Origin of the sequence: Salmonella sp. SAL00672, from assembly GCF_046552175.1 — a bacterium.
Taxonomy (GTDB): domain Bacteria; phylum Pseudomonadota; class Gammaproteobacteria; order Enterobacterales; family Enterobacteriaceae; genus Salmonella; species Salmonella enterica.
This window is the reverse complement of the sequence record NZ_JBGDUQ010000005.1, coordinates 229,261-286,931: the sequence shown is the minus strand read 5'-3', so window position 1 is coordinate 286,931 and position 57,671 is coordinate 229,261. Positions and strand designations below refer to the sequence as shown.

At 52.2% G+C, this 57,671-nt stretch carries 48 protein-coding genes and 1 pseudogene (2 of these 49 only partly in view); 18 read left to right on the top strand and 31 right to left on the bottom strand.

The genetic code is table 11. From position 1 onward, the window contains the following. Nucleotides 1-2,545, bottom strand: the 5' portion of a protein-coding gene (gene mgtA / locus ACLJTG_RS15455; protein WP_079898732.1) for a magnesium-translocating P-type ATPase. Its footprint begins 164 nt before the window's first position; the window shows 2,545 of its 2,709 coding nt (coding positions 1-2,545); it begins with the start codon at nt 2,543-2,545; its stop codon lies off the left edge, out of view. Between the two features lie 140 nt (nt 2,546-2,685). After that, nucleotides 2,686-2,739: a mgtA regulatory leader peptide MgtL gene (mgtL, locus tag ACLJTG_RS15450; RefSeq protein ID WP_099374030.1), complete on the bottom strand. Its 54-nt coding sequence runs from the start codon at nt 2,737-2,739 to the stop codon at nt 2,686-2,688. A 189-nt stretch (nt 2,740-2,928) separates the two neighbouring features. Here mgtL and treR point away from each other — a divergent pair, with 189 nt between their 5' ends. The 5 genes from treR (at nt 2,929) to nrdG (ending at nt 10,362) form a co-directional block, all read left to right on the top strand. Beyond that, nucleotides 2,929-3,876, top strand: coding sequence for a trehalose operon repressor TreR (gene treR / locus ACLJTG_RS15445; RefSeq protein ID WP_001181297.1), 948 nt, complete (start codon nt 2,929-2,931; stop codon nt 3,874-3,876). Nucleotides 3,877-4,013: 137 nt separating this feature from the next. Next, complete coding sequence (treB, locus tag ACLJTG_RS15440; protein ID WP_023226982.1) at nt 4,014-5,432, top strand: PTS trehalose transporter subunit IIBC; 1,419 nt, start codon at nt 4,014-4,016, stop codon at nt 5,430-5,432. Between the two features lie 49 nt (nt 5,433-5,481). Then, entirely contained in the window at nt 5,482-7,134 is a 1,653-nt protein-coding gene (gene treC, locus ACLJTG_RS15435) for an alpha,alpha-phosphotrehalase (protein ID WP_079898733.1), read from the top strand. Between the two features lie 408 nt (nt 7,135-7,542). After that, nucleotides 7,543-9,681, top strand: a complete 2,139-nt coding sequence (gene nrdD / locus ACLJTG_RS15430; RefSeq protein WP_000187818.1) for an anaerobic ribonucleoside-triphosphate reductase — start codon at nt 7,543-7,545, stop codon at nt 9,679-9,681. 216 nt (nt 9,682-9,897) lie between these two features. Beyond that, nucleotides 9,898-10,362, top strand: a complete 465-nt coding sequence (gene nrdG, locus ACLJTG_RS15425; RefSeq protein ID WP_001009177.1) for an anaerobic ribonucleoside-triphosphate reductase-activating protein — start codon at nt 9,898-9,900, stop codon at nt 10,360-10,362. 3 nt (nt 10,363-10,365) lie between these two features. Here the strand turns inward: nrdG and ACLJTG_RS15420 are convergent, their stop codons facing one another. The 13 genes from ACLJTG_RS15420 to pmbA form a co-directional block, all read right to left on the bottom strand. Then, nucleotides 10,366-10,650 carry a type II toxin-antitoxin system RelE family toxin gene (locus ACLJTG_RS15420; RefSeq protein WP_000220578.1) on the bottom strand — a complete coding sequence of 95 codons (285 nt, stop codon included), beginning with the start codon at nt 10,648-10,650 and terminating at the stop codon, nt 10,366-10,368. Continuing rightward, on the bottom strand, nt 10,640-10,882 hold the full coding sequence (locus tag ACLJTG_RS15415) for a type II toxin-antitoxin system RelB/DinJ family antitoxin (RefSeq protein WP_000212724.1): 243 nt from the start codon (nt 10,880-10,882) through the stop codon (nt 10,640-10,642). The genes ACLJTG_RS15420 and ACLJTG_RS15415 overlap by 11 nt, the downstream gene beginning before the upstream one ends. A gap of 77 nt (nt 10,883-10,959) precedes the next feature. Further along, nucleotides 10,960-12,873 (bottom strand): BglG family transcription antiterminator, encoded by a 1,914-nt coding sequence (locus tag ACLJTG_RS15410; protein ID WP_139761600.1) that lies wholly within the window; start codon nt 12,871-12,873, stop codon nt 10,960-10,962. Nucleotides 12,874-12,889: 16 nt separating this feature from the next. Beyond that, complete coding sequence (dagF, locus tag ACLJTG_RS15405; protein WP_079951331.1) at nt 12,890-13,630, bottom strand: 2-dehydro-3-deoxy-phosphogluconate aldolase; 741 nt, start codon at nt 13,628-13,630, stop codon at nt 12,890-12,892. Beyond that, a complete protein-coding gene (locus ACLJTG_RS15400) occupies nt 13,627-14,745 on the bottom strand; it encodes a DgaE family pyridoxal phosphate-dependent ammonia lyase (protein WP_023260354.1) in 1,119 nt (372 codons plus the stop codon). Before ACLJTG_RS15400 ends, dagF begins: the two co-directional genes overlap by 4 nt. Continuing rightward, complete coding sequence (locus tag ACLJTG_RS15395; protein ID WP_079951332.1) at nt 14,729-15,862, bottom strand: amidohydrolase/deacetylase family metallohydrolase; 1,134 nt, start codon at nt 15,860-15,862, stop codon at nt 14,729-14,731. Before ACLJTG_RS15395 ends, ACLJTG_RS15400 begins: the two co-directional genes overlap by 17 nt. A 58-nt stretch (nt 15,863-15,920) precedes the next feature. Next, nucleotides 15,921-16,565, bottom strand: coding sequence for a DUF4310 family protein (locus ACLJTG_RS15390; RefSeq protein WP_079951333.1), 645 nt, complete (start codon nt 16,563-16,565; stop codon nt 15,921-15,923). An 11-nt stretch (nt 16,566-16,576) separates the two neighbouring features. Further along, the gene (locus ACLJTG_RS15385; RefSeq protein WP_000478578.1) at nt 16,577-17,353 is read right to left on the bottom strand and encodes a DUF4311 domain-containing protein; all 777 of its coding nucleotides are present in this window, start codon (nt 17,351-17,353) and stop codon (nt 16,577-16,579) included. Between the two features lie 22 nt (nt 17,354-17,375). Then, entirely contained in the window at nt 17,376-17,678 is a 303-nt protein-coding gene (locus ACLJTG_RS15380; RefSeq protein WP_000975187.1) for a DUF4312 family protein, read from the bottom strand. Further along, nucleotides 17,678-18,040: an SFCGS family glycine-rich protein gene (locus ACLJTG_RS15375; RefSeq protein WP_000435389.1), complete on the bottom strand. Its 363-nt coding sequence runs from the start codon at nt 18,038-18,040 to the stop codon at nt 17,678-17,680. The genes ACLJTG_RS15380 and ACLJTG_RS15375 overlap by 1 nt, the downstream gene beginning before the upstream one ends. A gap of 10 nt (nt 18,041-18,050) precedes the next feature. Beyond that, nucleotides 18,051-18,389, bottom strand: coding sequence for a glycine dehydrogenase (locus tag ACLJTG_RS15370; protein ID WP_001255103.1), 339 nt, complete (start codon nt 18,387-18,389; stop codon nt 18,051-18,053). Nucleotides 18,390-18,676: 287 nt separating this feature from the next. Beyond that, nucleotides 18,677-19,063 carry a cytochrome b562 gene (gene cybC / locus ACLJTG_RS15365; protein ID WP_001232231.1) on the bottom strand — a complete coding sequence of 129 codons (387 nt, stop codon included), beginning with the start codon at nt 19,061-19,063 and terminating at the stop codon, nt 18,677-18,679. 98 nt (nt 19,064-19,161) lie between these two features. After that, nucleotides 19,162-20,514 (bottom strand): metalloprotease PmbA, encoded by a 1,353-nt coding sequence (gene pmbA, locus ACLJTG_RS15360; RefSeq protein WP_079951335.1) that lies wholly within the window; start codon nt 20,512-20,514, stop codon nt 19,162-19,164. Between the two features lie 95 nt (nt 20,515-20,609). Between pmbA and yjgA the strand changes: the two genes are divergently transcribed. Then, nucleotides 20,610-21,161 (top strand): ribosome biogenesis factor YjgA, encoded by a 552-nt coding sequence (gene yjgA / locus ACLJTG_RS15355; protein WP_000166287.1) that lies wholly within the window; start codon nt 20,610-20,612, stop codon nt 21,159-21,161. Nucleotides 21,162-21,216: 55 nt separating this feature from the next. Here yjgA and iolH read toward each other — a convergent pair whose 3' ends face one another. The 5 genes from iolH to iolD all read right to left on the bottom strand — a co-directional run bounded on the left by iolH (nt 21,217) and on the right by iolD (nt 27,572). Further along, the gene (iolH, locus tag ACLJTG_RS15350; RefSeq protein WP_000683955.1) at nt 21,217-22,101 is read right to left on the bottom strand and encodes a sugar phosphate isomerase/epimerase IolH; all 885 of its coding nucleotides are present in this window, start codon (nt 22,099-22,101) and stop codon (nt 21,217-21,219) included. 52 nt (nt 22,102-22,153) lie between these two features. Further along, nucleotides 22,154-22,969, bottom strand: a complete 816-nt coding sequence (gene iolI2 / locus ACLJTG_RS15345) for a 2-keto-myo-inositol isomerase IolI2 (RefSeq protein WP_021001081.1) — start codon at nt 22,967-22,969, stop codon at nt 22,154-22,156. Nucleotides 22,970-23,129: 160 nt separating this feature from the next. Continuing rightward, nucleotides 23,130-24,356 (bottom strand): MFS transporter, encoded by a 1,227-nt coding sequence (locus ACLJTG_RS15340; protein ID WP_021001080.1) that lies wholly within the window; start codon nt 24,354-24,356, stop codon nt 23,130-23,132. 72 nt (nt 24,357-24,428) lie between these two features. Next, nucleotides 24,429-25,451 carry a D-chiro-inositol-2-dehydrogenase IolG2 gene (iolG2, locus tag ACLJTG_RS15335; RefSeq protein ID WP_000736098.1) on the bottom strand — a complete coding sequence of 341 codons (1,023 nt, stop codon included), beginning with the start codon at nt 25,449-25,451 and terminating at the stop codon, nt 24,429-24,431. 180 nt (nt 25,452-25,631) lie between these two features. Next, nucleotides 25,632-27,572, bottom strand: a complete 1,941-nt coding sequence (gene iolD / locus ACLJTG_RS15330; protein ID WP_000849476.1) for a 3D-(3,5/4)-trihydroxycyclohexane-1,2-dione acylhydrolase (decyclizing) — start codon at nt 27,570-27,572, stop codon at nt 25,632-25,634. Nucleotides 27,573-27,988: 416 nt separating this feature from the next. On the opposite strand from iolD, the gene ACLJTG_RS15325 reads away from it, so the two are divergent. Further along, nucleotides 27,989-29,926 carry a bifunctional 5-dehydro-2-deoxygluconokinase/5-dehydro-2-deoxyphosphogluconate aldolase gene (locus tag ACLJTG_RS15325; RefSeq protein WP_014343940.1) on the top strand — a complete coding sequence of 646 codons (1,938 nt, stop codon included), beginning with the start codon at nt 27,989-27,991 and terminating at the stop codon, nt 29,924-29,926. Between the two features lie 60 nt (nt 29,927-29,986). Beyond that, the gene (locus ACLJTG_RS15320) at nt 29,987-31,153 is read left to right on the top strand and encodes an MFS transporter (protein ID WP_001111174.1); all 1,167 of its coding nucleotides are present in this window, start codon (nt 29,987-29,989) and stop codon (nt 31,151-31,153) included. On the opposite strand, the gene iolI1 is transcribed toward ACLJTG_RS15320, so the two are convergent. The 5 genes from iolI1 to reiD form a co-directional block, all read right to left on the bottom strand. Further along, nucleotides 31,150-31,983 (bottom strand): 2-keto-myo-inositol isomerase IolI1, encoded by an 834-nt coding sequence (iolI1, locus tag ACLJTG_RS15315; protein WP_000976927.1) that lies wholly within the window; start codon nt 31,981-31,983, stop codon nt 31,150-31,152. The genes ACLJTG_RS15320 and iolI1 overlap by 4 nt on opposite strands. Beyond that, nucleotides 31,984-33,327, bottom strand: coding sequence for a lysosomal glucosyl ceramidase-like type III secretion effector SrfJ (gene srfJ / locus ACLJTG_RS15310; protein ID WP_000678388.1), 1,344 nt, complete (start codon nt 33,325-33,327; stop codon nt 31,984-31,986). Between the two features lie 96 nt (nt 33,328-33,423). Then, nucleotides 33,424-34,434, bottom strand: coding sequence for an inositol 2-dehydrogenase IolG1 (iolG1, locus tag ACLJTG_RS15305; RefSeq protein ID WP_000172704.1), 1,011 nt, complete (start codon nt 34,432-34,434; stop codon nt 33,424-33,426). Nucleotides 34,435-34,452: 18 nt separating this feature from the next. Continuing rightward, a complete protein-coding gene (iolE, locus tag ACLJTG_RS15300) occupies nt 34,453-35,373 on the bottom strand; it encodes a myo-inosose-2 dehydratase (RefSeq protein ID WP_012601329.1) in 921 nt (306 codons plus the stop codon). Between the two features lie 259 nt (nt 35,374-35,632). Next, nucleotides 35,633-36,457, bottom strand: a complete 825-nt coding sequence (gene reiD / locus ACLJTG_RS15295; RefSeq protein ID WP_000332219.1) for a myo-inositol utilization transcriptional regulator ReiD — start codon at nt 36,455-36,457, stop codon at nt 35,633-35,635. A gap of 122 nt (nt 36,458-36,579) precedes the next feature. Between reiD and ACLJTG_RS15290 the strand changes: the two are divergent. The 3 genes and pseudogenes from ACLJTG_RS15290 to iolB all read left to right on the top strand — a co-directional run bounded on the left by ACLJTG_RS15290 (nt 36,580) and on the right by iolB (nt 39,237). After that, a pseudogene (locus ACLJTG_RS15290) lies at nt 36,580-36,882 on the top strand (hypothetical protein). A gap of 15 nt (nt 36,883-36,897) precedes the next feature. After that, the gene (iolA, locus tag ACLJTG_RS15285; protein ID WP_023194695.1) at nt 36,898-38,403 is read left to right on the top strand and encodes a malonate-semialdehyde dehydrogenase IolA; all 1,506 of its coding nucleotides are present in this window, start codon (nt 36,898-36,900) and stop codon (nt 38,401-38,403) included. A gap of 24 nt (nt 38,404-38,427) precedes the next feature. Continuing rightward, nucleotides 38,428-39,237 carry a 5-deoxy-glucuronate isomerase gene (iolB, locus tag ACLJTG_RS15280; protein ID WP_000002010.1) on the top strand — a complete coding sequence of 270 codons (810 nt, stop codon included), beginning with the start codon at nt 38,428-38,430 and terminating at the stop codon, nt 39,235-39,237. A gap of 352 nt (nt 39,238-39,589) precedes the next feature. Here the strand turns inward: iolB and iolT2 are convergent, their stop codons facing one another. Then, on the bottom strand, nt 39,590-41,026 hold the full coding sequence (iolT2, locus tag ACLJTG_RS15275) for a myo-inositol import MFS transporter IolT2 (RefSeq protein WP_000083108.1): 1,437 nt from the start codon (nt 41,024-41,026) through the stop codon (nt 39,590-39,592). 458 nt (nt 41,027-41,484) lie between these two features. On the opposite strand from iolT2, the gene iolT1 reads away from it, so the two are divergent. Next, nucleotides 41,485-42,918 (top strand): myo-inositol import MFS transporter IolT1, encoded by a 1,434-nt coding sequence (iolT1, locus tag ACLJTG_RS15270; RefSeq protein ID WP_000107710.1) that lies wholly within the window; start codon nt 41,485-41,487, stop codon nt 42,916-42,918. 50 nt (nt 42,919-42,968) lie between these two features. On the opposite strand, the gene iolR is transcribed toward iolT1, so the two are convergent. Together iolR and mpl are read right to left on the bottom strand one after the other, a co-directional pair. Next, entirely contained in the window at nt 42,969-43,802 is an 834-nt protein-coding gene (iolR, locus tag ACLJTG_RS15265) for a myo-inositol utilization transcriptional regulator IolR (protein WP_000033840.1), read from the bottom strand. 491 nt (nt 43,803-44,293) lie between these two features. Next, a complete protein-coding gene (gene mpl / locus ACLJTG_RS15260; protein ID WP_001219837.1) occupies nt 44,294-45,673 on the bottom strand; it encodes a UDP-N-acetylmuramate:L-alanyl-gamma-D-glutamyl-meso-diaminopimelate ligase in 1,380 nt (459 codons plus the stop codon). A 174-nt stretch (nt 45,674-45,847) separates the two neighbouring features. Between mpl and fbp the strand changes: the two genes are divergently transcribed. The 4 genes from fbp (at nt 45,848) to ACLJTG_RS15240 (ending at nt 50,381) form a co-directional block, all read left to right on the top strand. Beyond that, nucleotides 45,848-46,846, top strand: coding sequence for a class 1 fructose-bisphosphatase (gene fbp / locus ACLJTG_RS15255; RefSeq protein WP_000853764.1), 999 nt, complete (start codon nt 45,848-45,850; stop codon nt 46,844-46,846). A 226-nt stretch (nt 46,847-47,072) separates the two neighbouring features. Beyond that, nucleotides 47,073-47,603, top strand: coding sequence for an inorganic diphosphatase (ppa, locus tag ACLJTG_RS15250; RefSeq protein ID WP_000055079.1), 531 nt, complete (start codon nt 47,073-47,075; stop codon nt 47,601-47,603). A 409-nt stretch (nt 47,604-48,012) separates the two neighbouring features. Further along, nucleotides 48,013-49,176, top strand: a complete 1,164-nt coding sequence (locus tag ACLJTG_RS15245) for a metallo-dependent hydrolase (RefSeq protein WP_172496559.1) — start codon at nt 48,013-48,015, stop codon at nt 49,174-49,176. Further along, entirely contained in the window at nt 49,173-50,381 is a 1,209-nt protein-coding gene (locus tag ACLJTG_RS15240; RefSeq protein ID WP_039584679.1) for an MFS transporter, read from the top strand. Before ACLJTG_RS15245 ends, ACLJTG_RS15240 begins: the two co-directional genes overlap by 4 nt. Before the next feature lie 53 nt (nt 50,382-50,434). Here the strand turns inward: ACLJTG_RS15240 and ACLJTG_RS15235 are convergent, their stop codons facing one another. The 3 genes from ACLJTG_RS15235 to tamA are packed head-to-tail and all read right to left on the bottom strand — an operon-like array spanning nt 50,435 to nt 56,291. Then, nucleotides 50,435-50,779, bottom strand: a complete 345-nt coding sequence (locus ACLJTG_RS15235) for a gamma-glutamylcyclotransferase (RefSeq protein WP_001219167.1) — start codon at nt 50,777-50,779, stop codon at nt 50,435-50,437. Between the two features lie 2 nt (nt 50,780-50,781). Further along, a complete protein-coding gene (gene tamB, locus ACLJTG_RS15230) occupies nt 50,782-54,561 on the bottom strand; it encodes an autotransporter assembly complex protein TamB (protein WP_021001073.1) in 3,780 nt (1,259 codons plus the stop codon). After that, nucleotides 54,558-56,291: an autotransporter assembly complex protein TamA gene (gene tamA / locus ACLJTG_RS15225; RefSeq protein ID WP_001120235.1), complete on the bottom strand. Its 1,734-nt coding sequence runs from the start codon at nt 56,289-56,291 to the stop codon at nt 54,558-54,560. Before tamA ends, tamB begins: the two co-directional genes overlap by 4 nt. Before the next feature lie 212 nt (nt 56,292-56,503). Here tamA and msrA point away from each other — a divergent pair, with 212 nt between their 5' ends. Both msrA and ACLJTG_RS15215 read left to right on the top strand, forming a co-directional pair. Beyond that, nucleotides 56,504-57,142 (top strand): peptide-methionine (S)-S-oxide reductase MsrA, encoded by a 639-nt coding sequence (msrA, locus tag ACLJTG_RS15220; protein ID WP_000051472.1) that lies wholly within the window; start codon nt 56,504-56,506, stop codon nt 57,140-57,142. Between the two features lie 182 nt (nt 57,143-57,324). Beyond that, nucleotides 57,325-57,671: the 5' portion of a hemolysin family protein gene (locus tag ACLJTG_RS15215; protein ID WP_000934972.1), read on the top strand. It continues 997 nt past the right edge of the window; the window shows 347 of its 1,344 coding nt (coding positions 1-347); the start codon lies at nt 57,325-57,327; its stop codon lies off the right edge, out of view.

Sequence of the window (57,671 nt, the reverse complement as noted above, 5' to 3'; positions counted from 1 at the left end):
TCACCAACAACGTCATCGCCATCAGCGGCCAGGCGGCGCGACTTTGAATAAACGGCAGACGACGGGTACGGATCATATGCACAATCAGCGTTTGCGATAGTAATCCCACCACAAACCAGCCGGACTGGAACAAAGTTTGCGTTTCTGGCGTATTCGCATGAAATACCCACCACATCAGACAAAAGGTCAAAATGTCGAAAATCGAGCTGATCGGACCGAAAAAGACCATAAAGCGCCCCAAATCCGCCGGATTCCAGCGCTGCGGCTTTTGAATTTGTTCTTCATCGACATTATCAAACGGAATCGCCACCTGGGATACATCGTACAGCAGGTTTTGAATCAGCAAGTGCAGCGGCAGCATTGGCAGGAACGGCAAAAAGGCGCTCGCCACCAGTACGCTAAACACGTTACCGAAATTTGAGCTGGCCGTCATCTTGATATATTTCAACATATTAGAAAAAGTACGACGACCTTCAATGACGCCTTCTTCCAGCACCATCAGGCTCTTTTCCAGCAGGATAATATCGGCCGCTTCACGGGCGATGTCCACCGCGCCATCTACCGAGATACCAATATCCGCTGCCCGCAATGCCGGGGCATCGTTAATCCCGTCGCCCATAAAACCGACCACATGCCCCTCGCGTTTGAGCAAAGTGACGATGCGCTCTTTATGCATCGGCGTCAGACGCGCAAACAACGTCGTACGGGCGGCCAGCGCCGCCAGCGCGTCGTCGCTTAACCCTTCAATATCACTGCCAATAATGACATCGCCCGCATCCAGCCCAACTTCATGGCAAACTTTCGCCGCTACCAGCTCGCTGTCGCCGGTGAGAATTTTCACCGTAATTCCGCTCGCCTTCAGCGCTTTCAGCGCCGGCGCGGTGGTCTCTTTCGGCGGATCGAGAAAAGCAATATACCCTTCCAGGATCAGGTCAGACTCATCGATACGTTGGTAATCGCCCTCACGCGCAGGCAGGTATTTGGTCGCGACGGCGACCACGCGTAGCCCCTGACGGTTCAGCGTGTCGGTAACGCGTTTCACCCGGCGCAGCATATTGTCGTCCAGCGGCACAATATCGCCGTTGTGGCGCACCTGAGTACACACGTTCAGGATCTCCTGTAGCGCGCCTTTGCAAACCAGTTGATGCACGTTCGAATCTTCGGCGACCACCACTGACATCCGGCGACGCTCAAAATCAAACGGAATCTCATCGATTTTCTGCCAGCGTCCGGAGAGCTGACGCGCGGCGGTTTCGTCTACTCCCTCCAGGACTGCCGTATCCAGTAAATTTTTTAGACCGGTCTGATAATGGCTGTTCAGCCAGGCGCAATGCAGTACATGCTCGCTGGGCTTACCAGAAATATCCGTATGATTTTCCAGCACAATTTTGTCCTGCGTCAGAGTGCCGGTTTTATCGGTACACAGAATATCCATCGCGCCGAAGTTCTGAATCGCGTCAAGGTGCTTCACGATAACTTTCTGTTTCGAGAGCTTCACCGCCCCGCGCGCGAGGGTAGAGGTGACGATCATCGGCAACATTTCCGGGGTGAGTCCTACCGCGACCGAGAGCGCAAATAGCGCCGCTTCCCACCAGTCACCTTTCGTATAACCATTAATAATCAGTACTACCGGCGCCATGACCAGCATAAAGCGGATCAGCAACATACTGACGCGGCTAATTCCTTTCTGGAAAGCGTTCTGCTCGTTATCTTGTTCCGACACGCGCCCCGCCAATTGACCAAACCAGGTGTCGGCGCCGGTCGCCATCACCACGGCCTGCGCCGTTCCGCTCACGACATTTGTCCCCATAAAGCACAGCGTGTCGCACTCAAGCGGGTTATTTTGCCGGGGCTCACGCGTCGTGGCGACTTTCTCGACCGGCAGAGATTCGCCGGTCAGCGACGCCTGGGCGACAAACAGATCGCGCGCCTGGATAATCCGTAAATCCGCCGGGATCATATCCCCCGCCGCCAGTTTAATAATATCGCCGGGCACCAGTTGATCGATGGGTAACTCCAGCCAGGCGTTTTCGCCATTTTCATTAATAACCCGCAGTACGGTAGCGGTATTGCTCACCATCGCTTTTAGCGCGTCCGCCGCTTTCGTCGAGCGCGCTTCCTGCACAAAATTCAGCAGCGTTGAGATACCGACCATCAGGGCGATAACGCCTGCGGCAAACAGATCCTCCGTGGCATAAGAAATGCCGCCAAGAATCGTAAGTAAGATGTTGAAAGGATTGCGATAACATACCCACAGATGCACCCACCATGGCGAGGGTTTCTGTGCCGGAAGGCGGTTTTCGCCATGCTTTTCACGCGCGCGCGTCACCTCGGCGACGTTTAATCCCTCCGGGTGCGTATCAAAAACGCGCCAGAGCGTCTCCTGCTCCATTGCCGCGACTTTCAGACAGCGCTCGCTCAGCGAAGGCGGGATAGTCGCATTTACCGCGGTCTGCGCGCCGGGCAGCGGATCGCGGTGAACCAGACGATAAGGCAAATGACGATTAAGCCGGGCAAAAAGCTGGCGGGTAATGGTTTTTAGCATAGGTAATCCCTCCGCGCCGAAGTCAGGCGCAGAAAATTCTTCAGGCGCGGCAAAGCCTTGCCCGATGAGCAATGTTTAAATAAAAACAGGGACGTTATTGTGTCACTGTCTTACACACCGGTAAGACAGCAGAGGCAGGCTTACCGGAAAAGGAAAATTCTCCATCGCGGGAGAGGGGTGGGTTCAGGGTCCATGTCGCCTCCGGTAAGTAAATAATTTGCGCCGCGGATTATACGCATAAATCCATAAGTTTTGTGGCAATTATGGCGGTATCATACCGTTACGTAATTAAACCAACGATAAACCAGACTTTGCCCATTGCCCTTCGCTTGAGTAAAGTTACTCTTTTTATCACCATCAGCGTCACGCCACGGGAAAACAGGATGCAAAACCGGCTCACTATCAAAGACATCGCCCGCCTGAGCGGCGTAGGGAAATCAACCGTTTCCCGCGTGCTTAACAATGAAAGCGGCGTAAGCGAACGTACCCGCGAGCGTGTCGAAGCGGTGATGAATCAACACGGTTTCTCTCCGTCCCGCTCCGCCCGCGCGATGCGGGGACAAAGTGATAAAGTGGTCGCTATTATCGTCACTCGCCTTGATTCGTTGTCTGAAAACCTCGCGGTTCAGACCATGCTGCCTGCGTTTTACGAACAGGGCTACGACCCTATTATGATGGAAAGTCAGTTCTCGCCGACGCTGGTAATGGAACATCTGGGCATGCTCAGACGACGTAACATTGATGGCGTGGTGCTGTTTGGCTTTACCGGCATCACAGAAGAGTTGATCGCCCCCTGGAAAGCCTCGCTGGTGCTGCTGGCAAGAGATGCGCAAGGTTTTGCCTCCGTCTGTTACGACGACGAGGGCGCGATTCATATCCTTATGCAGCGGCTGTATGAGCAAGGACACCGCAACATTAGCTTTCTGGGCGTTCCCCATAGCGATATTACCACCGGCAAACGTCGGCATGACGCATACCTGGCGTTTTGCAAAAAACATAAACTTCATCCCGTCGCCGCCCTGCCCGGTCTTGCCATGAAGCAGGGTTATGAGCATACGGCAAGCGTCATCATGCCGGATACCACCGCGTTAGTCTGCGCTACCGATACGCTGGCGTTGGGCGCCAGCAAGTATTTACAGGAGCAACGTATTGAAACGCTGCAACTGGCAAGCGTCGGGAACACGCCGCTGATAAAATTCCTGCACCCGGAGATCGTCACTGTCGATCCTGGCTATGCTGAAGCCGGACGGCAGGCGGCTTCGCAGCTGATCGAACAGATCAATGGCCGCTGCGATCCGCGCCGGATCGTCATTCCTTCTACCCTCGCCTGAGTGACTGATTAAACGGAATACCACGAGTAATTTGTGATCTTCGCCGTGTTTCGGGAACGTTCCCATTTTTAAACCAACGTTGAAGAGCTACTCTTGCGCCAACCCATAACTTACCTCCTCTGCCATGAGGCTTTACAATGAGCAAAGTAAAACAAGCCGATATCGACCGGCTGATTGACCTGGTTGGCGGGCGCGACAACATCGCCACGGTGAGCCACTGCATTACTCGCCTGCGCTTTGTGCTCCACCAGCCCGCGAACGCCCGACCAAAAGAGATCGAACAATTGCCGATGGTTAAAGGCTGTTTCACCAACGCCGGGCAGTTTCAGGTGGTGATCGGCACCGACGTTGGCGATTACTATAACGCGCTGCTGGAGACCACCGGCAAAGCGTATGCTGATAAAGAGCAGGCAAAAAAAGCCGCTCGCCAGAACATGAAATGGCATGAGCAGCTAATTTCCCACTTCGCGGAGATCTTCTTTCCGCTACTACCGGCATTGATCAGCGGCGGTTTGATCTTAGGCTTTCGTAACGTGATCGGCGATGTGCCGATGAGCCACGGTCAAACGCTGGCGCAGATGCATCCGGCGCTAAAAACGCTTTATGATTTTTTATGGTTGATCGGCGAAGCGATCTTTTTCTATCTGCCGGTGGGAATCTGCTGGTCGGCGGTGAAAAAAATGGGCGGCACGCCGATTCTTGGTATCGTGCTCGGCGTGACGCTGGTGTCGCCGCAGTTGATGAATGCGTATCTGCTGGGCCAGCAAACGCCGGACGTCTGGAACTTCGGCGTATTTAGTATTGAGAAAATAGGCTACCAGGCGCAGGTTATCCCGGCGCTACTGGCAGGACTGGCGCTTGGATTTATTGAAACGCGGTTGAAACGCATCGTGCCGGATTATCTCTACCTGGTCGTCGTCCCGGTGTGTTCGTTGATACTGGCCGTCTTTCTCGCCCACGCCTTTATCGGCCCCTTTGGTCGCATGATCGGCGACGGCGTAGCCTTTGCGGTACGTTATCTGATGACCGGCAGTTTCGCCCCGATAGGCGCGGCGCTGTTCGGCTTCCTGTATGCCCCGTTGGTCATTACCGGCGTCCACCAGACCACGCTCGCTATCGATATGCAGATGGTTCAGAGCATGGGCGGTACGCCAGTCTGGCCGCTGATTGCGCTGTCGAATATCGCGCAAGCCTCCGCCGTGGTGGGCATTATCATCTCCAGCCGTAAACACAATGAACGTGAAATTTCCGTTCCGGCGGCGATCTCCGCCTATCTGGGGGTGACCGAACCGGCAATGTACGGCATCAACATCAAATATCGCTTCCCGATGCTGTGCGCGATGATCGGCTCTGGCCTTGCCGGTCTGCTCTGTGGTCTGAATGGCGTAATGGCAAACGGCATCGGCGTTGGCGGCCTGCCGGGCATTCTCTCTATCCAGCCGACTTACTGGCAGGTGTTTGCGATGGCGATGGTTATCGCGATCGTTATCCCGGTGATTCTGACCACCTTTATCTATCAGCGTAAGCATCGTCAGGGCACATTACAAATTGTCTAATACTTCTTCGGGGCGCAGTTGCGTCCCAACGCACTTGCAGGAAACAACAATGACTATTCCCCACTGGTGGCAAAACGGCGTTATCTATCAGATCTACCCGAAAAGTTTTCAGGACACGACCGGCAGCGGCACCGGCGATTTACGCGGCGTCACGCAGCACCTTGGCTATCTACAGCGACTCGGCGTAGATGCCATCTGGCTCACGCCGTTTTATATCTCGCCGCAGGTGGATAACGGTTATGACGTCGCAAATTATACGGCCATCGACCCGACCTACGGCACGCTGGATGATTTTGACGAGCTGGTCGCGCAGGCGAAAGCACGCGGTATTCGTATCATCCTGGATATGGTGTTTAACCATACTTCTACCCAGCACGCCTGGTTTCGCGAAGCGCTGAACAAAGAGAGCCCATACCGTCAGTTTTACATCTGGCGCGACGGCACGCCGGATGTCTGCCCGAATAACTGGCAATCCAAATTTGGCGGCAGCGCCTGGCGCTGGCATAGCCAAAGCGAACAATACTATTTACACCTTTTCGCGCCTGAACAGGCCGACCTGAACTGGGAAAACCCCGCCGTGCGCGCCGAGCTGAAAAAGGTCTGCGAATTCTGGGCCGATCGCGGCGTGGATGGCCTGCGTCTGGACGTGGTGAACCTGATCGCCAAAGATCAGGATTTTCCTGACGATCCGACGGGCGACGGACGCCGCTTTTATACCGACGGGCCGCGCGCGCATACGTTTTTACGCGAAATGAACCGTGACGTTTTTACGCCGCGTAATCTGATGACGGTAGGCGAAATGTCCTCTACCACGCTGGAAAACTGCCAGCAATATGCCGCGCTTAGCGGCGACGAACTCTCGATGACCTTCAATTTTCATCATCTGAAGGTGGATTACCCCAATGGCGAAAAGTGGACGCTGGCAAAACCTGATTATGTGGCGCTGAAAGCGTTGTTCCGCCACTGGCAACAGGGGATGCATAACGTCGCCTGGAACGCGTTATTCTGGTGTAATCACGATCAGCCGCGCATCGTTTCCCGCTTTGGCGACGAGGGTGAATACCGGATTCCAGCCGCGAAAATGCTGGCGATGGCGCTGCACGGTATGCAAGGGACGCCTTATATCTATCAGGGCGAAGAAATCGGCATGACCAACCCACACTTTACCCGCATCACCGATTATCGCGACGTGGAAAGTCATAATATGTTTGCCGCGCTACGCGCCGCCGGGCGCGACCCCGACGAACTGCTGGCTATTCTGGCCAGTAAATCCCGCGACAACAGCCGCACGCCGATGCAGTGGGACAACGGTAAAAACGCCGGTTTCACCCAGGGCGAGCCGTGGATAAGCCTGTGCGATAACTATGCGGAGGTTAACGTCGCGGCAGCATTACGCGATGAAAACTCGGTGTTTTACACCTATCAAAAGCTGATTGCGCTGCGTAAAACCCAGCCTGTACTGATCTGGGGCGATTATCAGGATCTCCTCCCGGATAGCCCATCAGTATGGTGTTATCGCCGCCAGTGGCAGGGGCAAACCCTGCTGGTCGTCGCCAATCTGAGCGACCAGTGTCAGGAGTGGCATCCGCCGCATATCAAAGGACAGTGGCAGGCGCTACTGCACAATTATGGCGAGGTCGCCAGCCAGCCAGCCGCGATGACGCTCCGCCCATTTGAAGCCATCTGGTGGTTACAACGCTAGCGCGACGTCCTTATACGGATAAACGCCACAAACCTATTGACACGGGCTGTGGCGTTGCTCCAGGTTACTGTCTGTTTTTGTTGAATAATTAATCAGATTTTTCTTGCTATCTTTTACAAACGCTACAGCGCCCGCCATCTGTACGCTCTGATTTTTACCTTGTTCTACATCAATAAAATTGCAAACATCCTTGATGCAAATCACTACATATAGACTTTAAAATGCACGCCGACCCAATATGTTGTATTAATTGACTACAATTGCTACAACATCCGTTCACTCGACACAAGGTGAATTGTGGATAACCTGGGTCAGGATTGCGGGAAGTCGTTGGAAAAGAGATGAATAAACCTGTTATGGCTTCCCCGGCCTCTGTGGATAACCTGTTCTTACAAATATGGAGTGATCATGACACCGCATGTGATGAAACGAGATGGCTGTAAAGTGCCATTCAAATCAGAGCGCATTAAGGAAGCCATTCTACGTGCAGCTAAAGCAGCGGGAGTCGATGACGCAGATTACTGTGCCACCGTCGCAGAAGTCGTTAGCAGCCAAATGAACGCACGCAGTCAGGTGGATATTAACGAGATCCAAACTGCGGTTGAAAACCAACTGATGTCCGGCCCGTACAAACAGCTTGCCCGCGCCTACATCGAATACCGTCACGATCGTGACATTCAGCGTGAAAAGCGTGGTCGTCTGAACCAGGAAATTCGCGGCCTGGTAGAGCAAACTAACTCCGCGTTGCTCAATGAAAACGCCAACAAAGACAGTAAAGTCATTCCCACCCAGCGCGATTTGCTGGCCGGGATTGTCGCCAAACACTATGCCCGCCAGCACCTGTTGCCGCGTGACGTAGTACAAGCGCATGAGCGCGGCGATATCCACTATCACGATCTCGACTATTCGCCGTTCTTCCCGATGTTCAACTGTATGTTGATCGACCTGAAAGGCATGTTGACCCAAGGCTTCAAGATGGGTAACGCCGAGATCGAACCGCCAAAATCTATCTCTACCGCCACTGCCGTTACCGCGCAGATTATCGCGCAGGTCGCCAGCCATATTTATGGCGGCACCACCATTAACCGTATCGACGAAGTGCTGGCGCCGTTTGTCACCGAAAGCTATAACAAGCACCGCAAAACCGCCGATGAGTGGCAGATCCCGGATGCCGAAGGGTATGCGCGTTCTCGCACCGAAAAAGAGTGCTACGACGCCTTCCAGTCGCTGGAATACGAAGTTAACACGCTGCACACCGCTAACGGCCAGACGCCTTTCGTGACCTTTGGTTTTGGCCTCGGCACCAGTTGGGAGTCGCGTCTGATCCAGGCGTCTATTTTGCGTAACCGTATCGCCGGTCTGGGTAAAAATCGCAAAACCGCCGTGTTCCCGAAACTGGTCTTCGCTATCCGCGATGGTTTGAACCACAAGTTTGGCGATCCGAACTACGACATTAAACAACTGGCGCTGGAGTGCGCGAGCAAGCGCATGTATCCGGACATCCTCAACTACGATCAGGTGGTCAAAGTCACCGGTTCGTTCAAAACGCCAATGGGCTGCCGCAGCTTCCTCGGCGTGTGGGAGAACGAAAACGGCGAGCAGATCCACGACGGGCGTAACAACCTGGGCGTGATTAGCCTTAACCTGCCGCGCATCGCGCTGGAAGCAAAAGGCGACGAAACCGCATTCTGGAAACTGCTGGATGAACGTCTGGCGCTGGCGCGGAAGGCGCTGATGACCCGTATCGCCCGCCTTGAAGGCGTGAAAGCCCGTGTCGCGCCTATCCTGTATATGGAAGGCGCCTGCGGCGTGCGGCTGAAAGCGGATGACGACGTGTCTGAAATCTTTAAAAATGGTCGTGCGTCCATCTCTCTGGGCTACATTGGTATCCATGAAACCATTAACGCGCTGTTCGGCGGCGAACACCTGTACGACAGCGAGCAGCTTCGCGCTAAAGGCATCGCGATTGTGGAGCGTCTGCGCCAGGCCGTGGATCAGTGGAAAGACGAGACCGGCTACGGCTTTAGTCTGTACAGCACGCCAAGTGAAAACCTCTGTGACCGCTTCTGCCGTCTGGATACCGCCGAGTTCGGCGTGGTGCCGGGCGTAACCGATAAAGGTTACTACACCAACAGCTTCCACCTCGACGTGGAGAAGAAGGTCAACCCGTACGACAAAATCGATTTCGAAGCGCCGTATCCGCCGCTGGCGAACGGGGGTTTCATTTGCTACGGCGAATACCCGAACATTCAGCACAACCTGAAAGCGCTGGAAGATGTCTGGGATTACAGCTATCAGCATGTACCGTATTACGGCACCAACACGCCGATCGATGAATGCTACGAGTGCGGCTTTACCGGCGAGTTCGAATGTACCAGTAAAGGTTTCACCTGCCCGAAATGCGGCAACCACGACGCCGCGCGCGTCTCGGTTACCCGTCGCGTGTGCGGTTATTTAGGCAGCCCGGACGCGCGCCCGTTTAACGCCGGTAAGCAGGAAGAAGTGAAGCGCCGCGTGAAGCATTTAGGCAATGGGCAGATCGGTTAATCCTCCGTTTGCAATGTGTAAATGCCGGATGGCGGTGTAAACACCTTATCCGGCCTACAACCGCTGGCTATAGTTCCAATTTCATGAGTTTCCTCTAAGCAGTTGGTGTTGTAGCAAGGCGGCAAACGAACGAATCCCAGGGAGCTTACATAAGTAAGTGACCTGGGTAAGTGAGAGCGGCCAACGCCGCTACAGCGCCAAATGCAACGAGGAAACATGAACTTTCACCAATACTACCCCGTAGACATCGTTAACGGCCCCGGCACCCGCTGCACCCTGTTTGTGTCAGGGTGCGTGCATGAATGCCCTGGCTGCTACAACAAAAGCACCTGGCGGCTCAATTCCGGCCAGCCGTTTACCAAAGAGATGGAAGATAAGATCATTGCCGATCTGAACGACACGCGCATTCACCGTCAGGGGATCTCGCTGTCGGGCGGCGATCCGCTGCATCCGCAAAACGTACCGGATATCCTGGCACTGGTACAACGCATCCGCGCAGAGTGCCCGGGGAAAGATATCTGGGTGTGGACCGGCTACAAGCTCGATGAACTCAACGCCGCGCAAATGCAGGTAGTCGATCTCATTAACGTGCTGGTCGATGGCAAATTTGTGCAGGATCTGAAAGACCCGGCGCTTATCTGGCGCGGTAGCAGCAACCAGGTAGTGCATCATTTGCGTTGATCGCTAAAGCCGTTTGTTTGCATCGTGATAGACGGCTGAATGTTCTCGCTTGCCGACCGCGACAACAAACACAATCACAACGTCATCCCGAACCTGGTACACCAGACGATAACCGGACGATTTAAGCTTAATTTTATAGCAGTCAGGAAGACCGTTTAAACGGGCAGAGTCGATTCTGGGGTTCAATAGCACATCAGCCAACTTTTTCTTAAGCTGAGCCTTCACCGTATCGCCCAGCTTATGCCACTCTTTTAAGGCCCTCGGGTCGAATTCCAGTTCATAAGTCATCCAGACTAACCTTGATTCCCTTTTGCGGACTAGACAGCCTCTCCCGAACTGTCTGAATCAATGCATCTTCACTGTCGCTAAGAGTGACGGTTTTCACTGGCATGCGCCCCGTTTCCGCGACGTACTGGAACAGTAATCGCACGGCTTCCGTTGGAGTAATGTTCAGTTTTTCCAGCACGGCATAAGCCTCATTTTTGAGTTTGTCATCCAGACGGACGTTCAGCGTGGCCATTATGCCTCCAGTAGAATCGAATGTGTAATGCAGTTTAGCATTACATTCGCATTACATCGAATTCTGGATAACGCCTCTCAAAAACGACTCACGCACTCCATCGCGACCGTTTTAAATTGCGTAAAATTCTGACATGCGCAGAGGCGCGTCATGGCGCGTTCGCGCAGGAAAGTGACGAAAATATCGTAGATGGCCATCGCCTCTTCATATTCACTTTTGCTGATGGCGAGTAAAAAAATAACGTGCGCCGTTTCATCACCCCAGGCAATCCCCTGTGGCGCGAGCACCGTATAAACCACCGTTTTCTTCGCCAGCAGCCCCAGCGCGTGCGGCAAGGCAATCCCGTCGCCTAATAACGTACTGACGATAGCTTCACGTTCAATAACCGAATCGAGAAACGCCGCATCAACAAAGCCTTCCTCATGCAACTGATCGCACAGCGTTTTAAACAGCGTCTGTTGATCTATTTCCCCCTCCACGATGCGAAAATGCGAGGCATCGAAATATTTATCCAGCATCCACGGACGGGTTCTGTCCACCAGCACCAGCTTACCGATCTGCTCCAATTGATAGTCGGTAGGAAAGGGCGCGATCATGATGACCGGTTTATCTTTTTCGCCGATCCGCGCCGTGGAAATCACAAAATCCTCCACAATACTGTCCCGCGCCTCATAGTCGCGTAGCGTCAGAGTGCGGGCAATCTCAATCTGCGGGTATTTCCGCGCCAGTACCGCTTCAATCATCCGCACCATCGCATTACCAGCATCGCACACTAACAGTACTTGCGGCTGCCGCTGGTAGCCAATGTTGTAACTACGTTCCAGCCCAACGCCAATATGCAGCACCAGAAAACCGATTTCGTTTTCGCTAATGGTATACGGCGTGTATTTTCCCCAACTCGATATCGCCGCCAACGTCATATCCCACGCCATCGGATAGTGCTGCTTAATATTTTCCAGTAGTGGGTTGGGGATCATGATCTGGTAGCGCACGCGGGTGATCATCGTTTTGATGTGGGTCAGCAAGTCCGCGTGAAGCTGTTTATCATTCAACAGGTTATAGTTGTACTGGGTATTAATAAAATTGAGGATATAGCGCACCAGCGCCTCTTCATCATCGGCATTAATGGCGCTGGGGGCAATCTCCTGTACCTGGCGGGCGGCAATATGCACCTTCAGCCAGCTTACTTCCGGCTCCGACAGCGGCTTGTCAGCCAGCTGTTGTAGTAGCTCCGCAATCTCATGCGCCGCATGGCGCACCTTTTCATCGACCTCCTCTGCCACGCATTCCGATAACGGATACCCCTCGCGAATACGCCGTACCGCCACCGCGCAGTATAAACACAGAAACAGCTCGCCCTCATCGGTCAGGCGGATTTGACAATGAGAGAAAATATCCGGCAAAAGAGACCGCAGCCGTTGAGACACCTCGGTGTTCAGCGTGGTACTAACAATTAACGGATGAGAGGGCTCCTGCTGCGCCAGCGTCCATAAAAGGTCGGTCAGACAGGCGCGAATCGCCATCTCTCCGCCAAACAATTTCATGCCATGACGCGGACGCGTTTCCAGCGTCAGATGATAACGCAGCAAATGCTCGCGCACGTCCGCCATGTCGTTCTGCAACGTCGCACGGCTGACAAACCATTCATCTGCCAAATCCTCCAGCTTCAGAGAGAAGGCGGAGGTTAAAAAACGCGCCAGCAAATAGTGTATCCGCTCCTGGCTGGTGCGCGGACCGCGCGCCAGGGCGGGAGATTGCTGCGTTTGCAGGGATTGATAACGTGCCGGATCATCAATTTTGAGCTGATACCCGTTGCCGCGGCTGAGAGTAAATTGCGCTCCATGCGGCGTCAGCAACATGTTCAACGCGGCGATATCCGCCCGAACGGTACGCGTGGAGACCGACAACCGCTGCGCCAGCTCATCCTGCGGCAGCGTCTCGTTTTGCAGCATCGCAAATAGCTGCGCTAAACGTTGGTTGGGGAATCGCACGTCTCTCTCCTCATGATTAGCCGACACGCGACCGGACGATAGCGAGTAACTGACGCACATCGTCCGCACGGGTGTTGCCGCTCACCTTATCAATAATCGAACTATAAATGTGAGGAATGATTTTGCTTACACCTGCATCAAGGGCGATGTGCAGAATCTCGGCGAAGTTTTCCAGATCGATACCGCCCGTCGGTTCCAGCCAGAAATCATGGCGGGCGCAGGCGTCAGCTACCGCTTTATACTCGTCGCGACAGGTGAGCCCTCCCATCGGAAAGTATTTAATGGAGCTGCCGCCCATATCTTTGAGTAGCGCAATCGCCGTTTCTATGGGTACGATGCCGTCCGGCGCGCGGCTGCTTAGCGGGCCGGTGGAAATTTTCACCAGCCCCGGCGTGCCGGTCGGCGAGACAAGACCGTTCACCACCGTCTCGTTTTGCCCCAGCAGCGCCCGGCTGGCCCCTACGCCGGTAAACACCTGGTTGACATGCTGCGGCTGTACCTGACGCGAGATTTCGCTCACCATCGCCGACTGGTTAGGATCGCCTGCCCCCAGTCCGACGGAGAGCGCATTGTCGATAAGCGCCGCATATTCACGCATATCCGCGACTGCGCTTGCCACATCCGGATAGTTTTTGGAGAGCACGCCAACCAGCACATGACCTTCCGCCGCCGCGTAGATTTCCCGGGCGTTATCTTTCGAACCGGCCAGTACGTTCAGGCAAACGCGATCGCGGTAAAAGTTAGGGGTCAGTTTCATGCTTTTTTCTCCTGATTAATCACTTCGCCAATACGACGCGCCACAATCGCTAACTGCGCGCGATCGACGCTGCGGACATCCGCTTCAATAATCCCTTCGTTGGCTTTGTATCCGCGAAAGTAAATCGCGTATTCCCCTTGCTTCAGCGCGTCGACCAGGTCGCCAGTGGCGATGCCGGTAACGGCTTCATCAAACTTAATTTCCGTGCGCGCGATGTCGCGTCCGGCGCTGTCCCACACCACGCGGGCGCTGACGCCGTTAAACGTGTTCAACGTGTCGATAAAGGGCGCCATTTTTTCTACCATCTCCGCGCCGCTCTCTTTTTGCGCCCGCAGGTACAATTCAATGGCACAGGTCAGGCCAACAATTCCCTCTTTGCCGACCTTCATCGCCCGGCCTATGCCCGCTGACTGACGTTTTACCCACTCAACATACTGCGTTTTGCCAATCACCAGCCCGCTGGTCGGCCCTTCAATCGCTTTCGCGCCGCTATAGATAACGAGATCTGCGCCCATACGGTAGTAGCACTGCAAATCTTCTTCCGCCGCCGCGTCCACAATCAGCGGGAGATTATGCGTGCGCGCCACCACCGCAGCCTGCTCCACGCTGAGCATACTTTTCTGTACACAGTGGTGAGATTTGATATAGAGAATAGCCGCCGTGCGCGGCGTAATGGCCGCCGCCAACTGCGCGGCGGAACATTCGTTGGCGTAACCGGCTTCCACCAGTTTGCCGCCGCCCAGCGCCACCATCGTTCCCACCGGCGCGCCAAAGTTGACGTTGTGGCCCTTTGGCAGGACGATTTCGTTATTTTCAATCGGTGTAACGTGCAGGTTTTCCAGCAGCCAGTCGCTGTCCTGAACCAGTACCGCGGCAACCGACTGGGCAAGACCCGCACTGGCGCAGGAGACTACCGTCGCCCCTTCCACCTCCAGCAATTTCGCAATGTACTCGCCGGTTTTATTCACCAGATCTTTCATCTCGAAATACTGATTCATTCCGGCCATCGCCGCGTCTATCACTTCCGGGCGCGGCGTAGAGACGCCGAGCGCCGTCATACGTCCGGAGGCGTTAATCACCTGTTTTAATTGATACTTCTCAAAAATCGAAGGCATGTTCCGCGCTCCCTTGTTCGGTCATATAGCCCTTGCCTGCGCGTATCGCGGCAAGCGGCGTCAGCAATTCTTCAGCCTGTAAGCTGTCGTTTTCCGCGTCTACCAACACGGTGGGCTGGCGTTTAAGCATAAAGAGGGTCAGGTCGGCATCCAGACCAGGCTGAAGACGCCCTTTGGTTTTCAGATTCAGGCTATCGGCGGCATTGGCCGTCACGCACGCAATGACCTGCGGCAGCGACATGCCGATGGCGAGGAATTTCGACATCACATTAGCCAGCGAATGCACCGGGCCATTGATGCGGTTACGGCAGTAGATATCGGAACTGATGGTATGCGGTAAAATCCCCAGGCTAATGGCGCGTTTCGCCACCGCAAAGCTCAGGCTGGCGGTACCATGCCCAACGTCCAGACGCGCGCCGCGCGCCAGCGCTCGTGTCACCGAGGCGCGCAGCTCGCCGTCAGGCCGAAGAATACGGTTCGGCTTACCGTTGTAACAGTGGGTAATGATATCGCCCGCCGTCAGACGCTCCGCGATTTCGTCCAGATCCGGCGGGTTATTGCCAATATGTACCATCAGCGGCAGGTTGCCGTTTTCTTGCTGCATGGCTTTAGCGCGTTCCAGCGGCGTGATGCCGTTAACGCCTACCACGCTGCTGCTCATCCGCGCCTTGAGGCCGACGATAAAATCCGGATGGCGTTTTACCGCCTGCCGAACCGCATCAGCGTCAATATTGGCCATGTTAGCCAGCTCGTTTTGGGCAATAAGCCCGACGCGTGAAACATTCAGCAGCGCATAAACGTCGGTGGTCGCGTCACGGGTCAGGGTGTAAAAATCGTCAATATCATCTGCGCCAGTGCTGCCTGCATCCACCACTGTGGTAACGCCAGTGGCAATACCCACGCTGTCCGGTTCGTCGTGGTAAATCGGCGATGTCGGGTAGCAGTGAACGTGAGAATCAATCCAACCCGCGCTGACAAAACACTCACCGCGCAGGTCAATGGTTTTCAACGCCGGACCATCAACGTCACCCAACGCCGCGATTTTGCCATCTTGCAGGGCAATATTAGTCAACGTGTCATCGACCAGACGCGCATGGCGCAGGAGTAAATCAAACATCGTTCTCTCCTTTGCCGGATGGCGGCGCAACCGCCTTATCCGGCCTACAAATCAACAGTTAGCTAATCGCAACCGGGAAGATGGAACCGAGGATCATCGCGCCTAAAATCGCGCCGCCAGTAATCGGCTTCTGCCAGATATAAAACAGCAGCGCGCCCACCAAAGAGCCCAGACCAATAGGAATCGATGCCGTCATGGCGCTGAGGATAATCAACGGCCCCAGAAAACGGCCTGAAGTGTTACCGGCCCCCATCATGACGTCCGCCCCGTACGTGGAGTCGCCCTGATTAATGGTGAACTTACGCGCCAGAATAATGATGTAGCCAATCGCCAGACCAATCACCAGACCGGTTATCAGCGAAGCGATAAAGTTCGCCACCGGGAAGACAAAGCCAGCCCCCAGCAGTAACGCCGGAACCCCTAAGCCCACGCCGGTCTGAATTGCCCCGCCGATATCCAGAATTCCGACCAGCGAACCTTCGATAATGCGGGCAAATAAAAAGCTGGCGCCGAAAGCGGCGACCGCGCCGTAGACGCCGGTATCCATCCCCGCTTTCAACATCGCCACAAAAGCGACTTCGTTAAATGCGCCGATGCCGTACAGATAGTACATATGCGTCCCGGCGAAAACGCCGGAGGAGAGCAGGCCAACAAAGATCGGGAACGACCAGTCGGCATACCAAAAACCTTTATTCTCTTCCATTGTGGCCTCCGTTATTTGCCGCTGAGCGAGTTGTGGATCAGTTCAAGCCAGTTCGGTACCGTCATGTTGAAAGACTCGATCATTTTCATGTCGAAGCCGCGGAAGAAGCCGCTCAACACAAACAGCAAAACGATGGCGACCATCATCACTTTGGTGACATGGTTCCAGCCGCTCTCTTCTACGCCTTTACCGATCAAAATACCCAGTACCAGCCCCGGTACGGCGTTCCCCATGATGAGCTGCGCCGCGCCGCCGAAAACGGTGGCCCAGAAGCCCGATTTTTTACCAGCGTCGATCGCCGCTAACCAGAAGATCACAGGCATGACGATGTTGACCAGCAGGTTTGCCGCCGGTACCAGCACCTTAACCGCCGTCACCTGTAGCGCTTCTGGCACGGATGAGGCGGTCAGGTTAAGGAACGTCACGACGATCATGCCGATGACGGCGCAGGCGATCGCCATTTTTTTCGGGTCGTGCAGCGTCTCGCCGACGTTACGGTTTTTGATCATTAGCGCCGCCGCGCCCCAGTTAGGGATGATGCGGTGATCGACATCCTGGGTGAACGATCCGGCCGCCACAGACGACGCCCAGGCGTTAAAGAAGAAACCCAGCCCAAAGGAGAAGTGAGATGCCGGGTCGCCTTCACAAGAGTTGAGTTCGCCCAACGTACGGAACGCGCCCATCCCCTGCGTGGTTGGCGCGTGAAACATGCGTGCAGCCCCAGCGCCCACCCCTACGCCGACCAGCGCGCCGATAATGAGCGATTTAATTAGTATTATCAGGAACATAACTATGCCTTTTTAATAAAAATCAGCGTTTCGCGACGAAATCCACCCTGTCGAGATTGATGGCGGTCACGTTGACGGTCACATCCAGCTCCACGCTGTAAGTGCGTCGTTCCCGGCGCAAAAAGAAAAACAGAAAGGCCTCTTTACGCACCGACTCATGCGCCTGAACAATCCGCACATCCTGTGGCTCAATACGCAGTAAGATATACGGCGACTCTCTCATCACCGCCGACTGAACATGGTTCAGCGCATCGGCAAAGGCGCGTGCTTTGGCGTCGCCCTTGCCTTTTACTCTCACCGTGGTGGTGAATTGCTCTTTCATCATCAGGCGCCGTATTTCTTTTGCCACGCCTGCACCAGGCGCTCGCCGAGCTCTTCTTTATCCATAAAGCCGAAACCCAACACGTTGCAGCCTTCATTGATAGCGGTGACGCCTTCATCCACTGACCGCATTCCATATTTGGCTTTGTAGCCATGCTTGTTTTGCGCGGTGATAGCGCCCGCGCCGCCGCTGCCGCAAAATGAAATGCCGAAGGTGGCGTTTTCCGCTTTCATCACATCGCCCAGCTTCATGTCTGCCGCGACGCCCGGTACGACGACCGCGCGACCGCCCGCTTTTTCCACGCCTGCCGCCACTTTCTGGCCTTTACCCAAGCGATCGCCAATCACGACGGTAATCTGTTCCATTTTTTGCTCCTTAGAGGTTGTCTTTCGCGACTTCAAAATGTACCGATAATAGCCAGGCTTCTTCGTCAGGAAGGTTGCCAAACGCCGCCACGATTTCGCGGGCGAGCGCCATTGATTCGGCTGAGATTTCATCAAACAAGCTGGCATCGACTTCCGGTAAAGGCTCGCCGGTAATTGACCGGTGCGCCATCGCGCGAACGTGCGAGGTCAGCATTTGCGTCTGTACCGCATTGGGGACAATGTGATGCCGCCCCAGCAGGCCATCCACCTGCGTTAACACCTGTTCAGCCAGTTCGTTAATTCGCTCACCGGCATCGTGTTTTACTGCTCCGTTATCCACGCGTCTCACCCCGTTAATGGCAATGAGATAAAACTAGCGGTAAGGGTTAAAAGTTTGTAGCGAGTTATTTTCCACCTCGAAGTGGAAACGCGAGTGGGATAGGTGATCTGCGCCACAGAAAAGGCGGCATTAATGAATTATCGCCGGGAAAGTGTGAGATCTATCGCGGCATAAAGAGGAAATAGCGTGGCAGAAACAAACAATGACGTTGTCGTATAAAGTGAGAAAGTGTGATGGGTATTACATTTTGCCGGATGGCGACCTGCGGATAAAGCGAAGCCGCCATCCCACAAAAATTAACGATACTTCTTATGATACGTATTGCGGGTGGTTTTTAGCGCTTCCGCCGCCGCTTTCGCTTCTTTAACGTTACCTTCGTTCGCCAGCTTCAGCGCGCCATCAATTTGGCCGACCAGAATGTCAAAACCGTGACGAAAATCCTTCATTTCCGGGCTATCCGGCGCTTTATCTTCCAGCTTTGGCGGCGTAGCTTTTTGAGCATCCAGCGCGGCCGCGCGCATTTTGGTTAATGCCGCTTTCAGTTCAGGGGCACTATCCGTTTTCTCAACAACTTTCAGGTTATCATTGAGAATATCCATATTATCTTCAAGATCGGCAGCAAAAACAGCCGAACCGAATACCAGCGATGACACAGCAAGAATAGCTAACAGGCTTTTACGCATTGCTCACTTCCTTTTTTATTATTAACGATAAGTGTAATACCCTGAATAATTCGGGTTGCAGGCAGCCAACGCGCCTGCAGCCTGAAGTATGACGGGTATTATTGTCCGGCGATTTTCATCTCCGGTAACAATACCGAACCACACTGTATATTACTACGCGTTTCAATATCATCACCTACGGTGACAATATTACGCCACATCTCTTTTAAATTACCGGCAATGGTAATTTCACTTACCGGGTACTGGATTTCACCATTTTCAACCCAGAATCCCGCAGCGCCGCGGGAGTAGTCGCCGGTAATACCGCTGACGCCCTGGCCCATCAGTTCCGTCACCACCAGGCCGGTGCCCATCTCTTTTAGCAACTGCTCAAAGTTCAGCCCCTGCCCGGCGATACGCCAGTTATGAATGCCGCCGGCATGACCGGTACTTTTCAGCCCCAGTTTGCGGGCGGAATAGTTGGTCAGCAACCATTGCGTCAGTACGCCATCCTTCACAATGTCCCGGCGTTCCGTACGCACGCCTTCGCTGTCGAACGGTGAAGACGCCAGCCCTTTTAGCAGATGCGGGTGTTCTTCGATGGTTAACCATTCCGGCAGAATTTGTTTGCCCAGCGAGTCGAGCAGAAAAGTGGATTTACGGTATACCGCGCCGCCGGCAATCGCCCCGACCAGATGACCAAATAGCCCTGTCGCCACTTCATTGGCGAAAATGACCGGCGCTTTCATAGTGGAGAGCTTGCGCGGCGACAGGCGGGATAAGGTGCGGCGCGCGCACTCGGCCCCGACCCATTCCGGCGCTTGCAGATCCGCCATTGCCCGGCCGATGGTGTAAGCGTAATCACGCTCCATATCGCCGTTCTCTTCGGCGATGACGCAGCTTGAGAGCGAATGGCGCGTGGAGCAATATCCCTGCAACATGCCGTGGCTGTTGCCGAACACTTTAGTGCCGTAATGGCTGTTAAAGCTACCGCCTTCGGTATTGGTGATGCGTTTATCCGCCTTTAGAGAAGCCTGCTCCGCACGCGCGGCCAGTTCAATGGCTTCGTCTGGCGTAACCTCTGCCGGGTGGAACAAGTCCAGATCCGGCGCGTCAAACGCCAGCAGTTCTTTGTCCGCCACGCCTGCGCACGGGTCCGGCGACGTGTAACGCGCGATATCCAGCGCGGCCTGCACGGTACGGGCAATCGCCTGCGGACTTAAATCCGTCGAAGAGGCGCTGCCTTTGCGGTTCTGGTGATACACCGTAATGCCCAGCGCGCCGTCGCTATTAAATTCGACATTCTCTACTTCACCATAACGGGTGCTGACGCTAATGCCGGTGGTCTTGCTGACGGCGACTTCCGCCCCATCCGATTTGCCTGAGGCTAACTCCAGCGCTGTCGAAACTGCTTCTTCCAGAATCTTACGCTGCGCTTCAACTTGTGAGATTACTTTCATTGCAAATGCCATAATGTAGAGAGAGTTTCTCTGAAGTCTAACAGAGAACCGTTTTTCAGTGCGCATCTTAACTGGTAACATTAGCCTCTTTTTTTAAGGAGCCTGACATGACAAAGCAGCCCGAAGACTGGCTCGACGACGTTCCCGGTGATGACATCGAAGACGAAGACGATGAAATTATCTGGGTCAGTAAAAGTGAAATTAAACGCGATGCCGAGGAATTAAAACGCCTGGGCGCGGAACTGGTGGATCTGGGGAAAAACGCGCTGGATAAGATCCCGCTGGACGCCGATCTGCGCGACGCCATTGAACTGGCCCAGCGTATCAAAATGGAAGGACGCCGCCGCCAGTTGCAGCTTATCGGAAAAATGCTGCGCCAACGCGACGTTGAACCTATTCGCCAGGCGCTGGACAAGCTGAAAAACCGCCATAATCAGCAGGTGGTGCTGTTTCACAAGCTTGAGCATCTGCGCGATCGTCTGATCGTCGAAGGCGATGACGCGGTAGCCGAAGTACTGACCCTGTGGCCGCACGCCGATCGTCAACAGCTTCGTTCATTGATCCGCAATGCGAAGAAAGAGAAAGAAGGCAACAAACCGCCGAAATCAGCGCGTCAGATTTTCCAGTATCTGCGCGAGCTGGCGGAAAACGAAGGGTAATTGCCGCAAATGACCGCGCCAGCCTGTGGCGCGGTACAGGCAAATCCACCCGTTTTTAACGTCCGAGTAGCTCCCGCTCGATCCGCTCGCGCGTTTCCACCGCCTGAACACTCATTTTCTCAGGATAACCAAACAGCGACGTGGTGATAATTGCCTCACCGCCCACCTTAAACGTGCGGTTTGCAAAATCCATTTCACGCAGTGCCTGGAATAGCGCGTCAAAATCGACCTCACCTTCTCCCAGCCCGATGTGCTGATGAATCGTCGCATTCACGCCAGGCGGGTTCATGATATAGCGGCAGGGAAGCGTGTGGTTGTGCGTATCGGCCAGCAGAACATGCGAAAGATCGGCCCCGGCATAGTTCAGCATCCTTGCGACGTCGCCCTGCCCTTTATCGTAAAAGAAGCCATGCGGTGCGCTGTACAGATAGGTCACGTTATCACTACGCAAAGACTGCACCATGTCGACCGTCTCATCGTTCAGTTCGCAGAAATCCCAGGGGTGAGACTGAATTTCGATTCGAATTCCCTCTCGTTCCACGATCGGCAGCAATTCCTCCATGGAGCGATACCACATCTCTTCACAAATCTCCGGCTCATCCGGCGTCCCGGAAAGCTCGGTATTAATCACCTGTACGCCCATATCAACGGCAATCTCAATCATCCGCTTCCAGTTGGTTACCGCGGCGCGCCGACGCTCTTCATCGGGGCCGGACCAACGATAAACCACAATAAATGACGAGATTTCCACACCGTAGTTCTGCAAGGCGCGTTTATATTCCTGCATGGTATCGCGACCAGCTTTAGGGTGTTTATAAAACGGATTAATACGCGGGTGCGGCGACTGCTCAATATATTTATACCCCCACTCGGAAACCTGCCGTACCATTTGGGTAATGGGTAAATGTTTAATAACATCGACATCAAAAGCAATTTTCATTGTAAATACCACGCTGCGGAAACTGAAAACGGTCACCTGGAAATTAGCTGTATCATTGCAGCAGCAATGACACGCTGCGATTAATTTGTTCCTCTATTTCCGCCTCACTCCAGGAAGCCAACTGGGAAGAAAAAGGTTCAAAAGCGTAAATACCGCGATATCCCATATTTTCCAGACGCTGCACCTGCTGGTAATTCTGCATTACATCCTTTTCACTCAGCATAATACGCTGCTCATCAGCCAATGCTTCCGTTGGTCGGGTGTCTTCCACACCGGACAAATGCACCAGCCCGATAGCAGAAATATCAATGCGCGACGCAAACTCCTTTTCGGCCTCTTCGTACAGATGATGATGGAAGGTATCCAGCAAAACCTTAAAGGGGGAACCTGCTTCCCGGATCAGTTGCTGAGCCCAGACGGCAGAACGCAGCGAACTTACGCGGAATCCTAAAGGTTCAACCAGCCCCTGAATATCATACCGGGCAAAGAGATCGCTCAGTCGTTTTATTGCCTCAACCGTAACCTCCGGCGGCACAATCGTTCCATCATTCAGCGGACAAAGAACTAATGCCCGCGCGCCGACTCCCTGCGCGTCTCGTAATAATCCTTCCGTTTTTTTTACTACCTCCTCGGTCAGTTGGTTGAAGGGATAGACCGCATTAATTGTGACAATTTCAAGTCCATACTTTTCTGCCAGGTTACGCACCTGATTATAATTCAAGTCATCAGTAACTCTGCCGCTTGGCATATCATTACGCAATTCCACTTTATTAAACTCAAGACGTTTAACCAGTCGAAAGAATGCTTCTATACTTAGACCCGGTGCAATTTTCCGGTTAATACAAAACCGTGTTTTTTCGATATTCATTATTTTCTCCCTGAACGTATATGAGTGGGTAAATAACCGTAATCCGTTAGTACAATTTAACGTAGGGTGAAAAAACCGGCTTTATCAATCTTGATAAAAACCGGTTTAATTTAGTGATGAACATCACAGGCTATAAGGGATTTTTGAAGAATATTTGAAGCTATTTCTCGCCAGGCACTTTAAGAAACTGCACCAGGATGCCGCTGAATAAATAGAGCCCCGCCATAGTATACATCACCACGCCGGTGCCGAACCCTGCCAGAACGGAGACCAGCGCTGGCCCAACGAAATTCCCCAGGCCGGAGCCAAAGTTCACGGCCGAGTTCGCCGCCCCCTTCTTATCCGGCGCCATCATCGGCACCAGCGGCGTCATTGGCACAAAGCCAGCCAGCCCGGCTCCCCACAAACACATCGCCAGCATAAAGGCGACATAGTTATGCCCCCATATCATCGGCACCCAGTAAACAATCAGCGTAGCGACACCGGTCAGGATGCTGCCAAAAATCTGGATGGTTCGGCGAAAACCAATTTTATCGCCCATCCAGCCAAAGATAATGTTGAAGACCTGGTTAGAGATAAAGGTAATCCCCCAAATACTCGCCCATTCCTCAAGCGTAAAGTGCTTATCCAGCAGAAACAGAGGTAATACGACAACAAAACCATAGGTGCCAAGACCGTTAATAGTTTTGACAATCACCGCCAGACCGATCCGTGGCCGTTCATACATAATGGAGATACCCGCAGATAACTCGTTGAAGACCGGCGTCGTTCGCGGTTTCAGAATGAATTCATTGCGTTCCAGCACCAGCATGAAGAGAACCCCCAGCAGCGCAACGCCCATCCCGGCCCACATCACGTTGATATGCCCCAACTCAGGAATTAACGACGCCGCCACCACCGGCCCAATGATGGTAAAACCAAGGTTATAGACCACCCAAAATAGCGAGGTGCCGATCCCTTGCTGGTGATTATCCAACTGGATGGTCAGGCGTACCAGGAAGGAGTAACAGACCAGCGGATACCCCACGCCACGCAGCATATAGGTAACAAGAATTGCGCCAAAATCATGGCTGGGTAGCGCAAAGTTCAGAAACGCGACGGAAGCCAGAAGATAGACGATAAAACCGGTAACCATCACCTTTTTAGGACCAAAAACGTCCACACAGACGCCGGATAGCCAGGAGGTAATCGCGACCACAATCCCATACCCGGCAAAAATCTGCCCGATATGCGCCTGATCAACCCCCTGCGTATTTAACCAGGCAGATAACCAGCTGTTCTCAATACAGCCGCCTAACATAAATAAAAATGTTCCCAGGTAGCTCCAGATAAACTTACCTGGTTTTATATAAAATGTCTGGGGCAGCGTTGCCTGCATTTCTTTCATTTTATTACCCTCGGTATAGAAAAGCTCTCACACTTTTCAGTGCGAGAGTTTCTTCATTATTAATAGATGCAGTTAAAGATAAATATCGCTTGTTATTTTCACCGGCAGCCCGCTTTTTAATGATTGCTGCGCGGCAATAGCGATACGCTGGGCCAATAATGCGTCTTCGCCGGTACAGACAACCGGCGTATGATGCAGGACTGAATCAATAAAGTGTAATATTTCCGTTCGGTAAGCTTCGCGATAACGGACCGTGAAATCAGGAAGGGGATTTTTCATTATGCAGTGCTGGCTGTTGAAAACTTTCACCGTCGACTCACTAACGTTATCCGCATACGCCATCCCTTCTGAGCCAAAAACCTCCACCCGTTGGTCATAGCCATATACCGCCCGACGGCTGTTATCAATGAGCGCGTAGCCGCCGTTTCTGAAAGTCAGCATCACCGCAAGCGTATCAACATCATCAATATTTTTCAGGCTGGGATCAATCAGCGTATTGCCCTTAACATAGACTTCGCTGACTTCATCCTGCATCATAAAACGAGCCATATCAAAGTCATGCATGGTGAAGTCAAAAATCAGACCGCCAATACGTTTGATCAGATCATGGGGTAGCAGGTCCGGATCGCGGGAGGTGATTTTTATCATCTGGGGCCGACCAATCTTGCCGCTGCGCACCAGCTCAAAGACCTCGTGAAACTGAGGATCAAAACGGCGATTAAAGGCAACCTGCAGCGTCACCCCCTTCTCTTTCACTTTTCTCAGCACCGCCATTGAGGCCTGCTCATCCTCATTCATGCTGAGCGGTTTTTCACAAAAAATGTGCTTCCCCGCCTGCGCTGCCGCCGTGACGATCTCTTCGTGCATATCCGTTGAGGTGAAAATAAAAACTGCCTCTATATCATCACGCTGTAAAAGTTCCTGATAATTTTTATACCCTGAAGTTATATTTACCGAATAAAGCCAATCGCTCATCTCCTCAATAAAATAATCGGCGGCGCAGATAATATCTAATTGAGGCAGTAAATACATATTCTCAACATGCATTTTACCTACCCGACCGAGGCCAATAACACCACATCGAAGCTTTTTCATTCGTACCTCTTAATCTCATGAATAGTAAATTTAAAACCGCAAAAGAAAAGCATCCGTAATTCTGCGAAAAACGGATCGTTTTATTTTGCCGTTCTGAAAAGCAAACAATGCGTTGACGCTGTATCGTTCAGGTTGCAGAACAATAACCACACTTCTGCAACCTGAACGACGGCAAATTAATCAGTACTGCCGGGCGTGTCCGATATGTTCTTCAAGCATACGCGCTACCGCCTGGATACGTTCGCTACGGGATACCTGCGCCCCACCAACGCGCCACCAGCTCAGGTACTTATGCACCATCGTTTTGGGAAGCACTTTTATGTCTATCAGCGTGCTCACGGTCTGTTTACGAGCATCTTCCAACGCTTCATGCAGTTGTTCAATGGTGGTGACGCGATAGCTTTTACAACCATATCCTTCAGCGATGCGAGCGAAATCGACCGGGATAAACCCGCCTTCCTGACGACCGCTCTCCTGCTGATGGAAACGAAACTCGGTGAAGTAACTGTCCATACCGTGTTCCATTTGCAGATTATTGATACAGCCGTTGGTCATGTTATCGAGCAAAATGACGGTAATCTTTTTCCCCATCTGGACGGAAGTGACCAACTCAGAGTGCAGCATCATGAACGAACCGTCGCCCACGAAGCTGTACACCTCGCGCTCCGGCTGCGCCAGCTTGGCCCCCAATGCGGCATTGACTTCGTAGCCCATACAGGAGTAGCCGTACTCGACGTGGTAATCATTCTCGCCGCGGCTTTGCCAGACACGCTGGAGGTCGCCCGGCAGGCTGCCCGCCGCCGCCACCACCAGCGCGTTTTCCGGCAACATCCGGTTAAGCACGCCCAACACGCGCGTCTGGGTCAGCCACGACCGCGTAATCTCATTAAACTCTTCAAACACCTTTTGAGTATCCATATGATCCTCAATTTCAGGTTTGAAGCCCTCTCCGCTATATTCCACAGCATAGACGCGCTCAACTTCCGCCATATATTGCGAGCGGACGCGGTGAATAGTCTCACCCCATTGCGAAGCATAATGCTCCTGGGCCAGCCGTTCGCTAAGCTGCGTCAGGGCGACGCGAGCGTCACCCTGCATCTGTACGCCATCCAGCTTGAAGACATCAAAGCGGCTAACGTTGATATTTAAGTAGCGCACGTCGGGATTCTGGAAGATCCACTTTGAGGAGGTGGTGAAATCGGTATAGCGCGTCCCTACACCGATAATCAGATCGGCCTCCTGCGCCAGCAGATTCGCCGCCAGTGAACCGGTTTCGCCAATCCCGCCGACGTTCAGCGGGTGTGCAGAACTGAGCGCTCCCTTGCCAGCCTGGGTTTCAGCAATCGGCAGATGACAGCGTTCGGCAAATCTCAGCAGCGCCTCTTCAGCCTGCGAGTACTTCACGCCCCCGCCGCAAACGATCAGCGGCCGCTGGTGGCGGCGAATCAGCGCAACCGCCTCGTTCAGCATCGGCTCCGTCGGCGCGTGACGCTCAAGACGATAGACCCGGCGAGCGAAAAAATAATCCGGATAATCCCAGGCTTCACCCTGCACATCCTGTGGCAGGCAAAGCGTCACGGCCCCCGTATCCGCCGGATCGGTTAACACCCGCATCGCGCTGATACAGGCGCTCATTAGCTGTTCCGGACGCGTAATGCGATCCCAGTAGCGGCTAACTGCACGGAAAGCGTCATTGGTGCTCAGCGTCAGATCGTGTTCTTGTTCAACCTGTTGCAAAACCGGGTCGGGTTGACGCGATGCGTACACATCGCCCGGCAGCAAAAGCAGTGGAATACGGTTAGCCGTCGCGGTCGCCGCTGCGGTGATCATATTGGCGGCCCCTGGCCCCACTGAGGAGGTGCAGGCATAAATCTGATGGCGACGCATCTGGCGGGCAAACCCCGTCGCGATATGCGCCATTCCCTGTTCGTTACGCCCTTGATGAACGCTAAGTTGGCCACAGTCCTCTTCCAGCGCTTGCCCCAATCCGACGACGTTCCCGTGGCCAAAAATGGCGAAAATCCCTTTTACAAATTTGATTTCGCTGCCGTCTACGTCGATGTACTGATTATCAAGAAAGCGCACCAAAGCCTGCGCCATGGTCAACCTGATTGTTTTCATGTACCCCACCTGCTTTTATCAACCGTTCGGCTGTCGTTGCCTGCTTATGCATCGCTTCAGCCCCAAAAACACAGAGACTTATCATAGGATCAAAATTTCCGTTCTCACAATTATATGGAATTTATATTTCATTTATGGGAAGGAGATCAAAAAACGGTTAAAAAATTTCGACATTCAGGCGTGTTTTTCATGAAAATGAAATTTATCTTCCATGCGATTTTAAAATAAACAACACATTTATAATCAATCAATTAAAACAAAAAACACAACAAAAAACGATCATGCCCGTTGCCCGGAAATGCCATTTCTGTGATCTTGTTCAAACAATAAATGAAAACATTATTTCCATTTTTATTGAAAATGAAATCACCAAACCTTAGTATGAGCAAAAATAACACCGTCTTCTGTTAGGGGATATGTCAATGAATAAAGCAGTCAGTAGTGAGCAAAAGCCGCTGGACGTTATCTGTCTGGGACGAGTCGCCGTTGATTTGTATGGTCAACAAATCGGGTCACGGCTGGAGGATATGACGACTTTCGCTAAATATTTAGGGGGATCGTCAGGCAATGTTGCCTACGGCACGGCCATTCAGGGATTACGTTCCGCTATGCTGGCCCGCGTCGGCGATGAGCATATGGGACGTTTCGTTCGTGAAGAATTAAACCGCGTTGGTGTGGATACGCAGTGCCTGCTGTCGGATCGCGATCGTCTGACCGCGCTGGTGATCCTCGGCATTAAAGATCAGGACACCTTTCCTCTGATCTTCTACCGCGATAACTGCGCGGACATGGCGCTAACACCTGAGGATATCCGCGAAGATTACATCGCTTCTTCACGCGCATTAGCCGTCACCGGCACTCATCTTTCTCACCCCAATACGCGCGCCGCCGTTCTTAAAGCGCTGGAGTATGCGCAAAAACACGGGCTGCGGCGGGCGCTGGATATCGACTACCGCCCCGTACTGTGGGGTCTGACGTCGCTAGGAGACGGTGAAACACGTTTCATCGCCTCATCACAGGTTACCGAACAGCTCCAGCAGGTATTGCGCCATTTCGATCTGATCGTTGGGACCGAAGAAGAATTCCATATCGCCGGCGGCAGTACCGACACGCTGACCGCCCTGCGGCGCGTCCGTCAGTTGACCCAGGCCGTACTGGTGTGCAAACGCGGCGCGCTGGGCTGCTCAGTCTTTGAAGGCAACATCGCCGATGACTGGTCGCAGGTGAAGATACATAGCGGCGTTCGCGTAGACGTTCTGAACGTTCTGGGCGCGGGCGATGCCTTTATGTCAGGACTGCTGCGGGGATACCTGAACGATGAAAGCTGGGAGCAAGCCTGCCGTTATGCAAACGCCTGCGGCGCGTTAGTGGTATCGCGCCACGGTTGTGCCCCCGCCATGCCAACCAAAAAAGAGCTGGACGACTACCTCGCGCGTGAACAATCCATCACCCGGCCAGACAAAGACCCGCGGCTGAATCACCTTCATCGGGTCACAACCCGTAAACAGCACTGGCCGGAGCTGTGCGTATTCGCCTTTGACCATCGCAAGCAACTGGTGGATATCGCAAATGAAGTCGGCGCCAGTGAATCCGCGATCCCTCCCCTGAAGATGCTACTGCTGGAAGGGGCGCGTCAGGCGGCGCTTGAGGCCGGTTTACAGAATAATAGCGGCATCCTTGCCGATACCACCTTTGGTCAGCAGGCGCTTAACGACGTGACCGGCCAGGGATGGTGGATTGGCCGACCGGTTGAGATGCCCGGTTCGTATCCGCTGAAGCTGGAACATGGCGATATTGGCTCTCAGCTTGTCAGCTGGCCGCAAGAGCACGTCGTGAAATGTCTGGTCTTCTATCATCCACTCGATGCAGAGTCGGTACGTCTTGAACAAGAGGCGCTCATTGACGAAGTTTACCGCGCCTGCTGCCAGTCTGGTCACGATCTGCTGCTGGAAGTCATCTTGCCGCGCGATGCGGCAGACCAAAATGAGCAATACTATCCTCAGATTGTGGAACGTTTTTATCAACTGGGGATCCTGCCGGACTGGTGGAAACTGCCGCCGTTAAGCCCAGATCGTTGGCGAGAAATCAGCCAGCATATTGAGCATTATGACCCTGAATGTCGCGGTATATTGATACTTGGCCTGGACGCACCGGAAAGCGAGTTGAAGTCAGGATTCGCCGCAGCAGCGGATATGCCCTGGGTGAAAGGTTTCGCCGTCGGCCGGACCATCTTTGGCGAACCGTCACGCCAGTGGTTAGGCGGCCAGCTTAACGATGAACAGCTCATCGCAACGGTGAAACAAAAATACCGCATGCTTATCGACTACTGGCGCGAATACCGCCCGGCACGTTAATGCCTGCCTCATCACGCCCCGTGTCTGCATCGGACAAGGGGCGTGTTCAAGGACGATTCCATGCCAGCTCTCACACAACATTCCACATCGATCACGCTGTTTCGCATCAGCGCCGCGATGTTTCTCAACTATCTGACTATTGGCATCCCGTTAGTCATGCTGCCGCTGTACGTTCAGCAGCAGTTGCATCTGAGCGATCTGTTGATCGGTATCGCGGTAGGCAGCCAGTTTATCGCCACCTTGCTTACCCGGGGCGCCGCGGGTCGAAAAGCCGACACGTCAGGCGGACGTCGGACGGTTATCACCGGTCAGTTCTACTGCGCCGCATCAGGTCTGCTGATGCTGGTCAGTCTAATCGCTCACCCGGTTCCGCTGCTCGCATGGGCCATACTGATTGTTGGTCGTGTGCTGCTGGGCATCGGTGAAAGTTTCATTTTGACCGGTAATTTAACCTGGGGGATGTGGCTGGCGGGCTCGACCCACGCGGGTCAGGTTATTTCCTGGAACGGCATGGCGACCTACGGTGCGCTGGCTATCGGCGCGCCGCTGGGGCTGTCGCTTTACGCCAGGGCCGGCCTGGCGCTTCCGGCGCTCCTCGTCGTGCTGTTGCCGATCATCGCCAGCGGAGTCATCTATGGCATTCCGGGGAATATCCCAACAGCCCGTCCCCGCGTGCCAGTGCTACGGGTAGTCGGCCTGGTGTGGCGGCCCGGAACAGGGCTTGTGCTCCAGGGCATTGGTTTTGCCACCCTAAGCGCGTTTACCGCCCTCTGGTTCAACGAGCGTCACTGGGATAACACCGGTTTTGCGATGACGCTGTTTGGCATTGCGTTTATCGCTGTCCGCTTTTTCTGCGCCAAATTTCCCGACCGTTACGGCGGCGCCACGGTCGCAACCTTTTCACTACTGGTAGAGGGGACCGGACTGGCGGTAATGTGGGCCGCTCCGTCAGCAGGCGCTGCGCTGATTGGCGCGGCGATTACCGGCTGCGGCTGTTCGCTGATGTTCCCATCGCTGGGCGTAGAGGTTGTGCGCAGAGTGCCACCGGAGATTCGTGGTACGGCCCTCGGCGTCTGGTCAGCGTTTCAGGATCTGGCCTACGGATTTACCGGACCAATAGCGGGCCTGCTGACGCCGTTTATCGGCTATCAGCAGGTCTTTCTTCTGGCCGCGGCCTGCGCGCTGCTGGGCGCGGCGGTTGTCCATCTCTTGCTGCGGCAACATTAAGCTGTTAAGAAGGGGCGAGTCTTTTCCGCCCCTATCGCAAAGACTTCGCTGGCCGCCATCTGCCAGTAGCCAGGGTTAAACAGTTCCAGCGAACAGATCCCCTCATAGCCCTTCTGCACTAGCTCATGCGTGATCTCATGCAGTGGGATCACGCCGTTGCCAGGAAACAGACGATGGCAATGCTCCAGCGTTGCCAGCGGCAAATTATCGGCGTCATCAATATGGTAAACGAAGATCTTTTCCACAGGGATCTGGCGAAGCGTGGTCAGATCCCGCCATTGATCGTGCAGGTAAAGATTAAAGGCATCGACGACCAGCCCGACGTTACTGCGATCGACCGCATCTACGATCTCCATCGCCATGGCAAGACTGCGCACACAGCATCCTGCGGAACCGATCGGCTCAAAGGCCAGCCGCATCTGGCTTTCTTCCGCCACTGCCGCCATCTCGCGCAGACGCTTCACTGAATCTTTCACCGTTTCCCCTGGCGGAAAATTTCCCCCCTGACGAATGGTGGGCACCACGACCAGACAATCACCCCCCACCACTGAGCCAGCATGGCAGGCGAAAGCCAACTGCCGCCGTTTCTCCGCCCAGCTTTCGCTATCACAAAACGTAATGTCTTCCAGCGAATTGTAGCCCCAGGGCTTAAGGTGGCCGACGGCGAAAATGTCTGCCAGCTCGCTTAACGTATGTTTCTGTAACCACTCCTGCAACATATCCAGACGGATTTCGATGTAGTCATAGCCAAAACGTTCCGCCAACACAACATCCTGTGCCAGCGTGGAGTTTCGCATACAGGTCGCTTCATTAAATCCCAACTTCATCATTCAGATCGACTCCTGCCGCCATAGCAACGTACTGGCGCCTGACGGCGGCAGCGTTAACGCGATCTCTTTATCGCCATCCAGCACCCGGCAACGCCTTTCCTGGACATCGCGGTTATACACCACCAGCACACGCTCGCCGTCAGGATTCACAAATCCCACCTCTTCCAGAAGATTATCGTAACTTGAAGAAAGCATGACCCTCGCCCCCGGACGCACATAGCGGCAGAAGTGGCCAATACCATACCAGGAGTGGTTACGCCGCAGCACGTCGTTTTGCGCATCGTATTGAATGGGCGCTTCACACAGATTACCCTGATGATTCGGCCCACCCTCACTGTTCAACAGCAGATTCCAGTCGATAAACCCGCTACAACCCGATTTGAAATTACCAATCATGTCATGGAGATAGGTATGCCAGTGGCGAATCTGGCTACCGGCATCGCTCTCCATTGGCACACAGCCTTCGGAAAACAGGAGTTTTTTATCCGGCAGGCACTGGGCCAGATACTGTATTTGCGAAAAATGATCGCCGGTATACCAGTGGAATGCCAGCCCGTTAATTCCCTTATAATTAGCTTCGTCAGCAAAGGCGAGTTCAGCCCAGTCTACCAGGCCATCTTTATCGTGATCCCAGATATAGATCTCCATCTCATCCATACCCTGCCGGGCGAGGCGCGGACGCAGATACTGCACGGCAAAGGCTGTCTCCTCTTCCACACTATACAGACAGGAGTCCCAGGTTTTTACCGCCACCGGCTCATTCTGCACGGAGAGCGCCTGCACATTAATGCCGTGGCGGCGGTATTCCAGCAGGTAGTTGATAATGATATCGGCCCAGTCGGCGTAGCATTCGCGCCGCAGCTTGCCGCCACCGTTCATATCGTTATTAGTTTTCATAAACGCCGGCGGACTCCACGGCGAAGCCATCAGCTTCATGTGTGGATTTAACCGCAACGCCCCGGAAATCAGCGGTATTAAATGCGCTTCATCGCGGGAAAAGGAGAGCCGTCCCTGCTGCAGGTCAGCGCTGGAATCGACATACGCGTAATTGCCCAGGGAAAAATCACAGCTCTGAATTGGCATCCGCGCCAGAGTGTAATTATGTTCCTGAGCAGAAAAATAAAGGGAAAGAAATTGCGCCTTCGTCTTTTCGCTCATGCTGTTGAATACCACGCCCGCACCTTCGGTAAAGCTGCCGCCGAATCCGTCAATCTGCTGTAACGTGTGGCGCGGTAAGACGCTGATTAATTCACTGCAATCACGCTGACGATGCGAAAAAGAGACCGCACGCTCAACAAGGAATTGCTGACGATACGGATCGGAAGAGATGAGTCTGCCTTTCATAGGGAAGTTCCGGATAAAAGAAGATAATAAATTGTGATATGCCGGATAGGACGCTTAAGCATCGCTATCCGGCAGGAGTTTTAATACGCGGAAGGTTTATTTGTAGAAATCAGGTTTTGAGGGTAATTCAACAATCTCGGTATTCCCTGTTTCCTGAGACTTCACGCAGGCATCAGCGGTAACCGCAGCCAGATAACCATCCCATGACGTTGGGCCTGCCGGCGGCAATCCTGCGTTCAGACGATCGAAGAAATCCTGGAACTCAATGTCGTAGGCATCAATAAAGCGCTGTTTCCAGTCAACCAGGATGTCGGTGCTATACTTCGCCGCTTTCCGTACCGCGGCGCTGGCGACGGTTGGCAGCTCCGCCATTCCTTTCTCGCCGGTAACATCGCAGTGAATGTCATAGCCATACTGGCAGTTCACAAACACTTCAACCACAATATTGATGCCGGAGGTGGTTTCCATTACAACCAGCTGCGGATCACGCAGAGTGGTCACCAGGCTGGACTGACGCGGGAAGTAAACCTTAACGGTTTTATAATCTTCGTTAAGCAGCCAGTGCATAACGTCAATTTCATGAATCAATGTTTCATAAATAGCCTGTGGCGTTTTGTATTCTGGCACCGTGCTGGCATTGTAATGACGTCCATGAACCATTAATGGCTGACCGATTTCGCCGCTGTCGATAATATTTTTCAGCTGAACGTAACCTTTGTCGTAGCGGCGCATAAAACCAATCTGCACCATGCGCTTACCATTTTTCTGCTCTGCTTCAATCACACGCTGACAATCCGCAGCCGTCACCGCTAGCGGTTTTTCACAGAAAACATATTTGTTAGCATTTAGCGCGGCAACGGCTACATCGGCGTGCGCCTCATTTGATGCGGTAATGATGACCACTTCAACGTCTTTATCATTAATCAGATCGTGATAGTCATTATAATCTTTGGCTTCGATCGCATACTTATCCAGCGCCGCCTGCGCCCTACCCGCGACGATATCACATACGGCAACAACCTCTACACCCGACACGGTGTTGGCCAGACGTCTTAAGTGATCGGAGCCGATCATGCCGATACCTACAATACCTGCTTTTAAAGTCATTTTCTGTTTCCTTTTCAATTAAAGATAATTTTTCAGTAACTCATCAATATGCTTTTTACCTTTTTGCGCATATTCCAATGGGTTATATTTCTTAGGATCCTGCTCGGCCTCAACAACAATCCAGCCAGAATATTGATGCCCGACCAGATAAGCTAATACGGATTTAAAATCAATATTTCCATCGCCGGGGACGGTAAACACACCATCAAGGAAAGAATTGAGGAATGATTTCTTCGCGAGGCGACATGCTTTGAGTTTTTCATTACGCACATCTTTAAAATGAACGTGTTTAATACGATCAAAATGTTTACTCAGTAGCGGCATGACATCGCCGTCAGAAACATATATATGCCCGGTATCAAACAGCAGATGTACAAATTGCGGATCGGTATTCTCCATGAGTCGATCCACTTCCGGCAGAGTCTGCACACCGGTACCCATATGATGATGGAAAGCGAGCTTCAGCCCGTGCGCATTGGCAATTTTCCCAAGCGCATTAAGTCCTTCGCATAAAAGCTGCCATTCGCTGTCGCTGAAGTTAGGCTTCTCTGTATAAACGCACTTATCGATAATACCTTGAATACTATAAGTTTGTTCAGAAACAACGGCGACATATGCATGTATTGCCTGCAAATAAGCACAATGCTGTTCAAAAGCATTCATCGCAGATGCAATACCATCGCGAATAATAAAGGAAGAAAACCACTGGCCTGGTATTTCCAGTCCGCGAAGCATTAACTCTTTATTTAACTCAGCAGGATCCTGCGGATAACAACCGCCAACTTCCGTACCGGAAAAACCGGTAAGCGCGGCATCACTAAGTATTTGTTTATATGTATTTTCTTTACCAATCTCAGGAATATCATCATTGCGCCAACCGATAGGCGCAATCCCCAACTTAATGCTCTTTTTTACATTGTACATGTTGCTGGCTCCCACTTAATGAAACGCTTTTACTGCATACCGCGATGCAAATTAACCTTTGATGGACAACATATTACTTTTTGTAGCCTGAAAAACTTTATCTATCCTGGTTGAAGATGTGGGATAAATGCGTCAGGTATCACAAAAAAATCATCACTCTTTAATGATATTGCCAGACTTTTCGCGCTATAGATAAACGAATAAAATATACTGACAAATAAAAAATGGCCGCAGTATTGCGACCATTCTCATGACGATTAAATTTTAGCAAGAATTAATATTCAAATAATAAATAATTAGCTTTACGATAGTCCTTGCGATATTGACCGGGCGTTTTCCCTACTTTATTTTTGAAGTAATTCTGAAAATGACTAAGGTTGCTAAAGCCAACACGATAGGCAATAGAGGTGATCTTTTCGCGCCCGCCTTCATCCGTGGTTAGTAACGATTGCGCCTCCCCCAGCCTACGTTTTATCAGGTAATCCATCGGTGAATAACCATAGCGGCGTTTAAATTCATGGGAAACATAATAAGGACTGACATTAAATTTCGTCGCCAGCGTATCCAGCCGAATTGGCTCATAGAAATTGCGATCAATATAGGATTTTATTGAATCGAGTAAATTTTCATGGCGCTGTATGGCATCGTTACCTGTGCGCAATAAGACATTTCCCTCAATGTATTTGAGTACTACCTGGGTCAATAGCTGCGCCATTGCTGGCCCTTCTACCGCATGCTGATTAATAACGGTAAACACGGAACTCATCAGTTTTTCCACCGTCGCATAATGGTGATACAGTGGAATAACCGGCACAATATCATCCGGTATTAGCGCATTCTCACGTAGACCCGGACACGAAATATTGTTAATCCCACAACAAATAGTGCCAATTGGCCGCCCGCTTTCCAGATACTCATCATGCACCACCTGGCTGTTATAAATGACCAGGTCGCCTTTACGAACCGGGTAGATGCGATCGCCAATGAAATACTCTCCGTCTCCTTCGGTGATAAGAATCAGTTCAACGGTCTGTGGGTGCATATGCATGAACCGGACAAACGGACCATTGCTCTCACTGACCTGACTCACATACGCCAACTGGGGCTGAGCCTTATTCTCTCGTTCTGAAGGACAGAAGCACAAGCGCATGATTTACCCTCCAATATCCGAAACTGTGGTGCCGAAACACCCCTGAAATTTGAATTTTTATACCACACCAAATGAAACAAAAATGCTATATAGATCATAATTTTTTCCAAATCTTTCCTCGTCACAACAGACAACCATTGATACCACAACAAATAAAAACAATAAAAATCAATAAGTTAATTAGATTTTTGATTTCTTACTGCACATAACCTCGTATAAAAACCAGTCGTCAAATTTTCAAAATAAAATTTCATAAAAATAAATTTGAAATTTTTAATCCTAAAATTTACATTGAATACGGTATGCGTTTTAGGCTGAAGATAACCAGGCTTTCCTGTGACCGCTCAGTCAGAACGTCGTCAACATCGGTTTAAGAGGATAAAAAAGAGATGGAAACAGTCGGCAATTTTATTCATGGTAAAACGACACTGAGCAGCAGCGGCGAGGCGCTACCGGTGACTAATCCGGCCACCGGTAAAGTAATTCGTCAGGTCACCCAGAGCACCCGAGAGGAGATGCTGGCGGCAATTCAAAGCGCACATGAGGCTTTTCCGGCATGGAGTAAAATGACTCCGCTACGCCGGGCACGTATCCTTTTTGAATTCAAAGTATTACTGGAAAAGCATCGGGACGAACTGGCGGCGCTGATCGTCAGCGAGCATGGCAAGGTCTGGTCAGATGCGCTTGGCGAGCTGACGCGCGGCATAGAGGTTGTCGAATTTGCCTGCGGGATCCCGCACCTCAGCAAAGGAGAGTACTCCTTTAACGTCGGCTCAGGCGTTGACAGCTTTTCATTAATGCAGCCGCTTGGGGTTGTGGCAGGCATCACACCGTTTAACTTCCCGGCAATGGTGCCTATGTGGATGTTCCCGGTTGCTCTGGCTTGCGGCAATACCTTCGTCCTGAAACCGCCCGCACTGGTGCCGTCCGCATCGTTACGTATGGCGCAGCTTCTGCAGGAGGCTGGCCTGCCGGACGGCGTGTTTAACGTTGTTCACTGTGGCAATGAGGCGGCTAGCCTGTTGACCAGCGACCCTCGCGTACAGGCCGTCAGCTTTGTCGGTTCCTCCGCCGTCGCGGAACATATCTATACCACCGCCAGCGCCCATGGCAAACGCGTACAGGCCTTCGGGGCCGCCAAAAATCACGCAATCGTCATGCCGGATGCAGATCTGGACGCCACCGTCAACGCCATTATGGGCGGAGCATTTGGTTCCGCGGGCGAACGCTGTATGGCGCTGCCGGTAGTGGTCGCGGTGGGCGATGAAACGGCGGACCGTCTGATCGAACGCCTGAAACCGCTGATTGCGGCGCTACGTATCGGCCCGGGAGAGCTGCGCGGCAAAGATGAAAATGAAATGGGCCCGGTTGTTTCACGTGCTCATCAACAGAAAGTGTTGGGTTACATCGACAAAGGGGTGAGCGAGGGAGCAACTCTGGTCATGGATGGCCGCAACTATAGCGTGGCGGGATATCCTGAAGGCTTTTATGTCGGCGGCACTCTGTTTGATAACGTCACGCCTGAGATGACCATCTGGCGTGAAGAAATTTTTGGCCCGGTTCTCGGAATTGTGCGCGTCCCGGATTATGCCACCGCCATTAGCACGGTAAACTCCCATGAATTCGGCAACGGCAGCGTGATTTTCACCACCAACGGTCACTATGCGCGCGAATTCGCCCAGTCGGTTGAAGCCGGGATGGTCGGTATTAATATTCCAGTTCCGGTTCCGATGGCATTTCACTCTTTTGGCGGCTGGAAGCGCTCGGTGTTTGGCGCCCTGAACGTCCATGGGCCGGATGGCGTGCGCTTCTATACCCGGATGAAAACCGTTACCTCGCGTTGGCCGAACGGACAGCAGATCGTATCGGAGTTCAGTATGCCGACTCTCGGTTAATACGCTTTCAGGAAGGAGAAGATTATGGCCAACTTGCTGAGTACCTGTACCTCTGAGTCGGGAAATATCCAACACATTTCCCCTCAAAATGCAGGCTGGGAGTATGTCGGTTTTGATGTCTGGCAGTTGAAGGCTGGAGAGTCGATAACCCTGCCGTCCGATGAGCGTGAACGCTGTCTGGTGCTGGTTGCCGGGCTGGCCAGCGTTAAGGCCGCCGACAGTTTTTTCTATCGGATTGGTCAGCGCATGAGTCCGTTTGAACGCATTCCGGCTTATTCGGTTTACCTCCCCCATCATACGGAGGCGAAAGTGACAGCCGAAACCGACCTTGAGCTGGCCGTATGCAGCGCGCCGGGATTCGGAGAGCTTCCGGTACGTCTGATCTCGCCACAAGAGGTCGGGGTAGAGCATCGGGGAAAAGGGCGCAATCAGCGCCTGGTGCATAACATCCTTCCTGATAGCCAGCTCGCCGACAGCCTGCTAGTCGTTGAAGTGTACACTAATGAAGGCGATACCAGCTCCTGGCCCGCGCACAAGCACGATACGGCAGTTGAAGGTCAGGAGACCTATCTGGAAGAGACGTACTATCACCGTTTCAATCCACCTCAGGGATTCTGCTTACAGCGCGTCTACACCGACGATCGCAGCCTGGATGAATGTATGGCGGTCTATAACCGGGATGTAGTGAAAGTACCTAAAGGCTACCACCCGGTTGCCACCATCGCGGGTTACGATAACTACTATCTGAACGTGATGGCCGGCCCGCTACGAAAATGGCGTTTCACCTGGGAAGAGAACCACGCGTGGATTAACTCACCAGACTACCCGCGATAACACTTCGTTGAGTGGTACTTTGCCAGCCGTCCTCTGCGGCTGGCTTTTTTATTCAACTCTGCGCCACACACGCTCATAAGATCGCTATCCACCTTCTCTTAAATTATTTCCCTGTTTTGTATATAGCGTATTTACGGCACGGCCCCCACCAGGAATACGCAATAAAATAATGATGCAGAAGAAGACTTACCCTATTTGCCGATATTATTATGGATCAATTAGTTACGTAGAGGTGGTAAACACTGGGGAGGTTTCAACAGGGTATATCCTGTGCGCACTCGCTGGAGGGAGTAAAGGTTGTGTAACCAGCGGAGAATATCTCTGGATATTCTCCGCTAATATTGGAGAGGTATCAGGCTATTACATCGCGACGTTTCCCCTGAATTTCACGCAGCTTGTTCTCGGCCAGCCGTTCAATTTCTGTTAGCGGCACCCCTTTTGTTTCCGGCACATAACGAGAAATAAAGACATAGCAGACCAAATTAAAAACGACAAAAATCCACATCGAAAAAGCGCCGCCGAAGGTCTCCTGCAGCCAGGCGTTATCATTTATGACCGGGAACAACAGTGAGATGAGGAAGTTGGCTATCCACATCAGGCTCACCGCCAGCCCCATCCCAAAACCTTTTATCTTTTCAGGGAAAACCTCAGAAATCAGTACCCATGCGCCAACGCTCCAGCTGACGGCAAACAGCAGCATAAAAAACAGGATGCCAAAGATGGTAATGTAGCCTGTATCGTGGGTGTACAAACCGTATGACGCGATCAACAGGCCGACAATTGAGCCGATGGTACCAATTTTCATAATCGGTATACGGCCATAGCGGTCGAACAGGATCATGCCGATAAAACTGCCCACCACATTACATACCGCGATAAAAATGGTCTGGAACATAACCACTTCGGTACTGCTGTTCTGCAACACCAGCGGCGCATAATAGTTCATTACGTTAACGCCTGTGAACTGTTGCAAAACGGCGATACAGCATCCAACCAACAGAATATAGCGGAGCACCGGCGAGCTTTTCAGGTTGGTGCGTTCTCCCCCGGCGACGTTGTCCTGTGGACGTACGGTTTCTTTCATGCTGTCAAAAATAGCGGCCACATCTGTGGCCGTTAATCCACTGTAGATCCGGGTAAGCACCTTTATCGAACGAGCTTCGCTGCGGTTGTTACGGGCGCACCATGCCGGTGATTCGGGTAGGAAAAGCGTAATCGCTAACATCGCAATGGAGGGTACCACTTGGGCAAAAAGCATAGTCTTCCAGCCCTGGGAAACCAGCACATCAGCAGGCATTCCTTTTGCTATCAGATAGTTGACTATAAACACGATAACCTGGCCAGATACCACGGAGATATTGTAAATGCCCAGCGCTTTGCCGCGAATTTCAGCAGGCGCCAGTTCAGACATATACATGGTGGATGCCGTTCCGGCCATCCCAACCGCAAAACCACACACAATGCGGGAAAGGGAGAAGATCATGAACGATTCACTCATCGCCGCCCCTAAGGAAGAAGCGATAAAAATGATCGCAATGATCAGAAGCGCAGGTTTACGCCCCAGTTTATCGGCAATTTTTCCACCGACCAGCGCGCCGATGATACAACCAATCACGATACTGGAAACGGCCCATCCGGTCTCGGTTGGCGTCAGTTGGTAATACTGCTGTAAAGGCAATACCACTCCGGTAATCACCGCCGTTGAATAACCAAACATCAATCCAGCCAGCGCCGCAATACAACACAGGACGTACACATAGGCCGAATTGTACTTACTTCTCTGAGACATAATCCCTCCCTTGCCTGTTGAGGAAACAACACACCAATGAAATTTTTCATTTTATTTTTGCATTCATTAGAAGAAAAATTCCATGCAAAAGATCACGAAATGGAGATGTTCCAGGAAAGAACAAAAAGTACGGCCCCTGACAAATTGAGTTCAGGCACTGTCACGGAAGCAATAAAATAAAGCAAATTCATCAAGATACAGGAGAGCACTGCGCAAAATGCAGCATCTTAACGATAAAAAACGCCAGGATTATGAAATTCGAAATGTGATACCCATAACAAAACATAAATTTCATTATTGATCGTTTTGAAATTAAAACATAGGTTGTGAAACGAGAGTTCTCAATAGCTATAAGATCGTCGGCAGCGCTACGGCAATGACCGACATAAGATGAATTTGTCTATTTGTTCACTAAATTCAAACAGATAGATGAAGTTTATTCTGGAGATAATCTACCTATGTCCACATCAGATAGTTGTTATAATACGGGTTACATATTACGCATCTGCGCGATTGCCGCACTGGGCGGAATATTATTTGGCTACGATACTGCTGTTATTTCAGGTGCGATTGGTTCACTGACCAGCTACTTTCATCTATCTCCTGCTGAGACCGGCTGGGCGGTTTCCTGCGTTGTGGTGGGGTGCGTTATTGGTTCGTTTAGCGCCGGATATTTATCCAAACGTTTTGGACGCAAGAAATCATTGATGGTTTCAGCGCTGTTATTCACTATTTCCGCAGTGGGCACCTCCCTCTCCTACACGTTCACCCATTTTGTGATTTATCGCATTATCGGTGGACTGGCAGTCGGCCTGGCGGCAACAGTATCACCGATGTATATGTCTGAAGTCTCACCGAAAAACATGCGCGGCAGAGCATTAAGTATGCAGCAGTTCGCTATCGTTTTCGGTCAGATTCTGATCTTCTACGTTAACTACAAAATAGCATCGATTGCAGCGGATACCTGGCTCATTGAACTTGGCTGGCGCTATATGTTTGCTGCGGGTATTATTCCCTGCATTTTGTTCTGTATTTTAGTCTTTTTAATCCCGGAATCTCCCCGCTGGATGATGATGATTGGTCGCGAGGAGGAGACGCTAAAAATACTGACCAAAATATCCAACGAAGAACATGCCAGACATCTTCTTGCCGATATAAAAACCTCACTGCAAAACGACCAACTAAACGCCCATCAAAAACTCAATTACCGCGACGGGAACGTGCGTTTCATCCTGATTCTGGGCTGCATGATCGCTATGCTGCAACAAGTAACAGGGGTTAACGTCATGATGTATTACGCGCCAATCGTCCTGAAGGATGTGACCGGTAGCGCCCAGGAGGCTCTGTTCCAGACAATCTGGATCGGCGTGATTCAGCTTATCGGTTCCATTATTGGCGCAATGATTATGGATAAGATGGGGCGTTTGTCGCTGATGCGTAAAGGCACTATTGGCAGCATCATCGGCTTGTTGCTCACCTCATGGGCGCTGTACAGCCAGGCAACCGGTTATTTCGCGCTATTCGGTATGCTGTTCTTTATGATTTTCTACGCGCTTTCCTGGGGCGTGGGCGCATGGGTGCTTATTTCTGAAATATTCCCTAACCGGATGAGGTCGCAGGGAATGAGTATTTCGGTCGGATTTATGTGGATGGCAAACTTTTTAGTTTCGCAATTCTTCCCGATGATTAATGAAAACCCGTATTTACTTTCGCATTTCCACGGCGCATTTCCAATGTGGATATTCGCCATCTGCTGCATCTTCAGTTACTTCTTTATCTGCCGTTACCTGCCGGAAACAAAAGGCATTTCGCTGGAGAAAATGGAGAGCGTAGTGTTAGCAAAACGCAGAAAAAAACCGCAGCCAATTCAAACCGAACGTTATTCTGATTAAGTTTCACCACAATGCCGATGATCGCTAAATACGATCATCGGCTTGTTTTTTTACTCCGTCGCCAGCGCCAGTGAAACCGCTAACGTTTGCGCCAGACACATGGACGCGACCTGAGAACGGAAACCATCGACCTGCGCTTCACGTACCACAAAACAGACTTCACTGAACGCTGCCAGCGGGCTGACCTGGCTATCGGTTATCGCAATATGGTGCGCACCGCGTTTCGCGCCAAGCTCGACTAATTCCACCACTTCCTGCGCGTAAGGCGAATAGCTGATGGCAATAACAACATCGTCGGGGCTGACCATACTTAGCTGTTCAGAGAACATTCCGCCAATACCGTCAATTAAAAATGCCCGTCTCTCCAGATGACGCAATGCGTAGGTTAAATAACTGGCCACGCTAAACGAACGACGTAATCCAATCACATAAATATTGTCGGCTTTCGCTAACAGATTTACCGCAGCATCCAACTGCTCATTTTTAATCTGCACCGGTAATTGTTGTAATACCTGTGCATTCACCATTGAAAATAGCTTCAGAATTTCACCCGGCTTTTCCGGGGTAGGTTCCCCTTCATCCGCATTTTTCTGTCTGAACAGACGCGCCCGCTCGGTATAGCTTACTGTTTCCTCCATCAGGTGCTGGCGAAATACCTGTTTCATTTCATTAAATCCGCTAAAACCAAACGCATTAGCAAAACGAATCAGTGTCGAAGGGGGAACATCGGCATGTTGCGCGATGGAAGCTACCGTGTCAAAAGCAACGCTATTACTGTTATCCAGAATATACTGAGCAACTTGTTTAAGACGTTTGCTAAGGCTGTCATAGCGACTGCGGATATCATCCTGCAGTAAGGAAAGTTGAGTTTGATGTTTAGACATGCATGATACTCTAATAGAACGAAAATTTCGTAAATAACCATATTAGCACAAATGAACTGAACATACAGTTAACAACATTCAAATTGCGCTGTGGTTACCTTCAGTACAGAATTTGCTGGCGGGCTGGGTTCTGAGCAATCTGAATCTGACCGCATAAATGCGACAGGATCAGCATTGTTATGACTGGACGATGCCCGCAGCCAGGCGGCATCGCAAACGTTGAAAGGCAGAAGATGACGTTTATAAATCACGAAACCTTCATCTGTTATTGCGAACTGGCTCTTTTCGTCCCGCATACGGCAACCGGCGGAACACTCTTAGTGTATTACACTGATTACTTTAAGGATATGCGTCTACTCTTTTTCAATACTGAGCGGCAAATGATTTTTTCAGTATTGCTTTAACGTCTCCCGGCGAGCGGAATGCGCTTTCGATGGCAAGATGCCCCATATAAAACAGCCAGCCACAAAGCTGGCTGACCGCATAGTCATTTAATACGCTGTTACGTTCTGAGCTTTTTTCGCCAGCCCATCCAGCAATTTCTGATGGATGCCGCCGAAACCGCCGTTGCTCATCACCAGGATGTGATCGCCAGGCTGTGCGGTTTTCACCACCATTTCCGCCAGCGTATCGACATCTCCACTCCAGTGAGCAGGCTGTACGCAGGCGTCCGCCACTTCTGAAACCTGCCACGGAATATGCGGCGGCTGCAGCAGGAACACTTCATCCGCACGCCCTAACGACGGCGCCAGGTCATCCTTGCATAACCCCATCTTCATCGTGTTAGAACGCGGCTCCAGTACCGCGATAATGCGCGCGGTGCCGCCCACTTTCCCGCGTAGCGCGGCAAGCGTCGCCAGAATCGCCGTCGGATGATGGGCGAAATCGTCATACACCGTCACGCCGTTCGCTTCACCACGTAGCTCCAGACGGCGGCGGGCGTTAATAAATGACCCCAGCGCGCTGGCCGCTTCTGCGGGCGCGACGCCCACGTGGCGCGCGGCGGCAATCGCCATCAGACCGTTGTGCATGTTATGTTCGCCGACCAGGCCCCATTTCACATCGCCGACTTTTTCGCCGTCCAGCCACACTTCCCACTCGGAAGCATCCGTAGTCAGCTTCTTCGCCTGCCAGTGTCCCTGCTCGCCCACCAGCTCCTGCTCGCTCCAGCAGCCCAGCGCCATGGTCTGTTTCAGGTTGATGTCGTTTTCCGGCCAGATGATGCGCCCCTGCCCCGGCACGATGCGCACCAGATGGTGGAACTGCTTCTGGATCGCTTTCAGATCGTCGAAGATGTCGGCATGATCAAACTCAAGGTTGTTGAGGATCAGCGTCCGCGGGCAGTAATGCACAAATTTAGAACGTTTATCAAAGAACGCGCAGTCGTACTCATCCGCTTCGATAACAAAGAACGGGCTCTCGCCCAGGCGCGCGGAAACCTCAAAGTTGCCCGGTACGCCGCCGATCACGAAGCCCGGTTTGTACCCGCACGCTTCCAGTATCCAGGTCGCCATGCCTGCGGTCGTGGTTTTGCCGTGGGTACCGGCGACCGCCAGTACCCAGCGGTCGCGCAACACAAAGTCGTGCAGCCACTGTGGACCAGACATAAAGGGAATGTTTTTTTCCAGCACCGCTTCCACGCACGGATTCCCGCGCGTCATCGCATTGCCGATAATCACCAGATCCGGCTGCGGATCGAGCTGGCTGGCGTCATAACCCTGGATCAGATCAATGCCTTGCTTCTCAAGTAAGGTACTCATCGGCGGATACACATTGGCGTCCGAACCCGTTACTTCATGACCAAGCGAGCGAGCCAGCATCGCCAGCCCCCCCATGAAAGTGCCACAAATTCCCAAAATATGAATGCGCATACGTCACTATCCTTTTTTTATCTGCGAGCCATTTTACGCACATGTCTGGCAAGTGAGAAACGCATTTCAGGTAAATCTGTACTTTGCTGGCGCGATTCACCTGAGCGCATCATCTGAAATGTTTGTTAAGATTGTTACGGTCGCTTTACTCCAATCAATTGCAGGGAAAGTGTTATGAAAACGTTAGGTGAATTTATTGTCGAAAAGCAGCACGAGTTCTCTCAGGCTACCGGTGAGCTCACTGCTTTGCTGTCGGCAATAAAATTGGGCGCCAAGATCATCCACCGCGATATCAACAAGGCCGGTCTGGTCGATATCCTGGGTGCCAGCGGTGCTGAGAACGTACAGGGCGAGGTTCAGCAGAAACTCGATCTGTTCGCGAACGAGAAACTGAAAGCTGCACTAAAAGCGCGCGATATTGTAGCGGGCATCGCATCGGAAGAAGAGGACGAAATTGTCGTCTTTGAAGGCTGCGAACACGCGAAATATGTGGTGCTGATGGACCCTCTGGATGGCTCTTCTAACATCGACGTTAACGTCTCTGTCGGTACGATTTTCTCGATTTATCGCCGTGTGACGCCCGTCGGCACGCCGGTCACCGAAGAAGATTTCCTGCAACCCGGCAACAAACAGGTCGCTGCGGGATATGTCGTGTATGGCTCGTCCACCATGCTGGTTTACACCACCGGCTGCGGCGTACACGCTTTCACCTACGATCCGTCGTTAGGTGTGTTCTGTCTGTGCCAGGAACGTATGCGTTTCCCGGAAAAGGGTAAAACCTACTCCATTAACGAAGGCAACTACATTAAATTCCCGAATGGCGTGAAGAAGTACATCAAATTCTGCCAGGAAGAGGATAGTTCAACAAGTCGCCCTTATACCTCACGTTACATTGGCTCTCTGGTGGCCGATTTCCACCGCAACCTGCTGAAAGGCGGCATCTATCTCTACCCCAGCACCGCCAGCCATCCGCAGGGGAAACTGCGTCTGCTGTATGAATGCAACCCGATGGCGTTTCTCGCGGAACAGGCCGGCGGCAAAGCAAGCGATGGTAAAGAACGTATTCTGGATATCATTCCGGAAAGCCTGCACCAGCGCCGCTCGTTCTTCGTCGGCAACCGCCATATGGTTGACGATGTGGAACGCTTTATCCGCGAATACCCGGACGCGTAATCTTTACCACCATGCGGAATAACGCATGAAGCCGCCATTGGGCAATAACATGTCCGATGGCGGCGTTGCCTTATCAGGCCCGTGATTTTTTCGGTTCTTAACCTTTGGCGTTCATGCTCCGCAACGACGCGCCAGATGAGGCGGAAACGAAAACAAGCGAAGACTTTCGGCGTGAGTTGGCTATAATACTCGCCACTTGTTTGTCATAAATTCAAAGGAAACAGACATGAGCTTACTCAACGTCCCGGCGGGTAAAGAACTGCCGGAAGATATCTACGTCGTTATCGAGATCCCGGCTAACGCAGATCCGATCAAATACGAAGTTGACAAAGAGAGCGGCGCGCTGTTCGTTGACCGCTTCATGTCCACCGCGATGTTCTATCCGTGCAACTACGGTTACATCAACCATACCCTGTCTCTGGACGGCGACCCGGTAGACGTTCTGGTCCCGACGCCGTACCCGCTGCAGCCAGGCGCCGTCATCCGTTGCCGTCCGGTTGGCGTACTGAAAATGACCGACGAATCCGGTGAAGATGCGAAACTGGTTGCCGTACCGCACACCAAACTGAGCAAAGAGTACGATCACATTAAAGATGTGAACGATCTGCCGGAACTGCTGAAAGCGCAGATCACTCATTTCTTCGAGCATTATAAAGATCTCGAAAAAGGCAAATGGGTGAAAGTTGACGGTTGGGACAACGCCGAAGCGGCTAAAGCGGAAATCGTTGCCTCCTTCGAGCGCGCAGCGAAGAAATAAGTTCGCTTTTACATAAGCGTCAAGATAAAGGCTCTCATAGTAATGAGGGCCTTTTTATTGGCTAATGAATAGAACACAGTTTTTATCATTATTAATTTAACATTCACGGAATGAATAATACTTTACCTGATTTTTTATTAAAAAGGGTTGAATACGCTCACGGTTTCTCTAAAAAGCTTAAGATAATAATTGTTTTGTGAATGCCCCCAGACTCCCATGGACTTACGCCCTAAATATTAGCAAGCGCTAAATTCTTATTTAGTGCATAAGCCCGATTACCTTTTTAATAAGGTATCCTAAGCTCTCCCTACCAATAACCGTATTTTTAATCCAACATAACATCCGCTCAAAACACACTTTTTAATATATTTTTAAGGGCTGCCATAATTATTTACTACTTTAAGAGATTATGATGAAAAATGATATATTAATTACCGGTGGACATATCATCGATCCCGCTCGTAATATTAATGAGATTAACAAGTTACGCATCATTAACGATATTATCGTTGATGCCGATAAATATCCTGTAACTTCGGAGACCCGAATTATCCATGCCGACGGCATGATCGTCACTCCCGGTCTTATCGATTATCACGCGCATGTTTTTTATGACGCGACGGAAGGCGGCGTCAGGCCTGATATGTACATGCCGCCGAATGGCGTCACCACCGTCGTGGATGCAGGTTCTGCCGGTACGGCAAACTTTGATGCCTTCTACCGAACGGTGATTTGCGCCAGCAAAGTTCGAATCAAAGCGTTTCTGACCGTGTCGCCGCCGGGCCAAACCTGGTCACAAGAAAATTATGATCCTGACAATATTGATGAAAATAAGATCCACGCGCTGTTTCGCCAGTATCGCAACGTTCTTCAGGGATTAAAACTCAAGGTTCAGACTGAGGACATTGCTGAATATGGCTTAAAACCGCTGACTGAATCCCTTCGTATTGCCAACGATTTAAAGTGTCCCGTGGCAATACACTCGACTCATCCCATCGTTCCCATGAAAGAACTTGTCTCCTTGCTACGCCGCGGCGATATTATCGCTCATGCGTTTCACGGCAAAGGTAGCACCATTCTTACTGATGAAGGCGCTGTCTTAGCCGAAGTCCGTCAGGCAAGGGAAAGAGGCGTTATATTTGATGCCGCCAATGGTCGCAGCCATTTTTCAATGAACACGGCACGCCGGGCCATCGCCAATGGCTTTCTTCCGGATATCATCAGTAGCGATCTCTCAACCATCACTAAACTCGCCTGGCCTGTTTATGCCTTACCATGGATTTTATCGAAATATTTAGCACTCGGCGTCGCGCTTACCGATGTCATTAACGCCTGTACCCATACCCCAGCAGTTTTATTGGGCATGGCAGCAGAAATTGGTACGCTGGCCCCTGGGGCATTTGCCGATATCGCCATCTTTAAATTAAAAAACAGGCATGTTGAATTTGCCGATATTCATGGTGAAACGCTCACGGGGACGCATGTGCTGGTACCACAAATGACCATAAAATCCGGTGAGATATTATTTCGTCAAATTGATTTTGGCGCGCGGCCAAACGGAGTTGAAAAATGACCTCAATGCAAAAATGGCTACGGATCGGCGCGACATTAATGTTCGGCCTTTTTGTTGCTTATCTTGACCGTTCTAATCTTTCCGTTACGTTACCTACGATTACACACGACCTGAATATTGATGGCGCAACGGCCAGCATTGTATTAACCATATTTCTTATTGGCTATGCCTTTTCAAATATTTTTGGCGGCGTATTTACCCAGCGATACGATCCGAAAAAAATAGTCATTCTGATGGTGCTAATCTGGTCGATTGCGACCGTTTTTGTCGGATTTACCTCGTCAGTGTATGTTATTTTGATTTGTCGGCTAGTGCTTGGCATTACCGAAGGCATTTATTGGCCGCAGCAGTCCCGCTTCGCCAGCGACTGGTTTTCAGACAAAGAACGGACGCAGGCGAACAGCATTATCCAGTATTATGGACAGTTCCTGGCATTAGGCCTGGGGTTTATGATTTTGTCCCCGCTGGATGCTGCCTTCGGTTGGCGAAATGTTTTTATTATCACTGGTGTGATCGGCATTGTTGTTGTGGTTCCACTTTATATAACAATGCTGAAAAAACAGGAAGAAGCGCCTTATTATCGTGCGCCGGCGCCAACAGAGAAAACTAAACTTACCCTGGAATCGCTGGGCGGCCCCCCCTTCCTACTCCTTATTTTTACCTACATCACTCAAGGGATGTTGTTCTGGGGAATTACGTTATGGATACCCATGGTTGTCAATTCTCTCGGCTATACCGGATTCAGTAAAGCATTGGTCAGTTCTCTGCCTTATCTGACTGCGGTTATACTGGCAATCCCTATCTCATGGATCAGTGATAAGACACAAAAGCGTGTACTTATTGCTTCACTGGGCCTACTAATCCCCGGCGTGATGTTATTTCTCCTGCCATTTGTCGATGCGCCGGGCTTTAAAATCACGCTCATTACCCTGGCGATGGGTTATTATGCCGCCAGCTTTACCCCCAATATCTGGTCGATTATCCAGTCGAACGTTAAACCCCATGCGATTGGCCCAGCCTCCGGTATTATTAATGGCATCGGCGCCGGCGGCGGCGGTACGTTGGCAGGCCTAATGGTCGGCTATTTTTACCGGACAACCGGCAGCTATATGCAGGGATTTATGGTTCTCGGATGCATTGTTATCCTGGGCGGCGCGTCATTATTGATCTACGGCAGAATAAGAGCTCATCGTGCCCGGCGCTAGCGCCATCAGCCAGAATGTAAAAAACAACGCCACCCGAAGGTGGCGTGTTCAGTTCAGGGCTGGTTTCTGTCTAACCAGTCACCGCTTTCAATCAGAGTTAACCCATCAACAGGACGTTGATATACATACATCCATGCGCTGCCGTAAGGCGTCTGGATTAACTGGCGTGCGTATTCACCGCCCCTGGTGCGCAAAGCATCAAGTTCGGCCAGCGTGGCGTTATCAATTCGATAAACTTCACCGTATACCGCTCCGTTTCCCGGAACTGCGCCTGGATAGTGGCCCAGACTATACAACTGGTAGTTATCGATACGGTAATCGCCAAGCAATTGGGCATTGGTCATCCAGTGACTGTTGCCTTGTTTCTGTCGTAAACTGCCATAGACAAATATTCGCATTGCTAAAACTCAAACTGATAGAGCAAATCAAGTGCCTGATCTACGCCAGACACTGCTTCCAGATATAGCTTAGGCATCAGGCGATAACGTAACGTGAGCGTCGCCAGAGAGTCAAATATCCCTACACCATACTTCACCTGTAGACCCGGCAGTACATAGCCGCTGACCACAACCTGGGACGAATCGCCCACCCCTTGCGTGTCCAGCGCCAGATTACTTACACCGAATGTCTCTCCGATTTTACCCACAACCTGACCACTTTGCGCAACCCCCAGGCCAATAAGCATGGAAGTCATTGCTGCGCTATCACTCTGATTGCTGTCCAACCCCTGCCCACGCAGCAGATAAGAAAGCGCTTCAGCCTGCGGCATCGCCGGATCGGAGAAGATTTCCGCTTTGGGTTCATCAGCAGTGCCTGTGACGCGCACACCCGCAATGACATCGTCTTCGGTGGCGTCAGGGTTACGGATCGCTTCGATATTGAGCAACGGCTGATCCGGCGGGCCGGAGAACAGCAGCTCGCCTTTACGGACAAGCAGGTCCTGGCCGTAGGCGCGGAATCGGCCGTCAGGAATATTGATTTGACCATTCAGCCCCAGCCCCTGCTTATCCTGCGCGACTTTCAAATCGCCGGTCAAACGCGCTTTAAGCCCGAAGGCGTCGATACGCACGTTGTTGCCGACGTGAACCGTCAGATTACTGTTGATGGGAATAGACGCTGTCTGCGGCGTTTCTGGTTGCAGGTCATTATTGAGCATAACCACATCGCTGGAGACGCCAACCGCACTCTCTGGCAGGTCGTGCACCACAATTCGCGCCCACGGAACGTCCACACGCCCATCCAACGTGAACAGCGAAGGCGTCGCGTCAAAGACCACATCCGGCGAGACATCCAGGCGCACCATCGGCGGAACGGTAATCCGCACCCGGCTGCCTTTCGCCGTCACCCGCGCGCGCCAGTTGTCAATCTGGCTCCAGTCGGCGTTGCCGTTCAGGTTAATTTGCCCTTGTTGTGTTCGCACGATACCGGCGAGCGTCGAACGCGTCCCGCTAAAGTTCATGGTGAGCTGGCTCGGCTGCATCTCAAACGGCATAAAATTACCGTCAATATCCAGCGCGCTAAGCTGCAACTGACCAAACAACTGCGGGCTTTGTACATCGCCGCCCAAGCGTAGTCTGGCGTTTAACATTCCCGCCGCTTTTTCGCCGCGCGAAAAGACAGGGTTGACCATCGCCAGATTGAGATTGCGCATGTTGACGTTACCGCCGAGATTGCGCCGCCCCTGAGGATCGGTTACCTGCACCTGGCCATCGAATTGACCATTGTTCGTCAGGCGAATCAGCCATCCCAGCTCGGCGCGATTATTGTGCAGATCGGCGCTGAGGTTCAGCGTCTCAAACGCGACAGGTAACGGCGCGTCATTGACGGTCTGCGTGACCTTCACATTACGACCGGAAAGCGTGACCTTCCCCTGCGGCAATCCCTCTTGGGTGGTGTCCCACGACACGTCCGCTTTCCCGCTAAAGATCCCGCTGGCCTGAGTGGTATCAGGCATAAATGGCTTCAGCATCGCCAGATCAAAGCGGTTGAGATTGACCACCGCCCGCCCTGCGGCGCCCGCATCAATGGTTTGCGGGATGCACAGCTCGGCGTTCGGGTTCAGCCAACAATGCGGCCCGATACTGATTTTCTGTTCTTTATTACGGTAGTCCAGCGCAATCGCGCGGGTCAACGCCCATGGCCCCACTGGCGTCTGGAAACGGGTGTCGCTTAACGTCCCTTTCCAGCGCGCCGCCTCGCGATCAAAACTGCCTGTCAGGGAGAGTTGACCGGATACCGGTTCTCCCTGAACACGGAGCTGTAGCTGATGCTGCTTCTCGCTGCCTTTGGCGTCAAGCGTCACCAGATTGATGTTAACGTCGGGTTGCGAAATCCGCTCTACGCGAACGTTGAGATGGCCCGCTATCTGATCGGTGGATTTAATATCACCCTCAATGCGCGCCTGGGCGACAGACAGTTCCTGCCAGCGCAAGCCGCGGGCGGTGATATCCGCCAACAGCTGCGGCGCTTCTACCGTACCGCGGACTTTAACGATTCCTTTTGCCATGCCGCCCAGCCCTGGCAGCGCATTATCCAGCCCTGGCGCATCAATGGCGGCGTCAAGATTCAGCTCCTTAACGCCAAGCTCGCCTTTTATATCGGCGCTGTTTGGGCCCAGCGCAAGGTGCAGCCCCGGGATCGTCCACTGCATGTAGCTGTTGCCCTTTAGCGTCCCGTTGACGTTAACGCTGTTCTGCTTCACATTACCGGTCAGCTTGAGCTCCGGGACATCCATCTGCCAGGTGCCGCCGTAGAGGCTGCCTTTGGTTTTCATGACGCCGTTAAGCTTCGCGGGCCAGTCCGGGATCTCTTTAGCGGTATTGATGCCATTTAGCGTCAGTTCGCCGCGCCAGCTAATCGCCTGCTGCCAGTCCACCAGCGCTTTCAGTTCGGTTTTTCCCTCCAGAGCGGCGACGGTGAGTTTATCGAGATTAATCTGCCGCTCATTCCCTTTGGCATCCAGCGTGATGGTCGCCGGCGGAATATCTTGTCCTTTCACGGCGGTTCGCATCGACAACGTATAGTCGGTCATCTTACCGCTCAGTTTGAGCTTCAGATCGTCAGCCTGAAACTGGGTATCACCCGTCAATGGCCAGGCAATGCGTTGGCTGACGACTTCAAGATTGAGCGGTAAACCGGCCTCCGCCAGCCGCGTCTGGGCGCGAAGCGCGACATCCATCGGCCCGGAAAGGTTCACCCCGACCTCCAGTTGTTCGCGTAACGCGCCGCCGACCTTGAGTTTTATCTTTTCACCCTTTAGCGGATCGATATTCAGCGTACTGTTGAGCGTAATATCAACCGGCCAGTTATTGGCGAGCTGCGCCGTACCGGAGGCTTTCACCGTGCCCTGGTTGGCGTCGATATCCAGAGTATCCAGCTTCATATTACCGTCGATACTGCTGACTTTAAGCAGCATCGTGCGCACCGTCAGATCGGTATCGCCGGTGATGCGTAGCTGCTCGCCGCGAAATGACTCGATATTCAGATTGAGCGGCAGGTGAACATCGGTCATCTCCGGCATTACTGGTTTTGCAAACAGATCTTTTAGCGTTTCGCCAAGCGGCTTTTCATCCGGTTGAGGTTTCTCGATTTTGGGTTCAACCACCTCTTCCTGCGCCACGTCAGCGACCTTCGGCAGCGCGATCAGCAATCCCTGAAGCCGCGTCGGTTTCAGGGTCAGGTTTTTCTCCTGCCATGCCAGCCCGGAGGTAAAATCCAGCACCGAAACGGTAGTGTCATCAATCTTGATATTGATGTTATTCAACGCCACGCGCGACAGCGTGATGGGCCAGGGCGTGGAGAGGTTCAGCGGTCCGCTTTCTTCCTCTTCTTGCGCCGGTTCGGAGGGTGGCATTTTTTTGCTGTCGATAGCGACATTAATGTCTTTTAGCGCCAGATCATTGACGCACAGGCTACTGCGCCACAGGCAATCAAGCCCGACGGCCAGATGAATTTCGCCCGCATTCACCGCAACGCCCGGCTGCTCATAGCGGATATTTTTTAACGATAAGTCCCGCCAGCCGCCGGTGACCTGCCCAATCTCCAGCCCCGGCACCCAGCGGTTCGCCGCACTGAATACCAGATGCAGCCCCGTCGTCGTCCCGACCAGAAACGCAACGCTCGCCAGTAACACCACAATGAAAATCAACACGCCGAGGCTTATTTTCTTCCATAAACTCATAATTCAGGCCCCAGACCGATATAAAACTGTAAACCGTGTTCGTCTTTGTCGCCGACCGGTACGGCAAAATCGAGTTTGATAGGCCCAACCGGCGACGCCCAGCGCACGCCGACCCCGGTCCCGGTTTTGAAATCGCTACGGCGAATATCACTCACCGCCTCGCCGCTATCGACAAACACTGCCCCCCACCATTTGCCAGTGACGTTATACTGGTACTCCAGCGATCCGGTTGCCAGTTTTGAGGCGCCTTTAAGATTGCCGTCGCTATCTTTAGGCGAAATAGATTTGTATTTATAGCCGCGAATACTGCGGTCGCCCCCGGCGAAGAAACGTAAATCCGGCGGAACTTTGTCGAAATCACCGGTTTCTATCCAGCCCAAATTGGCGCGCATCACAAAACGGTGGCGATCGTACAAAGTCCGAATCCAGACGTTTTGCGCCTGCAGCACGGAGAAATCCACGTCGGAGCCCCAGGCCGTATTCGAATAGTCTACTGAATAGCGCTGCGAATCGCCCCAGGTTGGCATCAGTCCCCCTCGCGAGCGGGTTCGGCTGATCATCACGCCCGGGTAGAACAGCATGGTGGTATTGGTGACGTTCCCCTGGGTAAAGTGGTCGAAACTCCAGCGCAGGTTAATCGCCCGCTGCCAACCACTGGAAAGGTCCCAGTAACGCGACACGGCAAGCGTGGTCGAGTCCTGCTCCGTATCATTCAAATCGGTACGTTTAAAACCGCCCTGTACCAGATAGTATTGCTCCAGCGGGTTTTTCAGCAGCGGCATTTTATAACTAAAATCCAGCACCTGTTCCGGCGCAGAAATACTGGTGCTGGTGGTCAGACTATGACCGTAAGAGTTCATCCACGGTTTTTTCCACGACGCTTTCACGCGCGGCCCGACGTCGGTGGAGTACCCCACCCCGGTTTCAATCGTATTTTCGGTTCGCGGCGATACCACGCCTTTTAACGGCAGAATTTTTGTTTTACGCGATTTCTCAAATTCCGGCGCCACCACGACAGAATTAAACCATCCGGTAGCGGAAAGTCGGCGGTTTAGTTCCGCCAAATCTTTCGATTCGTACTCATCGCCCTCTTTAAACGGCAACAGATTTTGTAAATATTCATCACGAATCTGCGAACCTTCGAAGGTGACAGGTCCGAAGCGATAGCGCTCACCGCTATCATAATCAATATCCCAAAACGCCTGATGGCGGCCCAGAGCAATTCCCAACTGACTTTTAACGAATTCGCTGTCGAAATAGCCTTTACGTAGCGACACGCTGGTTAACGACTTTTTAAAATTGTCATAGTCTCCCTGGTTCAGCACCGTGCCGATTGCCGGACGCGTTTTCAGTAAGGCCAGATAATCTTTGTCCGTGCGCGCGCCGCCGCGTAAAATGACTTCTGTACCGCCAATCAACACCGGCTGGCCGGGCGTAACCCTGGCGATTAATACCTGCCGTCCTTTCGCAGGCGGTGGAAGCAAGTCGAATTTGATAGTGGGTTCGTAATAGCCTAACGCTTTAAGCCCTTCGCGAATCGCATCATCAACTCGGGCGCGAAAGCGCCGATCCGGCGTCACCTCATCGCTCTGAATCGTAGAGAGCTGTGCGCGAACGTTTTTTTCCAGCTCTCCGGATAGCCCTTCGACTTTCAGACGAACATTTGCGGCTACCGCAGAACTGCTCAGGCACAGTAAGCTAACCCAACATAACTGACGGATATGTGGCACATTTTCTCCTGAATATCCCCTATTCCCACCCCTGGAAAAAATCACACTACCGCTCCGCGGCTTAACATAAAATCAACAATTTCGATTGAAAAGCAGACGACTGCCCAAATATTTCTTATGGTTAAATCCAGATACATTAATGTTGTTATTGTGTGCAAAGATGCGTCTCGTTACAACCTTAACGCCAATTAACGCTTTCGGGAGAATAGCTCATGAGTTTATTTGATAAAAAACATCTGGTTACTCAAGCAGATGCGTTACCAGGACGCAACACCCCGATGCCGATCGCCACTCTGCATGCGGTAAATGAACACTCTATGACCAATGTCCCTGCCGGGATGGAGATCGCCTACTTCGCTATGGGCTGTTTCTGGGGCGTAGAACGTTTATTCTGGCAATTGCCCGGCGTATATAGCACTGCGGCAGGGTATGCAGGCGGTTACACGCCTAATCCAACCTACCGGGAAGTCTGCTCCGGGCAGACCGGTCATGCCGAAGCGGTACGGATAGTGTACGATCCTGCCGTTATCAGTTATGAGCAGCTTTTACAGACCTTCTGGGAAAATCACGATCCGACGCAGGGGATGCAACAAGGTAACGATCACGGTACGCAATACCGTTCTGCGATTTATCCCTTAACGCCGGAACAGAATGCCGCCGCTCACGCCAGTCGCGAGCGCTTTCAGTCGGCAATGACCGCCGCCGGAGACCATCGCCCTATTACCACGGAAATCGCCCATGCGACGCCGTTTTACTACGCCGAAGATGAACACCAACAGTATCTGCACAAAAATCCATACGGTTACTGCGGGATTGGCGGGATCGGCGTTTGCCTGCCGCCTGACGCGTGACGACGCTGGCGTAGGGGGAACTTGTCGGAGTTGAAAATGAACCCTCTGGCGACTTTACAGTAGCTTACGCTATACTAGCCCTGAACTTATCGGCTCACTGCTACGAGCCGGTTTTCATTAAACGTTACCACACGGATTTATAAACTTCCCTTCCGAGGATCTGGCGTTTCGCCGGATAAGATATGTTAAACAGTATATTCATTATATTCTGCCTGATCGCTGTAAGTGCGTTCTTCTCCATCTCCGAGATCTCGCTTGCCGCATCACGTAAGATTAAACTTAAGCTATTAGCTGATGAAGGCAGTATCAACGCACAACGCGTATTGAAAATGCAGGAAAATCCCGGCATGTTTTTCACCGTTGTGCAAATTGGCCTGAACGCCGTCGCTATTCTTGGCGGTATCGTCGGCGATGCGGCATTTTCGCCCGCCTTTTCCGCCCTTTTCTCGCACTATATGTCGCCAGAACTCTCCGAGCAGTTGAGCTTTATTCTCTCCTTCTCGCTGGTGACGGGGCTGTTTATCCTGTT

Bases quoted from the DNA above. Each gene is read 5' to 3' on its own strand.
- ACLJTG_RS15235 (WP_001219167.1), bottom strand. From the start codon at position 50,779: ATGCGAATATTTGTCTATGGCAGTTTACGACAGAAACAAGGCAACAGT.
- ACLJTG_RS15240 (WP_039584679.1), top strand. From the start codon at position 49,173: ATGACCTCAATGCAAAAATGGCTACGGATCGGCGCGACATTAATGTTC.
- iolT2 (WP_000083108.1), bottom strand. From the start codon at position 41,026: ATGTCTCAGAGAAGTAAGTACAATTCGGCCTATGTGTACGTCCTGTGT.
- mpl (WP_001219837.1), bottom strand. From the start codon at position 45,673: ATGCGCATTCATATTTTGGGAATTTGTGGCACTTTCATGGGGGGGCTG.
- nrdG (WP_001009177.1), top strand. From the start codon at position 9,898: ATGAACTTTCACCAATACTACCCCGTAGACATCGTTAACGGCCCCGGC.
- ACLJTG_RS15380 (WP_000975187.1), bottom strand. From the start codon at position 17,678: ATGATGAAAGAGCAATTCACCACCACGGTGAGAGTAAAAGGCAAGGGC.
- iolT1 (WP_000107710.1), top strand. From the start codon at position 41,485: ATGTCCACATCAGATAGTTGTTATAATACGGGTTACATATTACGCATC.
- treC (WP_079898733.1), top strand. From the start codon at position 5,482: ATGACTATTCCCCACTGGTGGCAAAACGGCGTTATCTATCAGATCTAC.
- treR (WP_001181297.1), top strand. From the start codon at position 2,929: ATGCAAAACCGGCTCACTATCAAAGACATCGCCCGCCTGAGCGGCGTA.
- iolI1 (WP_000976927.1), bottom strand. From the start codon at position 31,983: ATGATGAAGTTGGGATTTAATGAAGCGACCTGTATGCGAAACTCCACG.
- cybC (WP_001232231.1), bottom strand. From the start codon at position 19,063: ATGCGTAAAAGCCTGTTAGCTATTCTTGCTGTGTCATCGCTGGTATTC.
- ACLJTG_RS15400 (WP_023260354.1), bottom strand. From the start codon at position 14,745: ATGCCTTCGATTTTTGAGAAGTATCAATTAAAACAGGTGATTAACGCC.
- iolR (WP_000033840.1), bottom strand. From the start codon at position 43,802: ATGTCTAAACATCAAACTCAACTTTCCTTACTGCAGGATGATATCCGC.
- yjgA (WP_000166287.1), top strand. From the start codon at position 20,610: ATGACAAAGCAGCCCGAAGACTGGCTCGACGACGTTCCCGGTGATGAC.
- iolG2 (WP_000736098.1), bottom strand. From the start codon at position 25,451: ATGAAAAAGCTTCGATGTGGTGTTATTGGCCTCGGTCGGGTAGGTAAA.
- iolH (WP_000683955.1), bottom strand. From the start codon at position 22,101: ATGAAAATTGCTTTTGATGTCGATGTTATTAAACATTTACCCATTACC.
- ACLJTG_RS15385 (WP_000478578.1), bottom strand. From the start codon at position 17,353: ATGTTCCTGATAATACTAATTAAATCGCTCATTATCGGCGCGCTGGTC.
- iolA (WP_023194695.1), top strand. From the start codon at position 36,898: ATGGAAACAGTCGGCAATTTTATTCATGGTAAAACGACACTGAGCAGC.
- ppa (WP_000055079.1), top strand. From the start codon at position 47,073: ATGAGCTTACTCAACGTCCCGGCGGGTAAAGAACTGCCGGAAGATATC.
- iolG1 (WP_000172704.1), bottom strand. From the start codon at position 34,434: ATGACTTTAAAAGCAGGTATTGTAGGTATCGGCATGATCGGCTCCGAT.
- ACLJTG_RS15320 (WP_001111174.1), top strand. From the start codon at position 29,987: ATGCCAGCTCTCACACAACATTCCACATCGATCACGCTGTTTCGCATC.
- tamB (WP_021001073.1), bottom strand. From the start codon at position 54,561: ATGAGTTTATGGAAGAAAATAAGCCTCGGCGTGTTGATTTTCATTGTG.
- treB (WP_023226982.1), top strand. From the start codon at position 4,014: ATGAGCAAAGTAAAACAAGCCGATATCGACCGGCTGATTGACCTGGTT.
- ACLJTG_RS15395 (WP_079951332.1), bottom strand. From the start codon at position 15,862: ATGTTTGATTTACTCCTGCGCCATGCGCGTCTGGTCGATGACACGTTG.
- dagF (WP_079951331.1), bottom strand. From the start codon at position 13,630: ATGAAACTGACCCCTAACTTTTACCGCGATCGCGTTTGCCTGAACGTA.
- msrA (WP_000051472.1), top strand. From the start codon at position 56,504: ATGAGTTTATTTGATAAAAAACATCTGGTTACTCAAGCAGATGCGTTA.
- iolB (WP_000002010.1), top strand. From the start codon at position 38,428: ATGGCCAACTTGCTGAGTACCTGTACCTCTGAGTCGGGAAATATCCAA.
- ACLJTG_RS15325 (WP_014343940.1), top strand. From the start codon at position 27,989: ATGTCAATGAATAAAGCAGTCAGTAGTGAGCAAAAGCCGCTGGACGTT.
- ACLJTG_RS15340 (WP_021001080.1), bottom strand. From the start codon at position 24,356: ATGAAAGAAATGCAGGCAACGCTGCCCCAGACATTTTATATAAAACCA.
- pmbA (WP_079951335.1), bottom strand. From the start codon at position 20,514: ATGGCATTTGCAATGAAAGTAATCTCACAAGTTGAAGCGCAGCGTAAG.
- nrdD (WP_000187818.1), top strand. From the start codon at position 7,543: ATGACACCGCATGTGATGAAACGAGATGGCTGTAAAGTGCCATTCAAA.
- iolI2 (WP_021001081.1), bottom strand. From the start codon at position 22,969: ATGAATATCGAAAAAACACGGTTTTGTATTAACCGGAAAATTGCACCG.
- ACLJTG_RS15245 (WP_172496559.1), top strand. From the start codon at position 48,013: ATGATGAAAAATGATATATTAATTACCGGTGGACATATCATCGATCCC.
- iolD (WP_000849476.1), bottom strand. From the start codon at position 27,572: ATGAAAACAATCAGGTTGACCATGGCGCAGGCTTTGGTGCGCTTTCTT.
- srfJ (WP_000678388.1), bottom strand. From the start codon at position 33,327: ATGAAAGGCAGACTCATCTCTTCCGATCCGTATCGTCAGCAATTCCTT.
- ACLJTG_RS15420 (WP_000220578.1), bottom strand. From the start codon at position 10,650: ATGACTTATGAACTGGAATTCGACCCGAGGGCCTTAAAAGAGTGGCAT.
- ACLJTG_RS15390 (WP_079951333.1), bottom strand. From the start codon at position 16,565: ATGGAAGAGAATAAAGGTTTTTGGTATGCCGACTGGTCGTTCCCGATC.
- ACLJTG_RS15375 (WP_000435389.1), bottom strand. From the start codon at position 18,040: ATGGAACAGATTACCGTCGTGATTGGCGATCGCTTGGGTAAAGGCCAG.
- ACLJTG_RS15415 (WP_000212724.1), bottom strand. From the start codon at position 10,882: ATGGCCACGCTGAACGTCCGTCTGGATGACAAACTCAAAAATGAGGCT.
- fbp (WP_000853764.1), top strand. From the start codon at position 45,848: ATGAAAACGTTAGGTGAATTTATTGTCGAAAAGCAGCACGAGTTCTCT.